51 protein-coding genes, 2 tRNA genes, 3 rRNA genes and 1 other annotated feature (2 of these 57 cut by a window edge) are annotated in these 57671 nt (G+C 39.6%); of the genes, 34 read left to right on the top strand and 22 right to left on the bottom strand.

The genetic code is table 11. The annotated features are described in order from the left end of the window. Nucleotides 1–69: the start of a hypothetical protein gene (locus tag EGS47_RS15725; RefSeq protein ID WP_004988991.1), read on the bottom strand. The gene continues 192 nt to the left of window position 1, outside the view; the window shows 69 of its 261 coding nt (coding positions 1–69); it begins with the start codon at nucleotides 67–69; its stop codon lies off the left edge, out of view. 587 nt (nucleotides 70–656) lie between these two features. Beyond that, nucleotides 657–1958 carry a branched-chain amino acid transport system II carrier protein gene (gene brnQ / locus EGS47_RS15720; RefSeq protein ID WP_004997746.1) on the bottom strand — a complete coding sequence of 434 codons (1302 nt, stop codon included), beginning with the start codon at nucleotides 1956–1958 and terminating at the stop codon, nucleotides 657–659. 339 nt (nucleotides 1959–2297) lie between these two features. Between brnQ and map the strand changes: the two genes are divergently transcribed. Next, complete coding sequence (gene map, locus EGS47_RS15715) at nucleotides 2298–3119, top strand: type I methionyl aminopeptidase (protein WP_005004274.1); 822 nt, start codon at nucleotides 2298–2300, stop codon at nucleotides 3117–3119. A 43-nt stretch (nucleotides 3120–3162) separates the two neighbouring features. Here map and EGS47_RS15710 read toward each other — a convergent pair whose 3' ends face one another. Further along, nucleotides 3163–4062: a LysR family transcriptional regulator gene (locus tag EGS47_RS15710; RefSeq protein WP_004997750.1), complete on the bottom strand. Its 900-nt coding sequence runs from the start codon at nucleotides 4060–4062 to the stop codon at nucleotides 3163–3165. A 103-nt stretch (nucleotides 4063–4165) separates the two neighbouring features. Continuing rightward, a complete protein-coding gene (locus EGS47_RS15705; RefSeq protein ID WP_004988982.1) occupies nucleotides 4166–4603 on the bottom strand; it encodes an HD domain-containing protein in 438 nt (145 codons plus the stop codon). Between the two features lie 191 nt (nucleotides 4604–4794). Here EGS47_RS15705 and EGS47_RS15700 point away from each other — a divergent pair, with 191 nt between their 5' ends. Beyond that, the gene (locus EGS47_RS15700; RefSeq protein WP_004997762.1) at nucleotides 4795–5124 is read left to right on the top strand and encodes a hypothetical protein; all 330 of its coding nucleotides are present in this window, start codon (nucleotides 4795–4797) and stop codon (nucleotides 5122–5124) included. Here EGS47_RS15700 and EGS47_RS15695 read toward each other — a convergent pair. Beyond that, the gene (locus EGS47_RS15695; RefSeq protein WP_005004276.1) at nucleotides 5105–6079 is read right to left on the bottom strand and encodes a LysR substrate-binding domain-containing protein; all 975 of its coding nucleotides are present in this window, start codon (nucleotides 6077–6079) and stop codon (nucleotides 5105–5107) included. The two genes, EGS47_RS15700 and EGS47_RS15695, sit on opposite strands and share 20 nt — an antisense overlap. A 251-nt stretch (nucleotides 6080–6330) precedes the next feature. Here EGS47_RS15695 and EGS47_RS15690 point away from each other — a divergent pair, with 251 nt between their 5' ends. From EGS47_RS15690 to EGS47_RS15650, 9 genes are all read left to right on the top strand, one after another. Beyond that, nucleotides 6331–7557 carry an acyl-CoA dehydrogenase gene (locus tag EGS47_RS15690; protein WP_004988979.1) on the top strand — a complete coding sequence of 409 codons (1227 nt, stop codon included), beginning with the start codon at nucleotides 6331–6333 and terminating at the stop codon, nucleotides 7555–7557. A gap of 253 nt (nucleotides 7558–7810) precedes the next feature. Next, on the top strand, nucleotides 7811–9127 hold the full coding sequence (locus EGS47_RS15685; RefSeq protein ID WP_004997771.1) for an MFS transporter: 1317 nt from the start codon (nucleotides 7811–7813) through the stop codon (nucleotides 9125–9127). A 52-nt stretch (nucleotides 9128–9179) separates the two neighbouring features. After that, complete coding sequence (locus tag EGS47_RS15680) at nucleotides 9180–10427, top strand: CaiB/BaiF CoA transferase family protein (RefSeq protein WP_005004280.1); 1248 nt, start codon at nucleotides 9180–9182, stop codon at nucleotides 10425–10427. A 336-nt stretch (nucleotides 10428–10763) separates the two neighbouring features. Further along, nucleotides 10764–12302, top strand: a 16S ribosomal RNA gene (locus tag EGS47_RS15675). 177 nt (nucleotides 12303–12479) lie between these two features. Further along, nucleotides 12480–12556: transfer RNA gene (locus tag EGS47_RS15670), tRNA-Ile, on the top strand. Nucleotides 12557–12611: 55 nt separating this feature from the next. Next, nucleotides 12612–12687 (top strand) — tRNA-Ala (locus EGS47_RS15665). Between the two features lie 406 nt (nucleotides 12688–13093). Next, nucleotides 13094–15986, top strand: a 23S ribosomal RNA gene (locus EGS47_RS15660). Nucleotides 15987–16161: 175 nt separating this feature from the next. Then, nucleotides 16162–16276 (top strand): 5S ribosomal RNA (rrf, locus tag EGS47_RS15655). Together the 16S, 23S and 5S rRNA genes with 2 tRNA genes alongside form the textbook arrangement of a ribosomal RNA operon. Before the next feature lie 157 nt (nucleotides 16277–16433). Continuing rightward, nucleotides 16434–16976: a GNAT family N-acetyltransferase gene (locus EGS47_RS15650; protein WP_004987590.1), complete on the top strand. Its 543-nt coding sequence runs from the start codon at nucleotides 16434–16436 to the stop codon at nucleotides 16974–16976. 367 nt (nucleotides 16977–17343) lie between these two features. Here EGS47_RS15650 and EGS47_RS15645 read toward each other — a convergent pair whose 3' ends face one another. Next, nucleotides 17344–18012, bottom strand: coding sequence for an IS1595 family transposase (locus EGS47_RS15645; RefSeq protein WP_004987592.1), 669 nt, complete (start codon nucleotides 18010–18012; stop codon nucleotides 17344–17346). 201 nt (nucleotides 18013–18213) lie between these two features. On the opposite strand from EGS47_RS15645, the gene EGS47_RS15635 reads away from it, so the two are divergent. Beyond that, nucleotides 18214–19433, top strand: a protein-coding gene (locus EGS47_RS15635) for an IS3 family transposase (protein ID WP_125269079.1) whose coding sequence is annotated in 2 segments (ribosomal slippage) — nucleotides 18214–18490 and nucleotides 18490–19433 — 1221 coding nt in all. Because the reading frame shifts where the segments join, the coding sequence is not laid out codon by codon here. Then, nucleotides 18489–18605 (top strand) — a sequence feature (AL1L pseudoknot). It overlaps the preceding gene by 117 nt. Before the next feature lie 361 nt (nucleotides 19434–19794). On the opposite strand, the gene EGS47_RS15630 is transcribed toward EGS47_RS15635, so the two are convergent. Then, nucleotides 19795–21003 carry an IS256-like element ISAba26 family transposase gene (locus EGS47_RS15630; protein WP_004987597.1) on the bottom strand — a complete coding sequence of 403 codons (1209 nt, stop codon included), beginning with the start codon at nucleotides 21001–21003 and terminating at the stop codon, nucleotides 19795–19797. 171 nt (nucleotides 21004–21174) lie between these two features. Between EGS47_RS15630 and cysK the strand changes: the two genes are divergently transcribed. Further along, nucleotides 21175–22173 carry a cysteine synthase A gene (gene cysK, locus EGS47_RS15625; RefSeq protein ID WP_004987598.1) on the top strand — a complete coding sequence of 333 codons (999 nt, stop codon included), beginning with the start codon at nucleotides 21175–21177 and terminating at the stop codon, nucleotides 22171–22173. 165 nt (nucleotides 22174–22338) lie between these two features. Here the strand turns inward: cysK and EGS47_RS15620 are convergent, their stop codons facing one another. Continuing rightward, on the bottom strand, nucleotides 22339–22890 hold the full coding sequence (locus EGS47_RS15620; RefSeq protein WP_373866130.1) for a lytic transglycosylase domain-containing protein: 552 nt from the start codon (nucleotides 22888–22890) through the stop codon (nucleotides 22339–22341). A 223-nt stretch (nucleotides 22891–23113) separates the two neighbouring features. On the opposite strand from EGS47_RS15620, the gene ybaK reads away from it, so the two are divergent. The 8 genes from ybaK to EGS47_RS15580 all read left to right on the top strand — a co-directional run bounded on the left by ybaK (nucleotide 23114) and on the right by EGS47_RS15580 (nucleotide 31341). Then, nucleotides 23114–23581, top strand: coding sequence for a Cys-tRNA(Pro) deacylase (ybaK, locus tag EGS47_RS15615; RefSeq protein WP_004987604.1), 468 nt, complete (start codon nucleotides 23114–23116; stop codon nucleotides 23579–23581). A gap of 120 nt (nucleotides 23582–23701) precedes the next feature. Further along, a complete protein-coding gene (locus tag EGS47_RS15610; RefSeq protein WP_373866129.1) occupies nucleotides 23702–25297 on the top strand; it encodes a histidine-type phosphatase in 1596 nt (531 codons plus the stop codon). Between the two features lie 247 nt (nucleotides 25298–25544). After that, nucleotides 25545–27686 carry a bifunctional mannitol-1-phosphate dehydrogenase/phosphatase gene (gene mtlD / locus EGS47_RS15605; protein ID WP_004987607.1) on the top strand — a complete coding sequence of 714 codons (2142 nt, stop codon included), beginning with the start codon at nucleotides 25545–25547 and terminating at the stop codon, nucleotides 27684–27686. 86 nt (nucleotides 27687–27772) lie between these two features. Beyond that, nucleotides 27773–28402, top strand: a complete 630-nt coding sequence (locus EGS47_RS15600; protein ID WP_004987609.1) for a 2'-5' RNA ligase family protein — start codon at nucleotides 27773–27775, stop codon at nucleotides 28400–28402. A gap of 3 nt (nucleotides 28403–28405) precedes the next feature. Further along, nucleotides 28406–28939 carry a bifunctional adenosylcobinamide kinase/adenosylcobinamide-phosphate guanylyltransferase gene (gene cobU / locus EGS47_RS15595; RefSeq protein WP_004987610.1) on the top strand — a complete coding sequence of 178 codons (534 nt, stop codon included), beginning with the start codon at nucleotides 28406–28408 and terminating at the stop codon, nucleotides 28937–28939. Next, entirely contained in the window at nucleotides 28936–29988 is a 1053-nt protein-coding gene (gene cobT / locus EGS47_RS15590) for a nicotinate-nucleotide--dimethylbenzimidazole phosphoribosyltransferase (RefSeq protein WP_004987612.1), read from the top strand. Before cobU ends, cobT begins: the two co-directional genes overlap by 4 nt. 6 nt (nucleotides 29989–29994) lie before the next feature. Beyond that, nucleotides 29995–30600, top strand: a complete 606-nt coding sequence (locus tag EGS47_RS15585) for a histidine phosphatase family protein (RefSeq protein WP_004987613.1) — start codon at nucleotides 29995–29997, stop codon at nucleotides 30598–30600. Nucleotides 30601–30603: 3 nt separating this feature from the next. Further along, nucleotides 30604–31341, top strand: a complete 738-nt coding sequence (locus tag EGS47_RS15580) for an adenosylcobinamide-GDP ribazoletransferase (RefSeq protein WP_004987614.1) — start codon at nucleotides 30604–30606, stop codon at nucleotides 31339–31341. A gap of 9 nt (nucleotides 31342–31350) precedes the next feature. Here the strand turns inward: EGS47_RS15580 and EGS47_RS15575 are convergent, their stop codons facing one another. Both EGS47_RS15575 and EGS47_RS15570 read right to left on the bottom strand, forming a co-directional pair. Beyond that, nucleotides 31351–32043, bottom strand: a complete 693-nt coding sequence (locus EGS47_RS15575; protein ID WP_004987617.1) for an LrgB family protein — start codon at nucleotides 32041–32043, stop codon at nucleotides 31351–31353. Next, a complete protein-coding gene (locus tag EGS47_RS15570) occupies nucleotides 32040–32468 on the bottom strand; it encodes a CidA/LrgA family protein (protein ID WP_004987619.1) in 429 nt (142 codons plus the stop codon). The genes EGS47_RS15575 and EGS47_RS15570 overlap by 4 nt, the downstream gene beginning before the upstream one ends. A 113-nt stretch (nucleotides 32469–32581) precedes the next feature. Here EGS47_RS15570 and EGS47_RS15565 point away from each other — a divergent pair, with 113 nt between their 5' ends. Next, the gene (locus EGS47_RS15565) at nucleotides 32582–33481 is read left to right on the top strand and encodes a LysR family transcriptional regulator (protein WP_004987622.1); all 900 of its coding nucleotides are present in this window, start codon (nucleotides 32582–32584) and stop codon (nucleotides 33479–33481) included. Here EGS47_RS15565 and EGS47_RS18725 read toward each other — a convergent pair. From EGS47_RS18725 to EGS47_RS15550, 4 genes are all read right to left on the bottom strand, one after another. Further along, nucleotides 33478–33627, bottom strand: coding sequence for a hypothetical protein (locus EGS47_RS18725; protein WP_228711821.1), 150 nt, complete (start codon nucleotides 33625–33627; stop codon nucleotides 33478–33480). The genes EGS47_RS15565 and EGS47_RS18725 overlap by 4 nt on opposite strands. A 6-nt stretch (nucleotides 33628–33633) precedes the next feature. After that, entirely contained in the window at nucleotides 33634–34284 is a 651-nt protein-coding gene (locus EGS47_RS15560) for an alpha/beta fold hydrolase (protein WP_228711820.1), read from the bottom strand. Between the two features lie 5 nt (nucleotides 34285–34289). Then, on the bottom strand, nucleotides 34290–35033 hold the full coding sequence (locus EGS47_RS15555) for an HD domain-containing protein (RefSeq protein WP_004987628.1): 744 nt from the start codon (nucleotides 35031–35033) through the stop codon (nucleotides 34290–34292). A gap of 143 nt (nucleotides 35034–35176) precedes the next feature. After that, nucleotides 35177–36787, bottom strand: a complete 1611-nt coding sequence (locus EGS47_RS15550; protein ID WP_125269769.1) for a purine-cytosine permease family protein — start codon at nucleotides 36785–36787, stop codon at nucleotides 35177–35179. 220 nt (nucleotides 36788–37007) lie between these two features. On the opposite strand from EGS47_RS15550, the gene EGS47_RS15545 reads away from it, so the two are divergent. From EGS47_RS15545 to EGS47_RS15520, 6 genes are all read left to right on the top strand, one after another. Further along, complete coding sequence (locus tag EGS47_RS15545) at nucleotides 37008–37259, top strand: hypothetical protein (RefSeq protein WP_005004329.1); 252 nt, start codon at nucleotides 37008–37010, stop codon at nucleotides 37257–37259. A gap of 6 nt (nucleotides 37260–37265) precedes the next feature. Beyond that, nucleotides 37266–38012: a zeta toxin gene (locus EGS47_RS15540; protein WP_035272099.1), complete on the top strand. Its 747-nt coding sequence runs from the start codon at nucleotides 37266–37268 to the stop codon at nucleotides 38010–38012. A 99-nt stretch (nucleotides 38013–38111) separates the two neighbouring features. After that, nucleotides 38112–38531, top strand: a complete 420-nt coding sequence (locus EGS47_RS15535; RefSeq protein WP_005004333.1) for a YeeE/YedE family protein — start codon at nucleotides 38112–38114, stop codon at nucleotides 38529–38531. Beyond that, nucleotides 38528–38938: a DUF6691 family protein gene (locus tag EGS47_RS15530; RefSeq protein WP_005004336.1), complete on the top strand. Its 411-nt coding sequence runs from the start codon at nucleotides 38528–38530 to the stop codon at nucleotides 38936–38938. The genes EGS47_RS15535 and EGS47_RS15530 overlap by 4 nt, the downstream gene beginning before the upstream one ends. Before the next feature lie 5 nt (nucleotides 38939–38943). Next, on the top strand, nucleotides 38944–39822 hold the full coding sequence (locus tag EGS47_RS15525) for an MBL fold metallo-hydrolase (RefSeq protein ID WP_005004338.1): 879 nt from the start codon (nucleotides 38944–38946) through the stop codon (nucleotides 39820–39822). A 3-nt stretch (nucleotides 39823–39825) separates the two neighbouring features. After that, nucleotides 39826–40185 (top strand): YidH family protein, encoded by a 360-nt coding sequence (locus tag EGS47_RS15520; protein ID WP_005004340.1) that lies wholly within the window; start codon nucleotides 39826–39828, stop codon nucleotides 40183–40185. 337 nt (nucleotides 40186–40522) lie between these two features. Here the strand turns inward: EGS47_RS15520 and EGS47_RS15515 are convergent, their stop codons facing one another. Next, nucleotides 40523–42235: an electron transfer flavoprotein-ubiquinone oxidoreductase gene (locus EGS47_RS15515; RefSeq protein WP_035272101.1), complete on the bottom strand. Its 1713-nt coding sequence runs from the start codon at nucleotides 42233–42235 to the stop codon at nucleotides 40523–40525. 146 nt (nucleotides 42236–42381) lie between these two features. Further along, nucleotides 42382–43623, bottom strand: coding sequence for an MFS transporter (locus tag EGS47_RS15510; protein ID WP_004987643.1), 1242 nt, complete (start codon nucleotides 43621–43623; stop codon nucleotides 42382–42384). Nucleotides 43624–43985: 362 nt separating this feature from the next. On the opposite strand from EGS47_RS15510, the gene EGS47_RS15505 reads away from it, so the two are divergent. Continuing rightward, nucleotides 43986–45203 (top strand): CaiB/BaiF CoA transferase family protein, encoded by a 1218-nt coding sequence (locus tag EGS47_RS15505; protein WP_005004346.1) that lies wholly within the window; start codon nucleotides 43986–43988, stop codon nucleotides 45201–45203. Nucleotides 45204–45333: 130 nt separating this feature from the next. After that, nucleotides 45334–46179: an IclR family transcriptional regulator gene (locus EGS47_RS15500; RefSeq protein WP_004987648.1), complete on the top strand. Its 846-nt coding sequence runs from the start codon at nucleotides 45334–45336 to the stop codon at nucleotides 46177–46179. 128 nt (nucleotides 46180–46307) lie between these two features. Here EGS47_RS15500 and EGS47_RS15495 read toward each other — a convergent pair whose 3' ends face one another. Further along, nucleotides 46308–47489 (bottom strand): MFS transporter, encoded by a 1182-nt coding sequence (locus tag EGS47_RS15495; protein ID WP_005004347.1) that lies wholly within the window; start codon nucleotides 47487–47489, stop codon nucleotides 46308–46310. A 209-nt stretch (nucleotides 47490–47698) separates the two neighbouring features. On the opposite strand from EGS47_RS15495, the gene EGS47_RS15490 reads away from it, so the two are divergent. Next, nucleotides 47699–48922: a CaiB/BaiF CoA transferase family protein gene (locus tag EGS47_RS15490; protein ID WP_004987651.1), complete on the top strand. Its 1224-nt coding sequence runs from the start codon at nucleotides 47699–47701 to the stop codon at nucleotides 48920–48922. 65 nt (nucleotides 48923–48987) lie between these two features. Here EGS47_RS15490 and EGS47_RS15485 read toward each other — a convergent pair whose 3' ends face one another. The 5 genes from EGS47_RS15485 to EGS47_RS15465 form a co-directional block, all read right to left on the bottom strand. After that, nucleotides 48988–49833, bottom strand: a complete 846-nt coding sequence (locus EGS47_RS15485; RefSeq protein ID WP_004987652.1) for an IclR family transcriptional regulator — start codon at nucleotides 49831–49833, stop codon at nucleotides 48988–48990. A 111-nt stretch (nucleotides 49834–49944) separates the two neighbouring features. Next, nucleotides 49945–51150 carry a 3-oxoadipyl-CoA thiolase gene (locus EGS47_RS15480; protein WP_005004349.1) on the bottom strand — a complete coding sequence of 402 codons (1206 nt, stop codon included), beginning with the start codon at nucleotides 51148–51150 and terminating at the stop codon, nucleotides 49945–49947. Between the two features lie 21 nt (nucleotides 51151–51171). Beyond that, nucleotides 51172–52689 (bottom strand): 3-hydroxyacyl-CoA dehydrogenase, encoded by a 1518-nt coding sequence (locus EGS47_RS15475; protein WP_005004351.1) that lies wholly within the window; start codon nucleotides 52687–52689, stop codon nucleotides 51172–51174. A 51-nt stretch (nucleotides 52690–52740) separates the two neighbouring features. Then, nucleotides 52741–53502, bottom strand: coding sequence for an SDR family oxidoreductase (locus EGS47_RS15470; RefSeq protein WP_005004355.1), 762 nt, complete (start codon nucleotides 53500–53502; stop codon nucleotides 52741–52743). Nucleotides 53503–53536: 34 nt separating this feature from the next. Beyond that, complete coding sequence (locus tag EGS47_RS15465; RefSeq protein ID WP_005004357.1) at nucleotides 53537–54325, bottom strand: enoyl-CoA hydratase; 789 nt, start codon at nucleotides 54323–54325, stop codon at nucleotides 53537–53539. A gap of 321 nt (nucleotides 54326–54646) precedes the next feature. Between EGS47_RS15465 and EGS47_RS15460 the strand changes: the two genes are divergently transcribed. From EGS47_RS15460 to EGS47_RS15450, 3 genes are all read left to right on the top strand, one after another. Next, on the top strand, nucleotides 54647–55801 hold the full coding sequence (locus EGS47_RS15460; protein WP_004997831.1) for an acyl-CoA dehydrogenase family protein: 1155 nt from the start codon (nucleotides 54647–54649) through the stop codon (nucleotides 55799–55801). Nucleotides 55802–55866: 65 nt separating this feature from the next. Beyond that, nucleotides 55867–57147 (top strand): MFS transporter, encoded by a 1281-nt coding sequence (locus EGS47_RS15455; protein WP_004987661.1) that lies wholly within the window; start codon nucleotides 55867–55869, stop codon nucleotides 57145–57147. Nucleotides 57148–57245: 98 nt separating this feature from the next. After that, nucleotides 57246–57671, top strand: partial view of an MFS transporter gene (locus EGS47_RS15450; RefSeq protein WP_026039979.1) — the beginning only. The gene runs 849 nt beyond the window's last position; the window shows 426 of its 1275 coding nt (coding positions 1–426); the start codon lies at nucleotides 57246–57248; its stop codon lies beyond the right edge, outside the window.

Below are 57671 nucleotides of genomic sequence, written 5' to 3'. Positions count from 1 at the left end.
ATAAATGACTGTGTCTGAGGTCTTCAGAGCGTTAATGAAGACTTGCTTATTGAAATGTAATGATAACATCTCCATCCCTCCTTCTTTAGTTTGACTAAACATAATTGTTTTAGTCGGAATTAATATTACAGTTGTACTTCGAATTTAGTGGTATTTCAATAGGTGATAACACTATTTCCCAAAATATTTAGCGTATATATAAAATATATGATAGTTGTTTATATTTTTGTAATAAATATAGGTATTGCTATCAAAAATATTTATATATATTGCCAAATTAATTGGAAGCTCTTTACATCCTATGTATATTCAAGAGGAAAAGACATACGACTTAAGCTAAATAAAGCATGAAGTATGCCAGTTTTTTTGAATGTGAAACGACAAAGGTTGATTTTTAGCCTAAAATGCATTTCTTAAAAAATAATTAAAAATACGCGATGTGTGCGATGATTATTTGCAATGTATTAGTTTGGAGAAGATGGCTGATAATTGTTTTTATTTTGATAAAACCAGTACGACTGAATTGATACAACAGATCATGTTGTAGATGAGGGTTGTTGAAACAAAAATGCCTGTTTTGGGTAAAAACAGTGGCATTTTTATTGGGCTTAAAATCAGGTTTGGATAAAACTAGACTTTAATTAACAACAAAATAATCAAACGTTCGGTTTTTTGATTTTGTCGATCACAATAGAAATGACGAGTACAACAATAGACGGAATGAGCCAAGCTAAATTTTGTGCATTTAATGGCAAATCTTGAACGAAACTTGGAAGATGTGCTTCAAAACCAGCAACTTTTAAGCCCTCAAGAATACCAAATAAGAAAGCAATGGCTGTAACAGGTGCAACGACGCGAGCAGGTACATTCCAGTATTTCCAGAAAAAACTCAGCATAATGACGACGATAGCGGGCGGGTAAATCGCTGTTAAAACTGGAACTGAAATTGCGATCAGTTTGGTTAATCCTAAATTCGAAATGATTAAAGAAAATCCAACCAGAACAAAGACATATAGTTTATACGGCAAATTGGTTAACTGTGCAAAATATTCAGCACACGCACAAGTTAGGCCAATGGCAGTCACCATACAGGCAATAAAGATCAGGATCGTTAAGAAGAAAGAACCAAGATCACCGAAAGCATGTTGTACATAAGCGTGTAAGATTACAGCGCCATTGCTTGCATTTGGTGCAACTTCATGACTACCTAGCCCAAGTTTGAACAAGCTGATATATACCAGTGTCAAACCAATTCCTGAAATAATACTGGCAATGATCGCATAACGTGTTACCAACCTCGGCTCACGTACACCACGCGAATAAATCGCCTGAATAATCACGATACCAAACACCAATGCACCTAAAGTATCCATGGTTAAGTAACCATTAACAAAACCTTCAGAAACAGGATGAGCAACGTAATTGTTAATCGCAGGTGGGATATAGCCTGATGGAATCAGAAATGCAGCAACACCTAAAACAGCAAGTGCCGCAATTTTTAAAGGAGCAAGAAAACGCCCTACAGTATCCAAAAGTTTATTTGGATAAAGCGAAACTAGCGTTACAAATGCAAAATAAACAATACTGTAAATCAGTAAGCTATGACTGGATGTACCAAAATAAGAGGAGAAACCGATTTCATAAGAAACGGTTGCAGTACGTGGAGTAGCAAATAATGGTCCAACCGACAGATAGCATACAATAGTGAGGAGTAAGCTAGCGACTCTTCCAAGTGGCGAACTGATCATGGCAATCGAACCTTCCATACGGGAAAGCGCCATAATGGTAATAACAGGTAAGCCTACAGCCGTAATCAAAAATCCAGCTGCTGCTAACCATACATGTTCACCCGCTTGTTGAGCAACAATCGGTGGGAAAATAATATTGCCAGCCCCAATAAATAAAGCAAAGGTCATAAAACCAAGTGCAATAATGTCTGAAGTGCGAAGACTGATCATAAAATGGGAGTTTGTGATAAAAACATGCAAATTTTAGTATAAAAATAGGATGTTTGTGCAATTATCTAATCACGTGCCTGTAGATATATAAAGATGAAATTTAGATAAAATTCTGAAGTGGTTAAATTAAACTTTTGAAAATAAAATCGAAATTATATTGGGTTCAATGCTTTAGCTGTAAATTTCAACAATAAATGCATATTTGATGAAACATTGATTGATCAATAATTGACCTAATTTGATAATGTATAAGTCTCTAATTAGAAATGATAAGCATTAAGCTAATATAAGTTTGAGCTTAAAGGGGGTATAATTCACAGAATCATAGAGGGGATTGCAATGCGAGCATCTACAGTTACCATCAAAACTGAACAAGATATTGAAAATTTGCGTGTTTCAGGTCGACTGGCGGCGCAGGTTCTGGAGATGATTGCAGATCATATTAAACCCGGTGTGAGTACTGAATATCTGGATGATATTTGTCATGATTACATCGTCAATACTTTGCAAGTGATTCCTGCCAATGTGGGATATCACGGTTTTACTAAAACGACATGTACCTCAGTCAATGAAGTGGTTTGTCATGGTATTCCTTCTCCGACGAAAATTCTGCAAGATGGCGATATTATCAATATCGATGTTGCGATTATTAAAGACGGTTACTTTGGTGATACCAGCCGTATGTTTCTGGTTGGAGATGTTCATCTAGATGCAAAAAAACTGGTTGAAACCACATATAACGCGATGCATGCAGGTATCCAAGCTGTAAAACCGGGCGCAACCTTAGGTGATATTGGTTATGCGATCCAATCTGTTGCTCAGGCAGAAGGTTATAGTATTGTTCGAGAATACTGTGGACACGGTATTGGAAAAATTTACCACGAACAACCTAATGTTTTGCATTATGGTCAACCTGGTCAAGGTATGGTTTTACAACAAGGTATGGTTTTTACCATTGAACCGATGGTGAATGCAGGACATGCACAGGTCAAAGAGTTGAGTGACGGCTGGACAGTAATTACCAAAGATAAATCATTATCGGCACAATGGGAGCACATGGTTGCAGTCACAGAAACAGGCTATGAATTATTGACACCGTGGCCAAATGGTACAGGTTCATATCCTGATATCGAAGTTTTACCTGTCACTGCGACTGAGTAAACGGTTTGTATACAGCTTATTTCGATCGAAATAAGCTTTTTTATTATCTGATAGCTAACTGCTCAACTAAATAATCAATAAATACCCGAACCGCAGGTAACTGACCACGACGTGAAGGATACACGGCATGGAAAATACCATGGGGTGCTTTCCAATCTGGTAAAATTCGTACTAATTCACCTGTGCGGACATATTCACTCGCAATGGTATCGGGGAGTAAGGCAACGCCACAATTTTGACTGGCTAAATTGGCTAACATCAATAAGTTTGAAGCCATAATAACTGGATTTACTTTTACTTTTTCTTGTTGGTTTTCTTTATTGTGTAAAATGATTTGTTGATCCAGATGGTCATCAGCCAAACTTAAAATACGGTGCTGAGAGAGATCTTCGGGTTTTTTTATAGAGCCGTATTCATTTAAATAGGCTTGGCTGGCAAAGATATGCTGTTCAATGGTGCTGAACTGGCGTATCACTAAACTTGGATCATCATCCAGATTGGATCGAACACGCAGGGCAATATCAATGCCTTCATTAATCACATCAAAACGTCGATTACTAATAATCAGCTGCACCCGAATTTCAGGATATAATTTTAAAAAATCAGGCAAAATCTTGGTCAGTTGATTCTGTGCAATATCGACCGGAACGGTGACTTTGATCACACCACGAGGTTTAACACTCAAATGATCGACCAAGTCATGTGCGGCTTGTGCAGCATTCATCATCACTTGGGCATGTCGATATACATTCATGCCGATTTCAGTCACAGCAAAATGGCGCGAACTACGCTGAATCAGGCGAACCCCGAGACGTTCTTCAAGGTTATAAACACGACGGCTCAATTTTGATTTTGGAATATCTGTGGCTCGTTCGGCTGCACTAAATCCCCCATGTTCAACGACTAAAGCAAAACAATAAAAATCGTCTAAATCAGTGAGCATAATGGATTTCCGTTGAGCAGCAAATTTAATTTTTTAAGCAATACTGCATATTATACCCAATAATTTTAAAGCTTTATGTTAAACCTGAGTAAATAGCTCAAAATTATATGAGAGCTGCGGGCGGGTTTAGTAGAAAGTCTTTTACTTTTTTATATTCTTCAAGGCGCATAAAATCACGTTGCGTTGGCGATTTGATTCGGCTTAAGTCCATATTGTCTGCAAGATCAGCTAATTTAACTGTTCTTGCAAGTGAATTTTTCACGATTCTTTTGGCTGCATCCAGACGGCTTTCACCTTCTTTTTTGGTCAATGCAACGACCGCATCAATCACATTCTGACTAAACCCCAAAGTAATCAGATCAACAATCGTGGTATCTGTGTCTTCAAGTAGATCGTGCATTACTGCGACCATTTTCTGATCCATACTTTCTACATTTAACATAAGCCTTAAAGGATGTAATATGTATGGTTGCCCCGCTTTATCAAGTTGTCCCGCATGTTTTTTTGTTGCCAGTGCAATGGCTTTTTCTAGTGTTGACATGAAATCTCCATTTCAAAAATGTCGTTAATTCAAAATTCACACAACTGAGCACGTTTTTTCTTTCTATGATAATAAGCATGAGTGGAAATGAATAGCAATTCACCAAAGGTGGATTTTAAAAAAATTAGATGCAAGCAAATATTTCTATTAGACTACTCTTGACGTTATTAACTACATTTTAGAGTAAGTCTATGTCCTGCAAGCTTATCCAGCAGCCCGATGCTTCTGCCAATATTCTCTGTCCGATTTGTCAACATGCTGTCGTTGACTGGATGCAAGAGCAATATATTCAGCCTTGTGAACACACTTTATTTGTTGCAATGGACTTGGGTTTTGAATTTGTTGCAGATCGCTTTGAAGCTCAAATGACAAAATCTGTGGATGAGTTACACGAAGATCCAGACATGAATATTTTTACTGCGATTACTGAAACGCCATATTCTGCGGTAACGATTATCCAGACTGATTTAGGGGTTGAAAATTTATCGCGCTATGCAGGATTTAGTTCTCATGAGTCTTGATCTGTTGTAAGCCAGTTTTAGCTTGATAGGTCTTCACTTCTTTTTCAAGCCATTCGGTAAATTTTAAAATCAGTGCGTTATTGTGTTGCTCAGAATAGACGAAATAATAAGAACGCGCACCGACTAACTTTAAAGATGAGGCAATGACCAGATCAGCATTGTTCAGTTCCTTCTCAAGCAACATTTGTGGAATGAGTGCAACGCCTAAATGATGTGTTGCTGCCACTGCGAGCATGGAAAAAAGTTCGTGACGTTGACCTTCCATCGCATAGGGGTAATCGTAAGCAGCGGCTGAAAACCATTCTTTCCAGATGTAAGGACGTGTGGTTTGTTGCAGTAAGGGTAGTTGACTAATCTGTTCAGGGGATAAGTCGATGCTGTGTTTTTGATCAATATGAATCTCAGGAAAATGTTTTTGGATTAAGGCTAAAGAGCAAACAGGTACAACCTCTTCTTGCATCAGAAATTGAATTTTTGCACCTGGCCAGTTTTCAATCTGTGATGGCGTTCCTGCATAAATGGCGGCATCAAAAATATGATCACTAAATAAAAAAGGTTTGGTACTGGTTTCAAGGTGAATGGTAATTTCAGGAAAAATTTCATTAAAACGATATAAACGAGGCAATAACCAACGAGTCGCAAAAGTGGGAACGACTCCTAGCTTTAAAGTTCCACCTAAACCTTTGTGCGACATCAAATCTAACGTACTTTGTTCAATACCGAGCAAATAAGGCTTAATACTCTTAAAATATTGTTCGCCTGCTTGAGTGAGTTCTACGCCGTGTCGGGTGCGATTAAACAGCTCAATATTTAAAAATTCCTCAAGCTGCTGGACTTGTCGAGACACAGCACTTTGTGTAATCGAAAGTTCTTGTGCCGCATAGGTATAACTTTTGTGCTTGGCGGCTGATTCAAAACAAATGAGTGCTTGTAGGGAGGGAATCATGCGCCGCATGGGATTGTCCTTAATGATGATTGCAAAATGAAGATATTTGTAAATCACATATATTTTGAAAGTGTACTCTATCTTTCTGTAGCTCAAAAAACCTATTTGCTTGAATTAAGAGTAAAACGTAATTTAAGTATAGCCTAAAATTAAAATAAGATATGCGTAAATGGAATGACTGTATGCAAATTTATCGTTTGCTGCTTTGACTGCGACATCGTAGCATCGGGTCAATGACAAACAAACAGGCTAGGAAAGCGATGAATCAAATGGTCGATACAGCTAAAAAATCTGCACGTGTTCACTTCAATTGGGAAGACCCATTCTTACTTGAGCAACAGTTAACTGAAGAAGAACGCATGATTCGTGATTCTGCGCATGCATATTGTCAAGATAAACTCATGACACGTGTATTGGAGCAATTTCGTCACGAAACCACCGATCCTACTATTTTTCGTGAAATGGGTGAGTTGGGTCTATTGGGGCCAACCATTCCAGAACAATACGGTGGCGCAGGTTTAAATTATGTCAGTTATGGTTTGATTGCTCGTGAAGTTGAACGTGTCGATTCAGGCTACCGTTCAATGGCAAGTGTACAAAGTTCTTTAGTGATGGTGCCAATTAATGAATTTGGGACTGAAGAACAAAAGCAAAAATATTTACCGAAACTTGCAACAGGTGAATACATTGGCTGTTTCGGTTTGACTGAACCTGATCATGGTTCTGATCCGGGCAGTATGATTACACGTGCCAAAAAAGTAGATGGTGGTTATCGTTTAACTGGCGCAAAAATGTGGATTACCAACAGCCCAATTGCTGATGTGTTTGTGGTATGGGCAAAAGAAGTGTCTGCTGAAGGTAATGTTGGCGAAATTCGTGGATTTATCTTAGAAAAGGGTTGGGAAGGACTTTCTGCTCCAGCAATTCACGGCAAAGTAGGATTACGTGCTTCCATTACTGGCGAAATCGTGATGGATAATGTGTTTGTTCCAGAAGAAAACGCATTTCCAGACGTTCGTGGTCTAAAAGGTCCATTCACTTGCTTGAACAGTGCGCGTTATGGAATCGCTTGGGGTGCAATGGGTGCGGCAGAATTTTGTTGGCATACCGCACGTCAATATACCCTAGATCGTAAACAATTCGGTCGTCCATTGGCTGCCAATCAGTTGATTCAGAAAAAACTGGCTGATATGCAAACTGAAATCGCATTAGGCTTACAGGCGGCTTTACGTTTTGGTCGTATGAAAGATGAAGGTATTGCTGCGGTAGAAGGTACGTCTTTAATTAAACGTAATAACTGTGGTAAAGCGCTTGATATTGCTCGTTTAGCCCGTGACATGATGGGTGGTAACGGCATTAGTGATGAATTTGGTGTTGCACGTCACTTGGTGAACCTAGAAGTCGTCAATACTTACGAAGGTACACATGATGTACATGCCTTGATTTTGGGACGTGCTCAAACGGGTATTGCGGCTTTTAGTAACTAGACTCATAGTTTAATTAATTCGTTTTTCATTTTTTAAATTAAATCTTGATGCTTAAAGATACGCGCTATGCGTGTCTCTAAGCGGCTTTTGCTTAAAAAAGACAATACAAAAATAGTCAGGGATTCATCATGGAATTTTTCATGAAGAAATGGCACTTTGCTTGGGCAAGATAAAACAACAATAGCAAAGCGAACATGGCATGATCAATCGATGAAAACTCAAGACTCATTTAGGAAAAATGAGGTGAAATAAAATGAACAATGATGTTCAAACCGTTACGGGAAATCTTCCAAATACACTAGCATCCAATATTGGAACATATGATCGCATTACCCCAAATACATGGAAATGGGCATTGTTATTTGCCTATTTCGCGATGGTGGTGGATGGCGTGGATATCATGTTGTTGTCTTATAGCTTAACCAGTTTAAAAGCAGATTTTGGTTTGTCGACTTTTCAGGCGGGCGCATTAGGCAGCGCATCCTTAGCAGGGATGGGAATTGGAGGGATTTTAGGTGGTTGGGCCTGTGATAAGTTTGGTCGTGTTAGAACCATTGCGCATTCAGTGACATTCTTTTCAATTGCAACTTGTATTTTAGGTTTTACACAAACTTTTGAACAATTCATGGTGCTTCGTTTTATCGGAGCTTTAGGAATTGGTGCGCTGTATATGGCATGTAATACTTTAATGGCCGAATACGTTCCGACTTCATATCGTACAACCGTCTTAGGAACATTACAGACAGGACAAACCGTAGGTTACATCGTAGCTACATTATTAGCTGGTGCAATTATTCCTGAACATGGCTGGCGTATTCTATTTTTTATTACCGTGATTCCTGCCATTATTAATGTCATTTTACAGCGCTTTGTCCCTGAACCAAAATCATGGCAATTAACAAAAATTGCAGCTTTAAATCCAGAAAAACAAAAAACAGGACAACCAGATGTAAAACCTAAAAGCGGCAGTATTTACAAACAAATCTTCAAGAACTTCAAACATCGCAAAATGTTTCTACTTTGGATGACCACCGCATTTTTCTTACAGTTTGGTTATTACGGGATTAATAACTGGATGCCGAGTTATCTTGAAACTGAAGTCCATATGAATTTTAAATCCTTGACCAGTTATATGGTGGGTTCATATACCGCAATGATTTTAGGCAAAATTTTAGCAGGATATTTAGCGGATAAATTTAATCGCCGTGCTGTGTTTGTCTTCGGCACACTTGCCAGCGCAATTTTCCTGCCAATCATTATTTTCTTTAATACGCCTGACAATATTCTGTATTTATTGATCACCTTTGGTTTCCTTTACGGTATTCCATATGGGGTAAATGCCACTTATATGGCAGAGTCGTTCTCAACTGATGTCCGTGGGACTGCGATTGGTGGTGCTTATAACATTGGTCGTGTCGGTGCTGCAATTGCACCTGCAACGATTGGCTTTTTGGCATCAGGTGGGACTTTTGCTATGGCATTTATTGTCATGGGGGCAGCCTACTTTATCGCAGGCGTATTACCAGGTTTATTTATTAAAGATCGTCAGTACGATCCACAAAAATCATGAGATAAAAAACCGACATCTAAAAATATGATGTCGGTTTTTGGAGGAATAAATTATGGGTGCATTGACAGGCTTAACAGTATTGGATTTAAGTCGGGTTTTAGCAGGACCATGGTGTGGTCAAATTCTGGCAGATCTAGGTGCAGAAGTGATTAAAGTGGAACGTCCTAAAGTGGGTGATGATACTCGCATGTGGGGGCCGCCGTGGATGTTAAATGATCAGGGCCAACCGACTAAAGAAGCGGGTTATTATCAGGCAGCCAACCGAAATAAATATTCTGTGGCAATTGATATTGCATCTGAAGAAGGCCAACAACTGATTCAGGAGATGATCAAAGATGCGGATGTATTAATTGAAAACTACAAAGCTGGCTCATTGGCAAAATATGGACTAGATTACGCGACACTGAGTCAAATTAACCCTCAACTTGTCTATTGTTCAATTACAGGTTTTGGGCAAACAGGTCCTCGTGCCGAAGAGCCTGGTTATGATTTCGTCATTCAAGGTATGTCTGGATTGATGAGTATTACAGGTGAGCAAAATCAAGAACCACAAAAAGTTGGGGTTGCGGTTGCAGATATTCAAACTGGGCTGTATGCCACCATTGCGATTCAAGCAGCATTATGGTCACGTTTGAGTACAGGTAAAGGACAACACATTGATTTGTCTCTTTTAGATGTACAGGTTGCAACATTGGCCAATCAAGGCATGAACTTTTTAACCACAGGAAAATCACCTGTACGAATGGGAAATGCACATCCGAATATTGTGCCGTATCAAGTGTTTAAGGCAAAGGATAAAGACTTTATTATTGCCTGTGGTAATGATAAACAATTCAAGGACTTGTGTATTGCAATAGATCGGGCGGACTTATTAGATCAGCTAAATTATTCGACTAATAAAGATCGAGTTGCACATAGGCATGAATTAATTGGTGTATTGAGTGAGCATTTCCAAACGCAAGATGCAAATCATTGGGTAACACAAATTCATGCGAAAAAAGTGCCAGTGGGCATGATCAACTCAATTGAAGAAGCATTAAATGAACCACAAATTCTGGCGCGTCAAATGGTAGTGAATATTCCACACCCACAAAATCTGAGATTTAAAGTAATTGCTTCGCCAATCAAATTATCGGGTACTCCAGTTGAATATCATCATGCACCACCACAGCTAGGTGAACATACTTATAAGATACTGAAGCGTTATAAATCGAATGATCAACTTAATCAGTTGATTGAAAAAGGCATAATTGAGGGTAAAACAGGTGAATACAGCAAGGAAAAAGCGTGCACTGATTAAAAAACATCCTGATGATATTTTTTTGAAAAATAGGGCTTGCGTTGCTTTAAAAACTGTATAGAATACGCAGCATCCCGACGCGATACACGATGAAGATCTTGGCTTTTAGGGTTAAGGTTGAAGGATTTGTATTGAGTTGAATTTCTTACTGACGAGGTAAGGAATAGATCATTAAGAGAATAGAAGAACAACTTGTGTGGATTTTTACTAATTGATTGATCGAAATATTATCATTGATTAATTGGTTTAAATTACTCGAAGTTTATTTGAGAGAATTTGTCAGTAATTGATGAGCCAGAATTGGCACCTTGTCTTTAATAAGGTGCAAAATGATTTTAACTGAAGAGTTTGATCATGGCTCAGATTGAACGCTGGCGGCAGGCTTAACACATGCAAGTCGAGCGGAGATGAGGTGCTTGCACCTTATCTTAGCGGCGGACGGGTGAGTAATACTTAGGAATCTGGCTATTAGTGGGGGACAACATTTCGAAAGGGATGCTAATACCGCATACGTCCTACGGGAGAAAGCAGGGGATCAGTAATGACCTTGCGCTAATAGATGAGCCTAAGTCGGATTAGCTAGTTGGTGGGGTAAAGGCCTACCAAGGCGACGATCTGTAGCGGGTCTGAGAGGATGATCCGCCACACTGGGACTGAGACACGGCCCAGACTCCTACGGGAGGCAGCAGTGGGGAATATTGGACAATGGGGGGAACCCTGATCCAGCCATGCCGCGTGTGTGAAGAAGGCCTTATGGTTGTAAAGCACTTTAAGCGAGGAGGAGGGTACTGGTATTAATACTACCAGCTACTGGACGTTACTCGCAGAATAAGCACCGGCTAACTCTGTGCCAGCAGCCGCGGTAATACAGAGGGTGCGAGCGTTAATCGGATTTACTGGGCGTAAAGCGTGCGTAGGCGGCTAATTGAGTCGGATGTGAAATCCCCGAGCTTAACTTGGGAATTGCATTCGATACTGGTTAGCTAGAGTGTGGGAGAGGATGGTAGAATTCCAGGTGTAGCGGTGAAATGCGTAGAGATCTGGAGGAATACCGATGGCGAAGGCAGCCATCTGGCCTAACACTGACGCTGAGGTACGAAAGCATGGGGAGCAAACAGGATTAGATACCCTGGTAGTCCATGCCGTAAACGATGTCTACTAGCCGTTGGTCTCTTTGAGGGATTAGTGGCGCAGCTAACGCGATAAGTAGACCGCCTGGGGAGTACGGTCGCAAGACTAAAACTCAAATGAATTGACGGGGGCCCGCACAAGCGGTGGAGCATGTGGTTTAATTCGATGCAACGCGAAGAACCTTACCTGGTCTTGACATAGTAAGAACTTTCCAGAGATGGATTGGTGCCTTCGGGAACTTACATACAGGTGCTGCATGGCTGTCGTCAGCTCGTGTCGTGAGATGTTGGGTTAAGTCCCGCAACGAGCGCAACCCTTTTCCTTATTTGCCAGCACTTTGGGTGGGAACTTTAAGGATACTGCCAGTGACAAACTGGAGGAAGGCGGGGACGACGTCAAGTCATCATGGCCCTTACGACCAGGGCTACACACGTGCTACAATGGTCGGTACAAAGGGTTGCTACCTAGCGATAGGATGCTAATCTCAAAAAGCCGATCGTAGTCCGGATTGGAGTCTGCAACTCGACTCCATGAAGTCGGAATCGCTAGTAATCGCGGATCAGAATGCCGCGGTGAATACGTTCCCGGGCCTTGTACACACCGCCCGTCACACCATGGGAGTTTGTTGCACCAGAAGTGGATAGTCTAACTGCAAAGAGGACGTTCACCACGGTGTGGCCGATGACTGGGGTGAAGTCGTAACAAGGTAGCCGTAGGGGAACCTGCGGCTGGATCACCTCCTTAACGAAAAGATTGGTTGATTGGTAAGAATCCACAACAAGTTGTTCTTCTGGTATCTGAATGAAAGATAGAAAAGGAACGAGTTTTCTCTTTTAATTTCAGAGATAAGTCATGCACTACGCGCTGCGCTTGTCTTGCGAAATAAAAAAAGAGATTATTAATCTCTTTTTTTATTTCTCAGGGTCTGTAGCTCAGTTGGTTAGAGCACACGCTTGATAAGCGTGGGGTCACAAGTTCAAGTCTTGTCAGACCCACCATTCTGACGAATAGATTAATGAGTACAGAGTTAAAGATACTTAAATGATATAAGCTGGGGACTTAGCTTAGTTGGTAGAGCGCCTGCTTTGCACGCAGGAGGTCAGGAGTTCGACTCTCCTAGTCTCCACCAAATTTCAAGAACAGAAAAGCGCAGCTTTTCCTTGAAATTTAAGCAAACAGCTATGCTGTGCGCAGGCACACATAGGATGGAGCTTGAAGCTAAGATAATTATAGAGCTTAGTAAATATAATGATTTATTAAGCTCTGTGATTAATCACAGTTTAATGTAGCTGACGAGGTTACATTAATTCATTAACAGATTGAGAATTGAGTCTGAAATAAATTGTTCACTCAATAACAAAGAGAGAAGAAGTAATTCTGATCTCAGAGTTAATTGAGAACTAGCAAATTAACTGAATCAAGCGTTTTGGTATATGAATTTAGATTGAAGCTGTACAGTGCTTAAGTGCACAGTACTTCAAACTGTAATGTTGGTAATACTACTTGTAGGTATTAACGACTGTTTGGGGTTGTATAGTCAAGTAATTAAGTGCATGTGGTGGATGCCTTGGCAGTCAGAGGCGAAGAAAGACGTGATAGCCTGCGAAAAGCTCCGGGGAGGCGGCAAATATCCATTGATCCGGAGATATCTGAATGGGGGAACCCACCTACTATAAGGTAGGTATCAATAGCTGAATACATAGGTTATTGAAGCGAACGAGGGGAAGTGAAACATCTCAGTACCCTTAGGAAAAGAAATCAATTGAGATTCCCTTAGTAGCGGCGAGCGAACGGGGATCAGCCCATTAAGTGATGTGTGTTTTAGCGGAACGCTCTGGGAAGTGCGACCGTAGAGGGTGATAGTCCCGTACACGAAAGGGCACACATCATGATGACGAGTAGGGCGAGGCACGTGAAACCTTGTCTGAATATGGGGGGACCATCCTCCAAGGCTAAATACTCCTGACTGACCGATAGTGAACCAGTACCGTGAGGGAAAGGCGAAAAGAACCCCTGTGAGGGGAGTGAAATAGATCCTGAAACCGCATGCATACAAGCAGTGGGAGCCGACTTGTTCGGTGACTGCGTACCTTTTGTATAATGGGTCAGCGACTTACATTCAGTAGCAAGGTTAACCGCATAGGGGAGCCGTAGAGAAATCGAGTCTTAATAGGGCGTATAGTTGCTGGGTGTAGACCCGAAACCAGGCGATCTATCCATGAGCAGGTTGAAGGTTGGGTAACACTAACTGGAGGACCGAACCCACTGTCGTTGAAAAGCCAGGGGATGACTTGTGGATAGGGGTGAAAGGCTAATCAAGCCTGGTGATAGCTGGTTCTCCCCGAAAGCTATTTAGGTAGCGCCTCGGACGAATACCATAGGGGGTAGAGCACTGTTTCGGCTAGGGGGTCATCCCGACTTACCAAACCGATGCAAACTCCGAATACCTATGAGTACTATCCGGGAGACAGACTGCGGGTGCTAACGTCCGTAGTCAAGAGGAAAACAATCCAGACCGCCAGCTAAGGCCCCAAAATCATAGTTAAGTGGGAAACGATGTGGGAAGGCATAGACAGCTAGGAGGTTGGCTTAGAAGCAGCCACCCTTTAAAGAAAGCGTAATAGCTCACTAGTCGAGTCGGCCTGCGCGGAAGATGTAACGGGGCTAAAACTATGTGCCGAAGCTGCGGATGTAACTTTAAGTTACGTGGTAGGGGAGCGTTCTGTAAGCCGATGAAGGTGTATTGAGAAGTATGCTGGAGGTATCAGAAGTGCGAATGCTGACGTGAGTAACGACAAAACGGGTGAAAAACCCGTTCGCCGAAAGACCAAGGGTTCCAGTCCAACGTTAATCGGGGCTGGGTGAGTCGACCCCTAAGGCGAGGCCGAAAGGCGTAGTCGATGGGAAATGGGTTAATATTCCCATACTTCTGTGTAATGCGATGAGAGGACGGAGAAGGTTAAGTCAGCCTGGCGTTGGTAGTCCAGGTGGAAGACAGTAGGCATGCATCTTAGGCAAATCCGGGGTGCTCTATGCTGAGAGTCGATATCAAGCTGTACTTGTACAGTGAAGTGGCTGATACCATACTTCCAAGAAAAGTCTCTAAGCTACAGTTACACAGGAATCGTACCCGAAACCGACACAGGTGGTCAGGTCGAGTAGACCAAGGCGCTTGAGAGAACTCTGCTGAAGGAACTAGGCAAAATGGTACCGTAACTTCGGGAGAAGGTACGCTGCTGAGGGTGATGGGACTTGCTCCCTGAGCGCTTGGCAGCCGCAGAAACCAGGCCGCTGCAACTGTTTATTAAAAACATAGCACTCTGCAAACACGAAAGTGGACGTATAGGGTGTGATGCCTGCCCGGTGCTGGAAGGTTAATTGATGGGGTTAGCGTAAGCGAAGCTCTTGATCGAAGCCCCAGTAAACGGCGGCCGTAACTATAACGGTCCTAAGGTAGCGAAATTCCTTGTCGGGTAAGTTCCGACCTGCACGAATGGCATAATGATGGCGGCGCTGTCTCCAGCAGAGGCTCAGTGAAATCGAAATCGCTGTGAAGATGCAGTGTACCCGCGGCTAGACGGAAAGACCCCGTGAACCTTTACTGCAGCTTGACATTGAACTTTGACCTTACTTGTGTAGGATAGGTGGGAGGCTATGAAGATGTGACGCCAGTTGCATTGGAGCCATCCTTGAAATACCACCCTGGTAATGTTGAGGTTCTAACTCTGCCCCGTAATCCGGGGCGAGGACCATGTCTGGTGGGTAGTTTGACTGGGGCGGTCTCCTCCTAAAGAGTAACGGAGGAGTACGAAGGTGCGCTCAGCGTGGTCGGAAATCACGCGTAGAGTATAAAGGCAAAAGCGCGCTTAACTGCGAGACCCACAAGTCGAGCAGGTACGAAAGTAGGTCTTAGTGATCCGGTGGTTCTGTATGGAAGGGCCATCGCTCAACGGATAAAAGGTACTCTGGGGATAACAGGCTGATACCGCCCAAGAGTTCATATCGACGGCGGTGTTTGGCACCTCGATGTCGGCTCATCTCATCCTGGGGCTGAAGCAGGTCCCAAGGGTATGGCTGTTCGCCATTTAAAGAGGTACGCGAGCTGGGTTTAGAACGTCGTGAGACAGTTCGGTCCCTATCTACCGTGGGCGCTGGAAATTTGAGAGGATCTGCTCCTAGTACGAGAGGACCAGAGTGGACGAACCTCTGGTGTACCGGTTGTGACGCCAGTCGCATCGCCGGGTAGCTATGTTCGGAAGGGATAACCGCTGAAAGCATCTAAGCGGGAAGCCTACCTCAAGATAAGATTTCCCTGTGACTATATGTCACCTAAAGAGCCGTTCAAGACTAGGACGTTGATAGGTTGGATGTGGAAGCATAGTGATATGTGAAGCTGACCAATACTAATTGCTCGTGAGGCTTGACTATACAACACCCAAACAGTTGTTGTATTCAAGATAAATTCGATACGAAAACTTGATTTAGTCAATAAACTAGTTACAATACCGACTCAATTTCCAATCCGTTAATAACTCTTTGGTTCGTAAGTAAGGCATACATTATTAAGTAATGTGAATAAGACCCCAAAGCACCACAACAGTTTGCTGGCGACAATAGCAAGAGTGAACCACCTGATCCCTTCCCGAACTCAGAAGTGAAACCTCTTCGCGCTGATGGTAGTGTGGCGTTAGCCATGTGAGAGTAAGTCATCGCCAGCTTTTAAATGCTAAATACCCCCTGATCAAAAGATCAGGGGGCTTTTTATTGGAAAAAATAAATATACCCATTTATTTTGATTATATTTATAATGAAAGATAACTCATATATTCCAGATCCTTATTTAAAATATAATTAACTTTTATTGAGACTCTGCTTATGGAGTTTAAACTTTTTGAAGTTAAAGAGCTAAATCCTCAGCAGCGACAACAAATTGCCAAATTGTGCTTTTCTGCATTTGATGAAGATCCTTGGAGCCAATATCTTTTCATGCAAACAGCGTCTCATCTTGTTGGTATATTGGATGGAAAAATCGTGTCGCATGCGCTATGGACAGACAGAGTTTTCACTATTAATAACACTATAAAATTGAAAACAGCTTATGTTGAATATGTGACTACTGATGAGAGAATACGGGGGAAGGGATTCGCATCACAACTATTAAGATATTTGATCGATACTTTAACTCACTTAGGTTATGAACTTGCAGCATTGCAACCTGAATATGATAAATTCTATAAAAAATTAGGTTGGATTAATTGGTTGGGGGATTTATATATTCATCAAGGTAAGTCTACTTACCTAACGGATGAGAATAAAATAATGCTGTATCCATTGAATATTCAATTGAAAGATTTACTACTACATAGTACCGAGCATCATGTAATTTGCACCAATTGGAGAGAAGGTGAGCTTTGGTAAGCTTTATTTTGTATATATTTTAATCTTTGGATTATCAAATTAGTTGCTTATAGGAGCTGATAGAAAGCTTAATCAATAGGATAAAGATACTTTTATGCAAATACGTTGGTCAAGTTATTGTGCCTCCAGATCTCTCATTTAAGCAAAACGTTAATCCAAAATCAGTAGCATCTATGCGATAGCTCACTAAAATTGAACCTATACAAGTGGAACAGCTTTATTGGTGGAAAATAGAGATTAACGAAGGAAAATATTCAGTTTATTTCAGATATTATTTATCTTAAAAGGTATAAAAACTTACAGTATTGTTTGCCTGAAGGTAAAATAACAGCATTTAATTTAAGTTATTGGGCTGTAGTAGATAAGCTTAAATATCTGTCCAAATGAGTAGAGTTTTTAGCTGCTCTTTTGGACTGCCATAGTTGAATCGAAATCTTGCGAAGCAGTGCTTCTCATCTTTAATAAACAATATAAAGGCATTTCGGTCAATACCATTATATTTTCTTAGTACTCGTTTTGCTTGATTCCAGAAATTTTCAACACCATTGATATGATTTTTATCCTCAACAAATTTTTCTGAATGATTGATTCTATGATGGCTAAAATCACTGACATCAAGGGCATTATAACTACGATAGCTATCTGTATAAACAATGCTATCTGGAGCAATTTTTCTAGTAATTATTGGCAGTAAGGTTGCTGTCTTTGTATCTGGAAAAATCTTGACGTAAACTTTGCCACCACGTTTAAGCATACCAAATACAGCTACTTTTCCCGCAGCTCCACGCCCACGTTTTCCCTTACGAACACCACCAAAATAACTTTCATCTAGCTCAATTTGTCCCTCAAAAACCTCTATGGCATCTTGGTCAAGATGATACATGATGACTTGGCGTATTTTCCTATAAAACAAAGCAGCAGAATTAGGTTGAATACCGAGTAAATCTGCTGCTGTTCTAGCGGTTACCTCTGCAATAAAAAACTCAAGTAGTTTTCTTTGAGTTTTTTTACTTAATTTACATCTAGTTATCTTCATAAAAGTAGACTATCACACTTCTAATCTACTACAGCCCCTATTTTTTTTTAATCCTTAGATTATCAAATTAGTTGCTTATTAGGAGCTGATAGAAAGCTTAATCAATAGGATAAAGATACTTTTATGCAAATACGTTGGTCAAGTTATTGTGTGAACCGTACCGGGTTTGTCGGAGGGTCAATATTCTGAGAGACTATTCCGATGAAAAAACCAAACTATACCCCCGAAATTAGAGAAAGAGCGGTTCAATTACTAATTGAATCTGAAAAAGATTATCCTTCTACTTGGGCAGCAATCACAGCTATTGCACCTAAGATTGGTTGTACTCCTGAAACATTGCGTGTTTGGTATTTAAAGCATATGGATCAACTAAATCCTGCCAAAGTACAACAGATATCTGACCAAGAAAAAATGAAGCAAATGGAACGTGAAATTAAAGAATTAAAACGTGCCAATGAAATTCTACGTAAAGCAGCCGCTTTTTTCGCCCAGGCGGAGCTCGACCGCCCACACAAATAATGGTGGATTTTATCCATAACAATAAAGATCGATATGGTGTTGAAGCGATTTGTAGAATTTTACCGATTGCAGCTTCGACCTATTATCGGGCTTTAGATCTCGTTGATAACCCAGAACATCGAGCGAAACGTGCTCAGCATGATTTACATCATGCAGAACAAATCAAACGTATTTGGAAAGAAAGTTCAGGTCGATATGGTGTACGTAAAGTCTGGCAAAAATTGAAACGTGAAGGCTATGTTATTGCACGTTGTACAGTTGCTCGATTGATGCAGAAGCTAGATATACAAGGTGTTTGGCGTGGTAAGAACAAACAAACTACCCGCAGCCGAGATGATCAAAAACGAGCAGATGATTTAGTGAAACGGAATTTTAGTGCTGATCGACCTGACCAATTATGGGTCAGTGACTTTACGTATATTCAAACCAATTCTGGCTGGGTCTACACTGCATTTATTATTGATGTGTTCTCGCGAGCAATTGTTGGATGGAAAGTATCTACACGGATGAATACAGATATGGTGCTCGATGCATTGGAGCAAGCATTGCACGATCGAGGCATGCCAAAGAATGTAATTCATCATTCCGATAGAGGTGTTCAATATCTTTCTATTCGCTATACCAATCGTTTAGAAGCAGCAAATTTACGAGCATCAGTCGGTACGACAGGTGATTCATACGATAATGCTTTGGCTGAAACGGTGAATGGCTTATACAAAACAGAGGTGATTGAATATTTAAAAGCAGATTGGCAAGGTTTAGCGGATGTACAACTTGCGACATTAAATTGGGTAGATTGGTTCAACAAAAAGCGTGTACACAGTGCACTGGGTTATGTATCGCCTTTTGAGTTTGAAGCAATGTACTATGATAAGATTAATCCGTTAGGTCAGGTGGCCTAACTTAAATAAAAAAGTCTCCGACAAACCCGGTACGGTTCAGTGCCTCCAGATCTCTCATTTAAGCAAAACGTTAATCCAAAATCAGTAGCATCTATGTGATAGCTCACTGAGATTGAACCTATACAACCAGAACAGCTTTATTGGTGGCAAACAGAGATTAACGAAGAAAAATATTCAGTTTATTTCAGACATTATTCATCTTAAAAGGTGTAAAAACTTACAGTATTGCTTGCCTGAAGGTAAAATAACAGCATTTAATTTAAGTTATTTTCGGTGTAGTAGATAGCTATTTTGATTATTGTGGGATCAAAATTTATAACAATAATTGAGCCTGTAAATTATTTTGTGTAAGTTCTATTTTTTATAAATGATCTTTTAATCGATCATCGAACTGAATCGTAAACCAATTCATTGCTAAACGCCAATTTTGAATTGGCATTGTCCATTTCTTAGCAGCATTGGTTGTTGCTAAGTAAATGACTTTTTTGACTGAATCATCTGACGAGAAGATCTTTCGCTTCTTGGTTGAATGGCGAATTACGCTATTCAACGATTCAATTGCATTGGTTGTATAAATCGCATGACGTATTTCAGCTGGATAGCTAAATATTGTACGGATATTTTCCCAATTGGCTCTCCAGGATTCTCCAATTTTCGGATATTGATGATTCCATTGATCACAGAAGATATCTAGAGATTTTAAGGCATTTTCTTCTGTACTTGCTTGATAGATCGCTTTTAGACCAGCTGTAACAGCCTTGTAGTCTTTCCAGCTTACAAATCTCAGGCTATTGCGTACAACATGCACGATACACAGCTGAATGTCCGTATGAGGATAAACAGAGGCAATGGCATCAGGAAAGCCTTTTAACCCATCTACACAGGCAACAAGAATGTCCTGTACCCCTCGATTTTTGAGTTCTGTCATGACGGATAGCCAGAATTTGGCACCCTCTGTCTGAGCAATCCACATACCGAGTAATTCTTTTTGCCCATCCATATTGATGCCCAAAGCAAGGTATACAGACTTGTTAATCACATTGGAGTGTTGACGGACTTTTACAACAATACAGTCGAGATAGACGACTGGATACAGACTATCTAATGCTCTATTTTGCCACTCAGTCACTTGCTCAATCACAGCATCGGTCACTTTGCTTATAAGTGATGCTGAGACATCTGCATCGTACATTTCTTTGAAAAATGCGACAATTTCTCTATTGGTCATTCCTTTGGCATACAGGGAAAGAATTTGGTCATCCATACTGGTAATGCGTGTTTGATGTTTTTTGATAATTTGTGGCTCAAATGAACCTTCCCGATCACGTGGAATATCTAAAGCCAATTGCCCATCTTGAGTTGAAACAGTTTTTGAGCTAAAACCATTTCGGCTATTTGAGCCTTTTTTCGGCTGATGCTTTTCATAACCAAGATGATCTGAAAGCTCTGTATTGAGTGCAGTTTCGATCATGAACTTTTTAAATATGGCGGTCATTTGGTTTAAGTCTTCTGGTGTTTTTAGACCCTTAGCCAATTCAGCAGCCATACTTTTGATTGTTGCTTCATCCATGTGAAGTACCTTTTGTAATTATCCTCTGAAGGATAAATGAAAATTAAGTACTTACACAAAATTTAGAACAGTCCCCAATAATTTTCTATAAATCTTAACGTTTTTGCTTTTCTCCTTAGCTGACAAGCCTATAATAATTCAGAATCATTCCAAATCTAATAAGGAAATAACATGTCTACCGATCAACAATTTAAAGCGCCTGCCAATTTAGGAATAGCGGTTTATCCTGATAATGCAGAGGCGATTGGTAACACCCCATTAGTTCGCATTAATCGTATTATTCAGTCAGGCGCCACAGTATTGGCAAAAGTTGAAAGCCGTAACCCTGCATTTTCAGTAAAATGCCGTATTGGTGCTGCTTTAATTGCAGATGCTGAAAAACGTGGTGTGTTGAAAGCTGGGATGCATATTGTTGAGCCGACCAGTGGAAATACAGGTATTGCACTGGCGTTTGTAGCAGCCGCAAAAGGGTATCCAATTACACTGACCATGCCTGCAAGTATGAGTCTTGAGCGTCGTAAAGTGCTAAAAGCTTTTGGTGCAAATTTAGTGCTTACTGAACCAGCAAAAGGAATGAAAGGTGCTGTTGATGAAGCAGTACGTTTGGCGACTGAGCAACCTGATGTCTATTTCTTGCCTCAACAATTTGAAAACCCTGCCAACCCTAAAATTCACGAACAAACCACAGGGCCAGAGATTTGGGAAGCGACGGATGGAAATGTTGATATTTTAGTGGCAGGCGTGGGGACAGGTGGGACAATTTCTGGTATTTCACATTTCTTTGAAAATATCAAAAATAAACCAATTTATTCAGTTGCAGTTGAACCTGCGGAGTCACCGATTATTAGTCAAACCAAATGTGGTGAGAGCATTACACCTGCACCACATAAAATTCAGGGCATTGGCGCCAATTTTATTCCTAAAAATCTGGACTTAAATATTGTTGATGAAGTGATGCCGATTACCAGTGAAGAGGCAATCGAATGGGCACGTAACTGTGCCACTAAAGAAGGAATTCTGGTGGGTATTTCAAGTGGCGCAGCTCTTGCTGCTGCTGCAAAAATTGCACAGCGTCCTGAAAATGACGGTAAAACCATTGTGGTAATTTTGCCTGATAGTGGTGAGCGCTATTTGTCTTCTGTATTATTTGATGGTTTATTTGAAGAATAACTTATTCTCGGCAGATTTGATCTCGGGCGAGCTAGTGTTTTTTATAGCCTCAGTTAAATGAAGTTACTGAAAAGGAACTTAGAATATATTACATTCTAGGTTCCTTTTTTTAAATAAAATGAAATTTCGACGATTAGTTAATCTCAAGTTGATTAGAACTTTTTATTAGAGTTCTTTCTTTAAGGATTTTTCAAAACGTTTGACAGAGCGAGCATATTTTTTGGCTTTGTGACGTGTCCAAAAGCTAGACTTATATCCCGTTGGGCCAACATTATAATAAGCACTAGCTTTGAACCAACTTCCAGCCATTTCATTATAATGTCCTAAAATATAGGCACTGCATTGAATATTATTATATTCATCGGCCAGATTACCAGGACAGGCTTGTCTCCAGTAACTTGGAATAATTTGAGCTAAACCTACAGCTCCGCCAGATGAACGTGCATAAGAATTGTAGTTTGATTCCTGACGAATAGTGGCAGCAATCAGTAAGGGTGGAACTTCATAGCGATCAGCACTTTGGATAATCATTGGAGATAATCGATTTGCCGTAGATGGTGAAACAGCATAAGCTTTTTGTAATCCACTTGAGAGCTTATTTGAACGTTTTTCTAAAGAACCACTATTGGGGCCAAGTGTCGTACAACCTGTAAAAAAAAGACCTAAACTACTTACAAGGAATAATTTAGAGAATGTAATTTTGTAGTTATCGAAAATCAGGCGATTAGCATTTATAAAAGTATCAAGCAATTGCAAAACGAAGTACCATCAATAAATATTCAAGTTGAAAAATCTTAATTTGTCATTGCCATAGCGTCAACAAAAGTGATGTGACAATTTGCAAGGTGATCAAGATGTAAATAGCCTAAGCAAGTTTGATTTTTTTCCTAGAAAAACTATTATAAAATTCAAACTTTGATGACATGCTTATATAAAGATTATGACCCCAGCCTGTAAGTTACTTAAAACCAATAAAATTGAATATAGTACGCATGAATACGAACATGATCCCAATGCTAAAAGTTTTGGTTTGGAAGCAGCAGAGAAACTAAATCTGGATGTGGAAGAAGTTTTTAAAACCTTGTTGGTTACCGATGATAAAAATCACTATGTCACAATTTTACCTGTCAATCATCAATTAAATTTAAAAAAAGTTGCGGCAGCATTGGGATGTAAAAAGTTACATATGGCAGATCCGAAAGATGCAGAACGACTGACTGGCTATCTAGTGGGAGGAATTAGTCCACTTGGTCAGAAAAAGCGTCTTAAAACTGTGATTGATGCTTCTGCTGAAATGAAAACAAAAATATATGTCAGTGGTGGAAAACGTGGTTTAGATATTGGAGTAGCGCCACAAGCGATTGCAAAAATATTAGATGCTCAATTTGTTGATATTCTCGATCAATAATTTTTGAAGAAAGATCAAGATAAGCCATTAATATTGTTTAGTTTAAATTTTAGGGTGGTTGTCATCCAATCGTCATTGAAGCCAGATATTTTAAGTCAAAATTTTTAATGACTGAATTCAATGAAGACTAAGAACATATTGAAATTTTTAATGGCAGCGAGCGGAATACTCGTTTTAAGTGCCTGTAATGATCATGATGATAACGACAGCACGTCTGAGCATTCTGCAGCAGTAGAAACTTCAGCGTATGTTCAAACTAAAACACCTTATAAACCACAGCAAGATTTAAATAGCTATCAGAGTGCACCAACAGGATTTCAGCCTGTTTTCACCGAGCTGGTTGCCCGTCATGGTTCGCGTGGTCTATCTAGCATCAAGTACGATTTGGCGCTTTATAACCTATGGAAACAAGCCAAAGCTGATCATGCATTAACACCACTCGGTGAACAGCTTGGTGCTGATATTGAAGCAATGATGAAAGTCAATATCTTGTTGGGGTATGGCGTGTCTGGAATTCGTCAGTCTGGCTATGGCAATGAAAGCCAATTAGGTATTGAGGAACATCGTGGAATTGCAGATCGTTTGTTACAGCGATTACCATCATTATTTAATACCTCAGTGTTAGGGCAAATGGATATTGCTGTACAAAGTTCTGGTGTAGATCGTGCAGTGGATAGCGCCAAATTCTTTACCAATGAATTGATCACCAAACGTCCAGATCTTAAAGAAAAAATTCGTCCAGTAAGTTATACGAGTTTAGATAGTAACAGTAATCCGTCGATTGACGATCAAGGGGTTGATCGCTTTTTACTTTATTTCCATAGTCTGGATAAAGCGACAGATTTGAGCCAAATGAATTCACCCCTTAGACAAAGTATCTATGATGCTAGTCTGAAATATCAGGATTTTGAAGAAAATGATGTGAATTTAAAACAGAAATTACAAGAATTATTGAATAATAACAACGCTCAGCAAATTGCATTGAAAGTACTGACGCCATTGTTTAAAAATGAGTTTATTCAGAAATTAGGTAGCCAAGGCTATACTTTTAGTAATACTGGATCATTTACTGCAACAGCTTTAGATGGTACCCAATTTACTGAAAAAGGCAAAGGCAAAAACACTATAGCTAGTACCGTGGATGCAGCAGCTTATCTCTATGAGCTGTATTCAATTGCACCCGGGATGAAAAAAGAATTAGGTAATACAGATTTTACAAAATATATGCCAATAGATGCTGCCAAATTTTATGCAGAATATAATGATGCACAGGATTTCTACCAAAAAGGTCCAAGCTTTACTGAGTCCAATCAAGTGACCAGCAATATTGCACAGGGACTTAAACAGGATTTCTTTGCTCAGGTAGATCAGGTTATCAATAAACAACAGCAACATAAAGCTGTGTTACGTTTTGCCCATGCCGAAATCATTATACCCCTTGCAACGACATTTGAATTAAAAGCAATGATGACACCTTTAGCCTTAAATCAAACCTATAGTTATAGTTCAAGCACTTGGCGTGGTGAGGATGTTTCACCTATGGCGGCCAATATGCAATGGGATATTTATCAAAATGCACAAGGTTCTACTTTGGTCAAAATGTTGTATAACGAGAAAGAAACTTTATTTAAGTCAAGTTGTGATTATGCTCGTTATAACTCGACGAGTTTTTATTATGATTATCAAAAGCTTAAGCAGTGCTACAGTGTTAACTAACAGTATCTGATCACTGAAATTTTATTCGGGATATCATTACAAAGTGAATGGTATCCTTAATTTTATTAATTTCATAATTCAAAATAAAAATCAAAAATTTAACGAATAAAATAAGCTTTCGTCGCACAATTATAAAATGTTTGATTAAAAAACATTCAAAAATGTTTCATTTATTAAATAAGCCGTTATTCTGCACAGTTTTTGTATACCCTAAATATGTGAATTATAAATAAATAGAGGTAAATGGATGCTGATTTTTCATGGTTCTGCTGTTCAAGCTGCACTTTTTGATATGGATGGAACAATGTTTGATACTGAACGATTACGGTTTCAAACATTGAAACAGGCATCTCAAGAGCTGATTGGACAAGCATTTTCCGATGAATATTTAATGCAATGTTTAGGATTAAGTGCCAAAACAGCAGAACAACTGGCTCAACAACAATACGGTTTAGATATTCCATACCAGGAAATTCGCCAGCGTGCCGATCAACTTGAACTGGAAACGGTACGTAAAGAAGGCGTTCCTATTAAAAAAGGTCTGGTTCAGGTCTTAGAACGGTTAAGAAAATCTGGATTACGTATGGCTGTTGCAACATCTAGCCGCCGCGCAATAGCAGAAGAATATTTGATTAATGCCAATGTATATAAATTCTTTGATGTGCTGGTTTGTGGTGATGAAGTTGAACATGGCAAACCACATCCTGAAATTTTTGAGAAAGCCGCAGAAAAATTAAATCTGGACACTTCACAGTGCCTGATGTTCGAAGATTCTGAAAATGGAATCACATCTGCACATGCAGCAGGTGGCATGACCATTTTGCTCAAAGATATCAAAGCGCCAAATGACAATATGCTGTCTAAAGCCGATTTTTACTTTGAGACTATGTACGAGTGTTTAGAGGATTTAGATCAATATGTCCCTGCGATGGAGATGCCGATTTTACAGGAAGCATTTCCACAGACCTTGAATCAGCTAACAGTTGGGATTCACGGTTTTGGTGCAATTGGTGGCGGATACATTGCACAGATTTTATCACATTGGGATGGGTATACGCGTCCGCAGCGCATTATTGCCTCAACGCGTAACAGTTTATATCGTGAAGCAGTCAATGCCTTTGGCACCTATTGTATTCGTTATGGCCAAGTTTCCTATGATGAACGAATTGAATATATGTCAGTGATTGATACAGACCATCAACAGCATATGCTGGATATGTATTTGGAATCATCTTTGATCGCGCTGTGCCTGCCTGAACATGCGATTGCCAGCGAGGCAAAAATTATTGCGAAAGGACTCTATGCACGTTTTGCTTCACAAGCCATGCAAAATACACGTCCACTCACTTTTTTGATTATTTTAAATAAAGTAGGAGCTAAAACCTTAGTATTAGCTCATATTCGGGAGCAATTGATCGAATTATCCAACGTGGAAATTGCAGATCAGATTATGGGACAACATTATTTCTGTGATACGGTTGTCAACCGTATGGTATCTAAACTTTCTGAGCAAAATTTGTATCGACAGCTCAAAATTAAATATAATTTTTTTAAGCAATATCAGTCTGATGTTGAGGATGAAAATGTCGAAATTGAAGATACCAGCAAGCTTTCATCTGAGCAGGAACATCAAGCCTCTTTATATATTGATGATATGCGACGTAATTTTCAGCCGAGTCATATTTTGCAGACGATGGACCTGATTTTATTTAATAGTGAAACGGATATGCCGATCTATGTCGAAAATAACAGCCCATTGTTGGCTAAAATGCGACAAATGATTGTGGTGGATAATATTGCCGATATTCAACTCATTAAAAATCGACTATGGAATGGCGTACATGCCATGTTGGCGTGGTATGCCTCGTTATTGGGACATGAAACTATTGGGATCGCAATGGGAGATGCGCGGGTACAGTCATTGGTTGAGCATTTAGTTCAAGAGATCAAGCAAGGACTTTGCGTCTGTTTGCCCAAAAGAGCGAAAGATTTGGATCGACTAGCCAAGAGCTTTGTATTGTCGTGTCAATATGCCTACAAAGATCCGTGTCAGCGGGTGGCACGTGATCCTTTGCGCAAGCTGAATCATAATGAACGAGTTATGGGCTCTATTGCCAACAATCTTAAATTTGATCAACCCATCGATAGTTTGTTATGGGGGGCAAGTTTGGGCTATTTTTATGCGATCGAGACGTTTGACATGAGTCTTGAAAATATCACCGAGCATTTGCAGTTAAATATTGCCCAACTTGATTTAGATCATGCTCTAAAGAAAAAGATTGAGCAGAGCATACAGCAGCATCTTGATCAACTCATAGAATATCCTTCGTGTTTAAAACAATTCAAAAGTTTTGCTTTGCCTGAAGAGATAAAGTCTTCATACGCTTAACTCACGCGCAAAACTGATCTCATCATTTTAGTGATCCCACCAAAAATCATGCTTTAATAAAGCATTCTGATTTTTGGTGTTTTTTCTTGTATTTGAAGCCAAATGGTTGTGTCATTCCAACTTTACATCGTGATTATTCCGAATGGCATCATGGACGTAGTATCTATGCACTTTGGTATATTTTAGTTGAGCGTGATCAATATACAGAATTGGTTGCAAAACTCGATCAATTACAAGCTTCTTTTTCAGATCTGCTATTGCCCAATTCGCAACGTCAATATCATATAACACTGTATATTTGTGGTTTTTTGACGGAGCAAAAGCCTGTTTATAATGATGATTTTTGTATAGATTGGTTTGAGCAGCAACGCCGAAAACTTTTAAAACAAACTGCATTCCAACTGAATATCAGTAAATTAAATAGTTTTAGCAGTGCTTTATTTGCTGATATTCGAGATGAAAAAAATTATCTCATTGATCTGCGACGAAACCTTCAACTCGATGAGCATCAGGAAATTGCAGCTTTGCAATATCATCCGCATATTACGCTTGGATTGTATCGCGATGCTTATTCCAGTCATGTGATTCTTGACCATATACGGCAATGCCCTGAGATTAATTTAAAAATAACCATCGATCAGCTTCATTTTGGCTATTATGATGCTCAACAATTACAAGGCCCTCTACATTCTCTTTATTGCTTACAACTGGATTGATCTATGATACATCTCATTTTAGGTGGCGCGCGTTCTGGTAAAAGTCGACATGCAGAGGCTATTGCCAAAGCGCTGTCTCATCCTGTGACTTATATTGCAACTGCGCGGCCACTGGATGATGAAATGCAACAGCGTATAGACCATCATCGTGGGCAACGACCGAGTGAATGGCGACTCATTGAAGAACCCGTTACATTGGCTCAGCAACTTAAGATGATTGATCAACCACAACAGATCATTTTGATTGATTGTTTGACTTTATGGCTGTCCAATCTTCTATTGTTAGATGATTGCAATCCACAGTATAGCCAGCAAACTCAAGCATGCGAGGACTTGCTTGAGCTCTTACCACGGCTTCAATCAGATATTATTTTAGTGAGTAATGAAACAGGTTTGGGTGTGGTGCCGATGGGGGAAATGACACGTCGTTTTGTTGATGAATCTGGACGGTTACATCAGCGTCTAGGAAAAATCGCAGATAAGGTCGAATTTTGTGTCGCAGGATTCCCAATGTTACTGAAAGGAGAAAAGTCATGAGTTGGTGGGTAGAACCGGTTCAAGCCATCGATGAGCAAGCTAAACAATTTGCTAGGCAACGCCAGCAACAATTGACTAAGCCAACGGGTTCATTGGGTGATTTAGAGTTGATCGCCATACAACTGGCTGCATTACAAGGAACTACTCATCCACATGTGAATCAACCGTGGATCACTATTTTTGCAGGCGATCATGGGGTGATGCAAGAAAATATTTCGGCTTATCCGCAGGCAGTGACGCGACAAATGCTACAAAATTTTGCGACAGGTGGTGCATGTATCAGTGTAATCGCACGACAATATGCTGCCAATTTACAGGTGATTGATTGTGGTACGGTGGGTGAGTCTTATTGTTATGAAGGTGTAGAAACGCATTGCATTCGTGCTGGAACCGCAAATTTTGCAATTGAAGCTGCAATGACTAAAGCTCAATGTCATCAGGCGATGAAATTAGGACGTGACAGTGTCGAGAAAGCCATGAGTGCGCAGGCCGACATTTTCGTTGCGGGTGAAATGGGTATTGGCAATACCTGTTCAGCTTCAGCTTTGGCATGTTTATTACTCAATGAAGATGCAGAGCAATTGACAGGCATTGGTACAGGAATAGATGCGCAAAAGTTAAAATACAAAAAACAAGTGATCGATCGCGCTATCGCATTGCATCAACCTCATGTAAAAGAGGATGCTTTTAAAATAATGACCGCAGTCGGTGGGTTAGAAATTGCTGCTATGACGGGAGCTTATATTCGCTGCGCACAGCTTGGTATGCCGATGGTGATTGATGGTTTTATCAGTTCGGTTGCAGCACTATGCGCTGTGCGTTTGAATCCCGATGCGCGAAACTGGATGTTGTTTGGACATCAATCTGCTGAATATGGACATTGTCGTGTTTTAGCTGAACTCAATGCACAGCCGATATTAAACTTAAATTTACGTTTAGGTGAAGGTAGTGGTGCAGGGGCAGCGTTAGGTGTCATTCAATTGGCCTGTGCCTTACATAACCAAATGGCAACTTTTGCCGAAGCTTCAGTTTCAGGCGATCAGGTATAAAACAACATGCAAAAAGTGTGGATCATTGATGTGTTACGTCATGGTGAAACGACATTGAGCCATACTTTACGTGGTCATCTGGACGATGCATTGACACAAACGGGTTGGCAGCAAATGCAGACCACGATTGAGCAAATGCAGCCCTCTGCATGGCAAGTGGTTTTTACTTCGCCCTTACAACGTTGTGCTGCATTTGCACAAAGGTTTGCAGCACAAACGAATCTGAATTGTAATATGGATGCAAATTTTAAGGAAATGTATTTTGGAGATTGGGAAGGGATCAGTACAGCGCAGATCTATCAACAGTCACCTGAACTACTTACAAATTTTTGGCAGCAACCCACCCAATATACGGCTCCGAATGGCGAGAGTTTATTGGATTTTCAATCACGCATTCAACAAGGGTTATTCTTAGTCATTGAAAAGATGCAAATACAGCAACATGAGCATGCCTTATTGGTCACGCATGGTGGTGTAATCAAGTTATTGCGTTGTTTGGCGCAACACCAGCCATTGGATGATCTGCTGAAAATGCAGGCAAGTTTAGGGCAACTGTATCGCTTTAAAATCACTCTGGATGATCAGCAACAGTTACAGATATCCGAGGAATAACGTATGTTGCCATTCTGGATTGCCTTACAGTTTTTGACCGTGATTCCTATTCAATTATCACGGATACCCAATCAGACTGAAAATGCCCGATCTGTTTTATTTTATCCGTTGATTGGTTTAATGATCGGCCTAATTTTATATGCTTTTGGCATATTATTGAGTCCTGTCCCATATCTTTTGAGCGCAAGTCTTATTTGGCTGATCTGGATTTGGCTAACGGGTGGACTGCATCTGGATGGTTTGGCAGATACTGCTGACGCATGGGTCGGTGGTTTCGGTGATAAACAACGTACTCTTGAGATTATGAAAGATCCAAGCTGCGGGCCGATTGGTGTGTTAAGTCTGATCGCAGTCTGTTTGCTTAAATGGGTCTGTATTTATATGTTACTAGAGCAACATTTAGCGCTATTTTTGATTGTTATACCGATGCTTGGGCGAGTTGTGCCATTAATTTTATTGCTCACCACACCCTATGTTCGTGAAAATGGTCTGGGACGGCACTTAGCTAAGGATTTACCTAAAAAAAGTGCTTGGCTGATAAGTTTGATGGTTTTACTCAGTTTGCTCTACTTGAAATTACAAGGTGTTTTAAGCTTACTTGTTTTTCTGACGGGATTGATTTATTTGCGACATCTTTTTATCAAACGTATTAATGGCATCACAGGCGATACCATCGGAGCAAGTATTGAACTACTAGAAACAACTTTATTACTCAGTTTTATTTTAAGCAGCTTTTATTGATCAATGTTTTCAGGTCAGTAATTTAACAATAACGTGAACCAGAAAAGGGCCTGTAATGACCATAAAAATGCCTGCCAATACCATGGTTAAACTTGCAATGACACCTTCTTGCTTATTGCGCATATATGCTTTACTTGTACCAAAACCATGCGCAGCATTGCCCAGAGAAGCGCCGTTGGCCAAATAAGACTTGAGCTTTAATCCAGCTAAAATAAGATCACCAAAGATGATACCTACAATGCCAGTCAAAATGGTAAACAAAATCACCAATTCAACCGAACCGCCAATATGTTGCGTGAGCTCCATCGCAAAAGGCGTAGAAATCGAGCGAGACATGAGACTATAAGTGGTTTGCTGATCAAAATGAAACAAACGCGCCAGATAAAAAGCACTCAGCATACCTGCCGCCATCCCTACGATAATACCCATACAAATAGACAATGCATGCTGTTTAATGATATCGCGGTATTCATAAATCGGAATCGCAAATGCTACTGTAGTTGGTCCTAACATCCACACGATCCAGTGATTATCTTGCATATAGGTGGTATAAGGCACATGGAAAATCATGAGTAGCGCCATAATCAAGCAAGGAACTAAAATTGCAGGTGCAAAAGGTAAATAAGGCAAACGACGATAAATGGGTTTGGCCAAGATATAACCGAAAAGTGTTCCAACAAAACATATCAAGGCAATATTCATGATTTTAGCTCATGTTGATGTAGCATTTTATCTTGGCTACGTTGTTTGAGTCGTGATTCCAATTTAAAGCAAAAATGTACGGTATAGGCGGTGAATACCATGACACACAGAGTACCGAGCACAATTGCAGTTATTAATTGCCAGCCTTCAGCTATAAATAAACTTTTATAGTTGATCAGTCCCACGACACAAGGAATGAAAAACAGCACAAGTTCGGCTAGCATGAAATCCGAACCAGTTTTAATCCACTGTAATTTAAACACACCACTTACAAGCCCGATCAAAACTAGAAAAAGCCCAATAACGCCTGCTGAAACAGGCAGATTTAATGTTTGTTGCAAGAGTGATCCAATCCACCAGAAAATAAGTAATAAACCAATCTGGATGATCACTTTGGCAAAATATGCAAGGCTGGAATAAGACAAGGGATCACCTATAAACTGTATGATGCGTTTGGAATAGAACAATTGTAAATGGAGTTGTTATGCCATATTATGAATAATAAAAAATTAATTATGCTTCTATGGAATGGTTGTAAGTGGATATTAAAACCCTAAAGATTTTTGTACAAATTGTACAAAGCCAAAGTTTTACGGCAGCAGCGGAGCAACTCTATATGACGCAGCCTACCGTCAGTAAAGCCATTGCTGCATTTGAACAGGAGTTAGCTACGACCTTATTTAAAAAAGGGGAAGCAGGGCGTAAACGTGAAGTGGAACTGACATATACGGGTCAGCAAATTTATCAACATGCGCTTACTATATTGGATGAACAAAAAAAAATTTATGAAACATTAGAAGATATAAAACATTTAAAAAAAGGAAAATTGACTTTGGGTGTACCACCTTTAGGCTCGGTGTTGCTTACCTCACTGATCGCATCGTTTCATAAACAATATCCTGATATTGAATTACAATTTATGGAAGTGGGATCAAATGCCATTTCAGAAGCAATTCTTAACCGAACCCTTGATGTAGGTGTGCTTTTAAGTAATCACAATCCTATTCTTGCAGAAATTCCGATCGTAGATTCATCTTTGTGTTTATTGTCCGCGAAACATTCGAGATGGAAAAATATACAAGAGGTGAGCTTAGCAGATTTAAAAGAAGAATCTTTTCTTTTATATGACGATAGTTTTACCTTGAATAACCTGATTATTCAGGCGGCGCAGGTGGAAGGATTTCAGCCAAAAATTGTATGTAAAAGTAGCCAATGGGATTTTATTGCCAAAATGGTTGAATTTTCGATGGGCATTGCGTTATTGCCACAAATCTATTGTGAGCAACTTGATCAAAGCAAGTTTAATATTACGCCTTTAGCCAATACTTCTTTGCGTTGGACACTAAGTATGGCATGGAATACTTCTGTGCCGATGACCGCTGCGACTAAAGCATGGTTAAGTATTATTAAGGCACATCAAGATCAAATTCGTTTTTAGTTAAGCCAGTTTTGGATAACATCAACGACTTGTTCTGGCTGTTTAATCCAAACGCTATGCTGATTGCCTTGAAGACTTGGTCTTAAATCGAGCTGTTTAATTTGAGGATGACTATAATATTGAGTTAAGCCCATTAATGAGGACATTGGTGCCTATTCATCGCCCTTCATTTGAATAAAAAGAGCTTGGTTATCTGAAACATGAGTTGGCTTTAAAATATGATCATATGTTCCTGTCAGTCCAGTTTTACACCAATCCTGAATAAGAGATTTTGCTTCTTTATTGCCAAAGCCAACCTTTTTTCCTGGTAAATAACCGTAAATTTGAATGAGAAGACTAAAGACTGAGATTGCTTTTAAGATTTGAATCTTACCCTTTAAATCCCAATAATGTAGTCCAATATTGCCTGTTGCGATCCCAATCACTGTAACGTCATGTTGTTGGCTATACAATGTAGCCAAATGCCCACCTAAACTATGTCCAAGTAGTACCACGTTTTGTTGTGAATGAGGTTGTGGGGCTAAGTTTATAAGTTGCGGAATAAAATCTTGCAATAAATCTCTATATCCATAATCAAAGTGACTAGAAACTTTTGGGATATTTCTGCCACATCCGGGATAATCAGCTGCTATTGTATTAAATCCATTCGTATTTAAACCCCTGATCAGTTTTTGATATTTATCAATTTCAACACCGATAGCAGGAAGAATAACGATCGTTTTTGCATATTGATTGATGGTATTCACTTCTGCATAAATCCCATCAAATTTTGGAAAGTGAATAAGCTTTTGAATACATTCCATATATTTTATTCCTTAAATGGACTAAGTTGAATCAAGTTGCTGAGACCCAGTTTATTCAAAAACGCCGTTCTAGAATGTGGATGACGTTTTATTTCTTCTTGAATATATGCTTTAAAAGAAGTGTTAAATTTTTCACGAGGATAGTTTTCCAAACACTGTTTTTGGAATTGTTTATCAATGAGATGGAGTTCCGATCCAATCACATCACAGCTGGTTCCTTTTTGTAGCATGATCACTTCTTTAGGCTGACTCATATCTGCAAAGCCATTCATATGCAAGCATATTGCATCAGCGATTAAATCAGTTTTTTCTTTAGGGTAATGGTGATACTTACAAAGTTGTTCAGCCTGCATTGCACTATTAAGAGTAAAACACTGACAATTCGAGGTTTTATGTTGATCAATTAAACCAATATCGTGCAAAAGGGTAGCCACTAAAAAAGCTTCATTGTCATATTGCCATCCATGAATTTGGCTAAAAGCGATTCCCCAAAAATAGCTCCGCCATGAATGATAAATTAAAGAGGTTTTTTTTGTTTCTTCAAGCTGTTCAATCGCTGCTTTGACTAAAGTACTGTCTGGTAAAATAATCTTGTTAAAATCAATAAAAATTGTTTCTCGTTGTTTCGGCAAGAGGTGTTGTAGTAAATGCTGCGTGGTTGGGATGAATGTTTTCTGTAGAAGATACAGCTTTTCTTTTAAAGTCATTTGACCACGTTTTTCTTGCGCCCAATGATACGATCCTAGCATTATAATAATTCCATTAAAATTAGAGTAGTTACTCTAATTTTTGCGGTGATTAAAATCAAGTCCATTCAGTCATAAAAAAGCCCTGACAATTCAGGGCTCAGTTAAATTTTTATTTTGCTAATACAATTTTGTTATAGAACTCATTATTTTTCCATCGTTTTACATAGTGAGCAGATCACGCCGTTATGCTGATGTGAATACATCACATCTGGACGTTCATAATCTTGATCACAAGCTACACACGCATACACAGTCGCAACAGGTGTACCTTCAGCGTCAAAACGCGGTTCATTGATTCCATCATCATGCTTTTTAATATAATACTTACCCTTAGTCAGTAAGCCCATGAAAGGAGTAAGTACGAAACCAACGATCAAAGCAATCAGTGGGGAATAAGAAGAAAGGAAATCACCTAATAAACCGAAGAAAGCTGCAATCGATAAACCTGCTGCTGCACCAAAAGCCACCAAACCAACAGGATTAAAGTCATACAGCATTTCACGGCGATATTCAGGCTGTTTAGGTGAAAGCTTTAATAAGTATTTATTGATGGCAATATCCGTTGCAACGACAACGACCCAAGCGATTGCGAAGTTTGAGTAAAAGCCTAGAATTTTACCCAGTACCGCAAACATGTTGCCTTCCATGAGCGCAAGTGCAACAGCCAGATTGACTAATACAAATACAATACGACCCGGATATTTTTTGCTGATACGGGTATAAGCACTTGTCCAAGCCAAAGAACCTGAATAAGCATTGGTCACGTTAATTTTAATTTGAGAGATCACCACCAAGATAACTGCCAATGCTAAAGCTAACCAGCCCGGTAACATATCATGAAATGCCGCATTGAACTGTTGAACAGGCTCAGTCGCATTAATCCCTGGTAATTTGGTGAATAAGTAAAAACCTAAGAATGCACCAATAATTTGTTTAATCGCACCCAAGATGACCCAACCTGGACCCGCCGAAATGACTGCGGCCCACCAAGATTTACTATTTTCTTTAGTTTTGGCTGGCATAAAGCGTAAGTAGTCGATTTGTTCACCAATCTGCATAATTAGCGATAAGCACACACCAGCACCGAGCATGATTGCTGCCATATCCATAGGCGCATAACCACTATTACCTGCATAAGTCGCAAAAGAACCAACCAGATTGGGTTCTTTATGAATCAAATAAGCCACAGGGCCAATCATCAAAATCAGCCAGATTGGAGTTGTCCAAACTTGTAACTTACTTAGGGCTTTCATGCCATAGATGACTAAAGGAATGACCATAATCGTGGAAATAAGGTAACCTGCCCACAAAGGAATACCCAGTCCAAGCAATAACCCTTGCGCCATAATGGAGCCTTCGAGCGCAAAAAAGATAAAGGTAAAGCTTGCAAAGATAATACTGGTAATGACTGAACCAAAATATCCAAAACCTGCACCACGAGTGATCAGATCGAGGTCAATATTGTAGCGGGCAGCATAATAGGCAAGAGGAATACCTGTGATAAAGATAATAATAGCAGCGAATAAAATCGAATAAATCGCGTTGGTCGTACCATAAGTCATCCCGATACTTGCACCAATAGAGAAATCTGCAAGATATGCAATACCACCAAGCGCCGTGATGGCGACTACTTTGGGACTCCAGCGACGAAAGCTATGCGGTGCATAACGTAATGTATAATCTTCAAGTGTTTCATTTGCTGCATTATTGGGTTTGGTTGCATCAAAAGAATCCGTTACTGATGTGTCGTGCATTCTTTATGACCTTATTTGAGTGGTAATATGGTGCATAAAGCAAGCAATGTGCCAATCTCATTATCAATCTGATGAGCTGTAAGCAAAGAGTAGAATATGAATGGCTTAACGTGAATAGAATAAATAATCTATAAATCAGAAAAATGGTCGTCAAATAGACAATTTTCAAAATTATGCTAAGATAACTAGAAACGTATTTAATCAATACGGGAGATTAAGCATGACAGCATTTGTTCCCATGAAAGCCAGTTTAAGAGAGGATGAAATGATTCCACATCTTGCTGTGGAGGCTTTTCGTCATGCGTTTTGTCAAGCTTCACAATCAGCTTCTGTAGTGTATGCCAAAGACCAATACTTGCTTAAGCAATCCTGTAATGGCGAGACACAAATCTTGAAAAATATTTCATCTTATTATACTGACATCGCCGTGTCAGAAACGACATTAAAACGTAAGAAAAAAGTGGCATTCTAATTTTTTATGCCACAACCCAGAATAAGGATGTTTGCAGGTCCAAATGGATCTGGTAAAAGTACCATTAAAGATTATTTGTTACCGCGACATATTGGTGCGTATTTAAATGCCGATGAACTGGAAAAACAGCTCGTTCAGGATCACTGCTTTTCATTGACAGATTTTCATGAAGCACTTGAAAGTCAGCAGCTTATCAATTTTCTAAAATCAAAAAAACGTAAAGTGCAACAGACAATGATGCCTTTACTGACTAGCAATCCGATTATTTTAGCAAATGGAAAAATTGCTTTTGAAGCAAGTGAAATTGATTCATATCTAGCAGCAAGAATTATTGATTTTATTCGTATTCAATTTATTGAGTTAAAAATTAGCTTTACCTTTGAAACAGTCATGTCGCATAGAAGTAAGGTTGAGTTTCTTCAACATGCTAAAGCACAGGGCTTCCGTACTTATCTTTATTATGTTTCTACTGTTGATTCTGATATCAATATCAGTCGAGTACAGTATCGCGTGAGTCAAGGTGGTCACGATGTTCCAAGAGATAAAATTCGAACGCGCTATTTGAGAAGTATGGATTTACTATTAGATGCAATAGATGCCTCAGATCGAGCCTATATATTTGATAATTCTTCTGATGGTACTCAAGCATCTTTTTTAGCTGAAATTGAAAAAGCAGAAACTTTAAAATTAAATAAGAACCTGCAACATTTCCCTAAATGGTTTGTAGATCGTGTACTTAAGGAATTTATGTAGTTAGATACGATTTTAATCAATTGAAAAATGAGTCAAACGTGCATTGATTAAATTACGTAAAAATATATTATGTTTTTATATATTGTTTGAGCTAGAACCATGCATAGTTTCTTGTTGGCTTTTTTGGGCGGCGTATTACTTGGAATAGCCGTCGTTGGTTATCTGTATGTGAATGGTCGTATTGCAGGCATCAGTGGTTTACTTGCACAGGTGATAAATCCTGAAACAATAGCCAAAACACCTGCAATCTGGTTTTTACTTGGCTTATTGATTACGCCGTTCGTCGTTTCTTATTTTTATACACCACAGATTAAGATCAGTTCCAATCCTTTTCAATTAATCATTGCGGGTTTATTGGTCGGTTTTGGTACGCGTCTGGGATCGGGTTGTACCAGTGGGCATGGTATTTGTGGAATAAGTCGTTTATCCAAACGTTCAATATTCGCAACAATCATATTTATGTTTGCAGGCTTTGTTACAGTTTATGTGATGCGTCATTTACTGGGAGGCCTATCATGAAAAATATATTTGCTTTTTTATTTGGCTCTCTTTTTTCATTGGGTCTAATAATTTCAGGGATGTCTAACCCTGAAAAGGTCCTCGCTTTTTTAGATATATTCGGCACATGGGATGCAAGTTTGGCATTTGTGATGATCGGTGCAATTCTAGTGGCATTTATTCCATTTCAAAGAGCAAAAAGACATCCAATAACATTATTCAAAGAAAAAATTGAGTTACCTCAGAATCATCAAATTGATCAAGATTTAATTGTAGGATCATTGATTTTTGGTATTGGGTGGGGGATAGCAGGAATTTGTCCTGCTCCCGCGTTAACCTTAATTGGACTCGGATATGCTCAGGCTCTATATTTTATTGGAGCAATGTTGATTGGCATGATACTTCATCGGAAAATAAGAGGTGTTTAAAAAATATGAATACTCAGAAACCGTTGATTAAAAGTTTTTTTGATGAAGCGACTCATACTTTTACCTATGTGGTGAGTGACCCAGATACTAAACAAAGCGCGATTATTGATAGTGTACTGGATTATGATGCAGCTTCGGCCACAACTTCTACTACTCAGGCAGATAAAGTCATTCACTATGTTCATGAAAATAGCCTAAGCATAGAATGGATTTTAGAAACTCACGTCCACGCCGATCATTTAACTGCTTCACAATATCTAAAAAAGCAACTCGGCGGCAAAATCGCCATGAGTGATAAAATATCTATTGTTCAGCAAACCTTTAGTCAAATTTACAATCTTGATATCAAATACTTTAACTTGCATCAGAGTTTTGATTACTTATTTGCAGACGGTGAACATTTCAGTATTGGTCATTTAGATGCGTATAACATTCCAACCCCAGGACATACGCCCGCCTGTTTGAGCTATGTGATAGGGGATGCTGTATTTGTGGGGGATACACTGTTTATGCCAGATTATGGTACAGCACGTTGTGATTTTCCCAATGGAAGTGCAGCACAGCTTTATGATTCAGTTCAGAGATTATATGATTTGCCTGAAACCATGCGGATGTTCTTGTGTCATGATTATTTACCAGAAACACGTGAATATTTTATCGGTGAAACTGATGTAAAGACACAAAAGCAATTCAATATTCATATTGATCAGACGACTGCAAAATTAGATTTTATTAAAATGCGAGAGGCTCGGGATGCTAAACTTGCAATGCCTAAACTGATTTTGCCCGCGATTCAGGTCAATATGGATGCAGGAAAGTTTCCCTTGGCTGAATCGAATGGTCAGTCTTATTTAAAGTTACCATTGAATTATTTTAAAGTCTGAGTCATGTCAAATTTAGAAGATCCCCGTGTATTACTTGCTCTTGAACGAACCTTATTGGCATGGAATAGAAGTAGCCTCGCTTTAATTGCATTTGGATTTTTAATCGAAAAATCGACCTTGTTAATCCATCTGATTGATCCTGTTCGCTATCACGATAAGATTTTATTTAATCGCTGGCTCGGTGTACTGGTGATCGTTTTGGGATTAATCATTAGTATCTTATCGATTATTCAGTATCGAGTTGCACTGAAGTCACTTACGCCGTTAGAAATGATTGAAGGCTATCGAACTAATTTACCCATTCTATTAAGTTACTTCACGATACTCAGTGCGATTCTGCTAATTATTTCTTTCTGGATGTAATTTTTAAGCATAGCCCCCTTGGGGACTATGCTTACCTAAAAAATGATATAAAGCACTAATAATGATTAGTGTGCATATATAAGTCTGAAATCGTTCAAACTTATATATTTGGTTTGGTCGTATTTATTGATGACCATATTTTGAAACGTCAGCATATTTACTGATAACTGGTTTAAGTCAATTTCATACCGATGCAATATAGATATAATGCACATTGCATAAGGTATGAAAAATTATTAAAGCTTCACAAGCATCAGCCGAATGTTACATCTTCGGAAACAAATGACATGTTAGGGTATGAGAAGTGATTATAGCTTCGCAAGAATGACCCCAATATTTACATATTTGGGTAGTTTGGACCACCACCACCTTCTGGCGTAACCCAAGTAATGTTCTGTGATGGATCTTTAATATCACAGGTTTTACAGTGCACGCAGTTAGCAGCATTGATCTGAAACCGTTTAGAGCCATCATCATTTTCCATAATTTCATAAACACCCGCAGGACAGTAGCGTTGAGCAGGTTCGTCCCATTTCGGTAAATTGATGTTTACAGGAATTGATGGATCAGTAAGTTTCAAATGCGCAGGCTGATTTTCTTCATGTACAGTATTGGAGATAAAGACCGAAGACAAACGATCAAAGGTTAATTTACCATCTGGCTTTGGATAATTCGGCTTGAATGTTGCTGTATCCACCGTTTTTAGTACAGCAAAATCTTGTTTTAAATCATGTAAAGTAAAAGGAACTTTAAAAACATTTTGATCGATAAAATTAAATGCACCACCAATCCACTGACCAAACTTATGCATAGCAGAACCAAAATTACGTGCTTGATATAATTCTTGTTTCAGCCAAGAATTATCATACTTTTTCGTATAGTTAGTCAGTTCTTTATCAAAATGATCATCGCCTTCCACTACACGAGCAATGGCTAAATCACCACCTTTGGCAACACCCGCAGCAATCGCTTCAAATACAGCTTCTCCACATAACATGCCAGATTTCATCGCCGTGTGTGAACCTTTGATTTTTGAGAAGTTTAAAAAGCCAGCATCATCGCCAATTAAGCATCCGCCCGGAAATGTTAGTTTAGGCAGAGAATTAAAACCACCTTTAACGACCGCGCGCGCGCCATAGGAAATTCGCTTACCGCCTTCTAAAAATTGTTTAATCGTTGGATGAGTTTTCCAGCGCTGCATTTCCATAAATGGATACATATGTGGATTTTCATAAGATAAATCCACAATCAGACCTAAAGTGACTTGGTTATTCTCAGCGTGATATAACCACCAACCACCCGCAGTACCTGTTTCAGATAATGGCCAACCCGTACCATGCATCACTAAACCTGATTTGTGTTTTTCAGGATCAATTTCCCATAATTCTTTGATACCAATACCGTAATGTTGCGGATCCGCATCTTTATCCAGATTAAATTTGCTAATTAAGCGCTTTCCTAAATGTCCACGACAGCCTTCAGCGAATAAGGTGTATTTAGCATGAAGCTCATAACCGGGTGTGAAATGAGGGGTAGGTTCGCCATTTTTAGCAATCCCCATATCACCAGTCTGGATGCCTTTTACCGTACCATCTGGATGATAAAGAATTTCAGCAGCTGCAAAGCCTGGGAAAATAGAGACTTCGAGTTCTTCTGCCTTTTGACCTAGCCAACGCACCACATTTCCCAAAGAAACGACATAGTTTCCTTCGTTATGCATAGATTTTGGAACCATCCAATATGGAACTTTTTGTGCTTTTGTGTCAGATAGAAGAAAATAAGTTTCATCCTGTGTAACAGGAACAGTTAATGGTGCGCCTTCTTGTTTCCAGTTTGGAAAGAGTTCATTGATCGCACGTGGTTCAAGTACTGCACCTGAAAGAATGTGTGCACCTACTTCAGAGCCTTTTTCTACGACACAGACAGAAAGATCAGGCAGATTATTTTCAATGGCTAATTGACGGATTTTAATCGCAGCTGATAAACCCGCAGGGCCTGCACCAACGATGACAACATCAAATTCCATTGATTCTCGTTCAAAATTATCCATAATAAAAAGAAATTTAGTTTCGCTTGTCGATATTTTAATTTGTTATTTTTAATAAGACAAGGCTTTTTAATGATAAAAAAAGCCAGTAGGGCTAATACTGGCTATAAACTGAAATCGATTTAAATTGTTATTAATATCATGATTAATTAAGATTTTTGCGGATCAAATTGTTTCTCTTTAATAAACAGCGCTGGAATCACACCACAAATGAAGTAAGCTGCGCCCATGACCACAAAACCAAGTCCAATAGAACCACCAGAAGCCAAGAAACCAATGGTTGCTGGGGCAATGGCTGCACCTAAACGTCCTACGTTATAAGCACCACCAATGGCTGTACCACGAATTGCCGTTGGGAAGCTTTCAGTCATATAGGTTGCATTTACGCCGTATGGAATACCGTATAAAAAGCCAAAGATTACCAATAAATATAAAATGTTGTCTGGTGAGTTATAGAACACAATTAAAGGTAGGAAGATGGCTGTACCAATTGCACCAAATGCATAAGTAAAACGACGACCTAATTTATCTGCCATGAACCCAGCCAAAATTTTACCTAAAATCATGGCAGTATATGTACCAACCATATAGGCAGTCATTTCTTTAAACTTCATCCCAAGTTCACTTTCAAGGTACGATGGCATCCAGTTATTTACACCATAATAACCAAACTGCAAGAAGCCTGCGGTGAGTGCCCACAAGATAAACATATTGCGGTTACGTTTATCCTGAAAAATCAGTTTAAATGCAGATTCTTTTGGCTGTTCATTATTTTGGATTGGTTGTAAGCGTGCTTGCTGCCATGCTGCTGGTTCAGGTACAAGAATTTGCATCAATACAGCCATGATCACAGGAATGATCGCAATAAAAAACAGCATGCGCCAGCCATGCTCAGGAATAATCCAGCCTGCAAGCAAGGTTGCTACGATATAGCCGACTGTCCAGCCTGCTTGTAATGTTCCCAAAACTGTAGTGCGGTAGCGTGTAGGCACATATTCAGCCATCAGCGTATTACAGGCAATATATAAAGAACCTAAGCCGAGTGAAGCAAAGAAACGTAAAATTCCAAACTGTAAAAAGCTGTGAGTTAAACCTAATCCACAGGTTAAGATGGAAAATGTCAGGATAGAAATAACGACGATACGAACACGCCCAAAACGGTCAGAGGCCCAACCGCCGAAAATCCCACCAACCGCCATACCTGCTAAGGTAAAACTTCCTAACATCCCCGCTTCGACTGAAGTTAATCCGAAATCTGCTTTAATACTATTTAAGCTATATGAAAGCAGCATCAGATCAGCACCATCAACCAACAGTGCTAAAAATGCAAATAGAAATGCAATTTTCCATGTATTTGGTCCAATTTTGGACGTCAGTTTGTTTGTGTTCACAGCAGTTCCTTTACCACAGAGGAGATTCCCAAAGCACAACACCGAATTTTTAGTGATTTAAAAATCGGAAAATTTATGTGGGAGATTTCTAAAATTTTTCGGATAGTAAAACAAAGAGTCAAATAAAACAATAATTATAAAAATAAGTATCGCACAGCGATATTTTATTATGTATATTAAATTTATGTTTTTTAATGAAAAATTTTGTGAAAAGCAAAAACTACGACTTTAGTCGTGAACTGCTCAGTATTTGCTATTACAGGTAATGGGTGTATATTAGTTATTTAATATCGCTATGCGAAACTTAATATTAATTTTTAATATTAATTCTTTTGCTGATTCTGATCGTTATAGGAAAAAATATGGGTGCTCTAGAAGGATTTCGTGTTCTAGATTTAAGTCGGGTACTAGCAGGACCATGGTGTGGTCAAATTTTGGCAGATTTGGGTGCTGAAGTCATTAAAGTTGAACGTCCTAAACGTGGCGATGATACGCGTGCATGGGGACCACCATGGATGAAAGACGATGAAGGACGCGATACACACGAAGCGGCATATTATCAATCGACTAATCGTAATAAGCTTTCTGTCGCCATTGATATCGCAACTCCTGAAGGGCAGGAAGTGGTTCGGGCTTTGGCGCTTGAGTCAGATGTTGTGATTGAAAACTATAAGACAGGTTCATTAAAGAAATATGGTCTGGATTATGAAACTTTATCTAAACTCAATCCCAAATTGATCTATTGTTCAATCACGGGTTTTGGGCAGACTGGTCCTCGTGCTGAAGAACCGGGTTATGACTTTATCATTCAAGGCATGGGCGGACTGATGTCCGTGACGGGTGAAAAAGATGACTTACCGGGTGGCGGACCACAAAAATTAGGCATTGCATTTTCCGATATTACAACAGGTTTGTATTCTACAATTGCGATTCAGGCGGCTTTACTCAATCGAAATATTACAGGCTTGGGGCAATACATTGATATGGCATTGCTTGATGTGCAAATTGCAACATTGGCTAATCAAGGGATGAATTATCTTGCATCAGGTAAAGTGCCTGGTCGCTATGGTAATGCCCACGCCAATATCGTGCCTTATCAAGTGTTTAAAGCTTGCGATCGCGATTTTATTATTGCCTGTGGTAATGACACACAATTTATTCAGCTCTGTCAGGCAATTGGTTTGCCAGAACTTCCGAATGATCCAAAATTTACTCGAAATGCGGATCGTATCAAGCATAGAGGAGAGATTACCGATCTACTTTCAACACATTTTGCAAGCAAAACAGCTGATGAATGGGTTGCTGCAATTCATGCGGCAAAAGTCCCTGTCGGTGTGATTAATAACCTAGAGCAAGCATTTGAAGAACCACAAGTCGTGGAACGGAAAATGTTAGTCGATATGCCACATCCACAACGTCAACATTTAAAAGTGATTGGTTCTCCAATCAAAATGTCACGTACACCTATTGAGTACAAACGTGCGCCACCGATGTTGGGACAACATACCGATGAAATACTTTCAAGGATCTTATCTAAATCAACACTGGATGAGTTAAAATCGAAAGGGATTGTAGAATAAGATTACAAAAAGGCGGTAATAGCAAAAGAAGTAAACGTTTTTGTACATGCTTCTTTTGCTATTGATAGAATAAATAGATTATAATTTTCGCATTGCGAAACATTAATAGATTTGAGTGCGCTCTAATACCATGACTGATTTAAACGAAACCGAACAAACGGAAAAACTACTGGTTCCGCTACGCCATGAATTACTTCATCCTATTGAAGACATGCAAGAAGAGGACGATCGTCAGTTTATTACTGCACTTGCACGTGGTTTAGAGCTTTTACGTTGCTTTTCAGCCAAACAGCCACATTTGGGTAATCAAGAATTATCACAAATGACGGGGCTACCCAAACCAACGATTACGCGTTTGACCCATACATTGTCGCGTTTGGGTTATATTCGCCAAGTACCAAATTCAACTAAATTTCAATTATCTGTAGGTGTTTTGGCTTTTGGTTATTCGATGCTTGCCAATGTCTCGGTAAGATCTATTGCTCAGCCTTATATGAAAGAGTTGGCTGATTATGCGGGCGCTGCGGTGGCCATGTCGACGCGTGATCGTCTGAATATGATTTATCTGGATGTAGTGCAGGGCAAAGGCAATGTCACCATGCGTCGTCAGGTTGGAACCTATTTGCCCATTCACTTAAGTTCGATGGGTCGTGCCTGTCTAGCCGCAATGCCTGAAGATGAACGTGACTTTTTACTCAATGCAATTCGCCTTAAACACAAGGAAGACTGGATCAAGATCAACCGTGATCTGGATAAAGCATTTAAAGACTATCAGGATTTTGGCTATTGCTTTTCTATGGGTGATTGGCATAAAGATGTGAATTCGGTCGCGGTGCCTTTATTGCATGAGCAACATGGTCTTTTAGTCTTTAACTGTGGTGGTCCAAGCTTTATTATGAAACGTGAAAAGCTAGAAGAAGATATCGCACCGCGTTTATTACACATGGTCAATAATATAAAAACTGAAATTGGTTAATTTTATTTTTTATAGATTTCTTAAATCATTCCTTTTTATTTCTCTTTTGGGAGAAAATAAAGAAGGTTTAAATGATGATGAAAAAAAATCAGATATTTAACCAGTAATACTCAAAATATTACTGGTTTTTATTTATCCATAATTGGGGAAAGTTTTGCATCTCGAAGACAACAATAAAGTGCTAAAATAGCAAAAATAATGCCTAATATACATACTCCATTCCAACCAAAATGCCGCCATGCATAGCTTCCAGCGGTTGTGCCAACTGCGCCACCTGTAAAATAGCCAGTCATATAAATTGCATTGAATCTTGATCTGAGTTGTTGATTAAGCTTAAACACGATGCTTTGATTGGTAACATGAACTGCTGAAAGACATGAATAAATTAAAATTGTCGCAATCACATAATAAACAAAAGAAAACGGCAATAAAGTAAATAACAACCAACTTAAAATCAGACCAATACCACAGCTAATTGAAATCTTATGAATATAACCCTGATCGATATATTTACCTGAAAAGTTGGCAATAAATGTCCCAATAATTCCCACAAAACCAAATAAACCAATGGTAAAGTCACTAAAATAATAAGGTGCAGGAGCAAGTAAAAGCGACATCGTGGTAAAGGTCATGCTGATTCCTGCAAAGGTTAAAAAACCAATGTAGGTTCGACGACGTAAACGTTGATTTTGTTTAAAAATAACAGGAATGGAACGAATGGTTTTAAAATAACTTTCGGACTGCGTAGCAGGAAAAGAGCCGATTTTATTATATAAGACAACTGCTATGATGAGTAATAAAAAGCCACTAATCTGATAGATAATATTCCATGCAAACAATGTTGACATTAGTCCTGATAAGGAACGTGCCAATAAAATACCAATCATTAAGCCGCTAATCAGAAAACCAACGACTCGACCACTGTGCTGAATGGGGACTAAACTTGCAGCCAATGGTAATAAAAGTTGTGCAGAAACCGAAAATAAGCCTGTAATTAATGTACCAAACATGATCCAGCCAATATGGCTAGAAAATCCACTGATCAATAAGCCCAAAGAGGCGAGCAGCATTAAGATAAATAATAGTCGCCTTTTCTCAAGGATATCTCCTAGAGGCATTAACAAAAGCAGTCCACTGGCATAAGCGATTTGCGCGAGTGTAGGTACCCATGCAACGGTTGTTTCTGAAAGATGTAATGCCACTGCCATTGAATGGATTAGGGGCTGACTAAAATAATTACTTCCTGAGCAAATACCAGCCGCAACTGCCATCAAAATAACGGTTGGTGTATAGATACTCGACGATTTCATGCAGGTTCACTTGAATTTTTTTAGTGCAATTTTTGATTACACATAGAGGGATTCATCAAGCTTAATGAAAAAACAATTTTTTTACAATAATAATAGAATTATATTTTGCAATGCGATATTTTAATTTATTATAAAAAATCGAGTAAGACATATTCAATTTACTCGATCTTGGGAATAGTTAAATTTAATCAACAATAATGAGGAAGAATATGAGTGCCTTAACAGGATTTAGGGTTCTGGACTTAAGTCGAATCCTAGCTGGACCTTGGTGTAGCCAGATTTTGGCAGACTTGGGTGCAGAGGTCATCAAGATTGAAAAACCATTTCAGGGTGATGATACACGCATCTGGGGGCCTCCATTTCTTAAAAATGATAACGGTCAGGACACGGGTGAATCGGCTTATTATTTGTCTACAAATCGTGGTAAGCATTCAGTTGCCATTGATATGGCAACTGCCGAAGGTCAAGCCCTGATTAAAAAAATGGTGCTAGAAAGTGACGTTTTAATTGAAAACTATAAAGCAGGTTCTCTTAAAAAATACGGGCTTGACTATGAAAGCTTAAGTCAGATTAATCCAAAACTCGTGTATTGCTCAATTACTGGTTTTGGACAAAAAGGCCCACGTGCAGCAGAACCCGGCTACGATTTTATCATTCAAGGCATGGGTGGCATGATGAGTGTCACAGGTGAGCGTGATGATTTGCCCGGTGGCGGGCCACAAAAAGCAGGTTTGGCATTTGCTGACCTCACTACAGGTTTATACGCTGCGATTGCGATTCAAGCGGCACTGTTATCACGTGTGACCACAGGTGAAGGGCAGCACATCGATATGGCACTACTCGATACGCAAGTCGCTTCACTTTCGGTTTTGGCGATGAATTATTTGACTTCTGCAAAAGTGCCGGGCCGTTTTGGTAATGCACATGCTAATATCGTGCCTTATCAAGTGTTTAAAGCCCAAGAGGGCGAATTTATTATTGCCTGCGGTAATGACCAGCAGTTTAAGGCTTTATGTGAAAGCATTGGTTTGCCTGAACTGTGCAAAGACCCGAAATTTGAAAAGAATAAAGGTCGTGTCACTCATCGCGAAGAAATCAGTGCCATTTTACAACAGCATTTTATGACACAGCCTGCTCAAGCTTGGGTGGAGCGTATTCATGCGGTAAAAGTACCAGTAGGGATGATCAATAATTTGCAGCAGACTTTAGAAGAAGAACAGGTCGTTTTTCGGGAAATGGTCGTAAATATGCAGCATCCACTACGTTCCGATTATGTCTCGATTGGCTCACCCATCAAGCTCTCTAAAACACCGGTACAGTATGTTAAAACTCCGCCATATCTAGGCGAAGATACAGACTCTATTTTAGATCGGTTTTTAACGCCAACAGAGCTACAAGATTTAAAAGACAAGAAAGTGGTTCAGCAAGGCTAAGCCAGTACCATTAAAGCGAGAAGGAGCATTGATATCATCAATTGCTCCTTTTTTGATGATTTGATTTATAAGCTTTCTGTTAAGGCATCCTGAATGCTATTCACCATATATTTCAAACGCGGGCCAATCTCTTCAATGGTTTTTTCTGCACTTAATAGATAAGAGGGTGAACCACAGTTAAAAACATATAAACCGTGTTTGGAACTGATTAATGGTACAGCGACAGAATTAATACCTTGCTGCCATTCGCCTAAAGAAAGGCAATAACCATATTTGGCATATTGTTCAAAAGCCCGATCAAGCTGTTCCTGAATCTGTGGCCATTGTTCTGGTTCTCGTTTTTGTATGGCCTCTAAAATTAAATTCCGTTCGTATTCAGGTGTTGCCACCAAGCAGGCTCGACCCATCGAGCTACTATATAGCGGTAATGTTGAACCAATCGGGCGACGTAAGGTGCTATTGGTTTGAACGACATCCAGATAAAGCATATTCAGACGATCGCGAGCTGCTAACGCTACAGGTGCTTGCGCATAAAGGCTCATTTCTTCCATAAAAGGATGTGCCGTAGTGCGAATGGTTAGATTTGATAATGCAGCATAACCCAAAGAAAGCACGCCAATATCGAGCATATATTTAGGAGAATCAGGCATCTGTTTCAAATAGCCTAAGCTAACTAAAGTATTACAAATGCGGGCAATGGTCGGCTTAGGTAAACCTGTCATTTTGGCTAATTCTAAATTACCTAAGACTTGATGTTGCAATGAGAAACAACGTAGTAGTTCTAAACCACGTGCCAAAGATGCAATAAATTGAGGGTTATTTTCACGATGAATATGAGAAATAGGATCTAGGCGAATTTCATCAAAATTGAGTGTTTTATCATTCTTTTTACTTTCAGCGTGTTGCGACATTGAATTCTCAAATTAAAAAGGATCTCCTGATCATAGAGCATTTTATTTTGCATTGTAAAATGAATCCATTCATCATAAACATGGTTATGATGAATGGATATGTTTTGATGGTTAAGCGACGTTCTCAATGACCATTGCTAAACCTTGACCAACGCCAATACATAGGCTGACAACAGCATATTTTTTATTACGACGCTGTAACTCGCGTGCAACAGTCAATGCCAAACGCGCGCCAGACGCACCTAAAGGATGACCAACGGCGATTGCACCACCATTTGGATTGACACGTGGGTCATTAAAGTCAACCCCTAGACCTTTTAAGCAAGACAAAACCTGTGAAGCAAATGCTTCATTGATTTCAATAATATCTAGGTCATCTAATGTTAAGCCTGCACGAGATACCGCTTTTTTAATTGCTTCAATCGGACCTGCACCCATGATGCGTGGTTCAACACCAGCCGCAGCCGCAGACAAAATTTTTGCCATTGGCTTAAGACCATATTTTTGACCAGCAGCTTCTGAACCGATCAATACCGCAGCAGCACCATCATTAATGCCTGACGCATTACCAGCAGTGACCACACCACCTTCAAATAATGGTTTAAGCTTAGTTAAAGCTTCAACGGTTGAGCTTGGGCGAGGGTGTTCATCTTCACTAACTTGTTTTGGCGGCAATTTCTTACCTTGAGAGACTTCAACCGCAGTGATTTCACCTTCAAAAAAGCCTTCTTCTTTTGCTTTTTGGTATTTCGCTTGAGATTGAGCAGCAAATAAGTCAGCCTGTTCACGAGTAATGCCATATTCAACGGCGACATTATCACCTGTTTCAGGCATAGAATGACCGCCATACTGTGCCACGATCTTTTTATTCGGAAAACGTGAACCAATAGTGGTGTCATAGATTTTAGCATCGCGGCTATATGCACTTTCTGCTTTACCCATGACAAAAGGAGCGCGAGACATGCTTTCTACGCCACCCGCGACATATAAATCGCCTTCGCCACAAGTGATCGCGCGCGCAGAATCGATAATTGCACCTAAACCACTGGCACATAAACGATTGACCGTTTGACCCGGCACAGTCACAGGTAAGCCTGCTAATAATGCAGCATGACGTGCCACGTTACGGCTGTCTTCACCGGCCTGATTGGTATCACCAAAAATGACATCTTCAATATCGGCACCCGGTACGCCTGTTTTTTCAATCAAACGCTGAATGACCAAGCCAGCTAAGTCATCTGGACGAATCGAAGCAAGTTCACCTGCATGGCGACCAAATGGAGTACGTAAACCATCGTAAATATATGCGTTTAACATGGAGTAAATTCCCTTTTTAAATTAAGCAGTAAAAGTAAGTGGAAGATTCAGTGCGACACGGCGTTGTAACCACGGGCTAGGGCGATAACGCGGATCGTAAGTTAATTCGGAAATGCGATTTAGGATCAGTAAAATTTTATCTGAACCGAGTACGTCACCCCATTCGATTGGGCCGTACGGATAACCCAAACCTAGACGAACAGCAGCGTTGATGTCGTCAACCGTTGCAATATTTTGTTGTGCAATGTCACAACCTAAATTAATCACCATCGCCAATACACGTTGCGCGACAAAACCTGTGCTTTCAGCAATCATGCTGACTAATGCACCATCAAGGTTGAATATTGAATGCGCGGCCTGAACATAATCGGCTTGGGTGGCAAGTGAAGGCATCAAGGTACGATGTTTTTCAATGCCATACAGCATATCAATCGCGACACTATGCGCAGGGTTTACATTGAAACGTTTCGCTGCATGTGTGGTATCTTCACCATAACAAGCCAATAAACATAAGCTATCTGCTTGAGGCATTGTTCCTGTATCCAGTTGAATATTTTGTGTAGTGAGATAGGCTTCAAGCAGTTTTTTGTCGTCTGCAAAATCAGCCGCAATCCATACAGTAGGGTAACGTTCTAAACGTTCAACCACTTTGGCAGGTGTTTCACCTGTTTTGCTACCTGTACGATAGTCATAAAAACCCTGACCAACTTTGCGACCCAATTGTTTGGCTTCGAGCATTTGTTTGGTGAGTGGACTTGGACGATAACGTGCTTCTTCATAATATTGATGATAGATTGATTCCATCACAGGATGTGAAACATCAAGTCCTGTTAAATCCATCAGTTCAAAGGGGCCCATTCTGAAACCCACACCGTCCCGTAAAATACGATCAATTTCACTGATGTCTGTGACATTTTCATTCAAAATTTTTAAAGCTTCAGTGCCATAAGCACGACCCGCATGATTAATAATAAATCCTGGAGTATCTTTTGCCACCACTGGGCGATGACCAAATACACGAGAAAGTTGGTTCAGCGTTTCTACATGTTTTGGATCTGTTTTTAAACCTTGAATCACTTCAACCACTTTCATGAGTGGAACAGGATTGAAGAAGTGATAGCCAATCACACGTTCAGGATGCTGACAATTCGCTGCAATCGCAGTAATTGAAAGTGATGAAGTGTTTGAAGCCAAAATTGTGGTTTCTGGGACAATCGCTTCAAGCTGATCCATCAAAGATTGTTTAATGTCTAAACGCTCAATAATGGCTTCAACGATCAAATCACAGCTTTTTAAATCACTAAGTTCATGGGCAATCAAAAGATTTGCATTGGCTGCATCAGCTTGTTCAGCTGTGATTTTGTTTTTATCAAGCAGCTTTTGAAAGGTCGCTGCCAATTTTTCTTTGGCTTGCTGTGCTGCACCAGCTTTGGCATCGTACAAATAAGTGGTGTGACCTGATTGGGCTGCAATCTGGGCAATACCACTACCCATAACACCGACACCAATAATGGCAATAGTTTTGATCTGTTGTGTCATGATAACTGTCCTAAGATACTGTAATCATTTAAAAAATAAAGATATAAAAAATTAGGTTAATCGCTGTTTATCGCCATCTATCGGTAATATTTGCCCAGAGATGGAACTCGCACTATCCGATGCGAGAAAAACGCATAAATCTGCGATATGTTTAGGATTGACAAATTGTTTAAGCGATTGATTGGCAAGTGCGTTTTGAGTCACTTCTTCAAGAGAAATATTCATGGCATCTGCACGAGCTTGTAATACACGTTGCACACGCTCACCATCGACTGCACCGGGAAGAACTGCATTGACACGAATATCAAAGGCACCCAGTTCCATCGAAAGCGTTTTGGTAAAACCAATAATTCCCCATTTTGAAGTCGAATAGGCCAGTCTAAATGGATAACCCATGCGTCCTGCAATCGAGGAAAGATTGATAATGACACCTGAATCGGATTGCTTGAGATAAGGGATCGCCAATTTCGTCATCATAAAGGTACTGTTCAGGTTTAAATTTAAAACCTGTGTCCAGTCTTCAAAACTCAGTTCATCTGCTGCCACGGTAGGGCCAGAAATTCCTGTGTTATTTACTAAAATATCTAATCCGCCTAACGCTTGCATGGCAGTTTCAAACATGGGTTGAATCGCATGCATTTGACCCAGATCACAATACGCAATCTGTAGTTGAGGATAATCCTGTTTGAATTGTTGCAAGCTTTGTTGATTGATATCACACACAAAAACGTCATCGCCTTGTTTCAAAAAGGCTTCTGCGATACATCGACCAATCCCGGAACCACCAGCACTAATAAATACTTTACGCGCCATCAATTTAATTTCCTCAATATTCGACTGTAAAGACCTATTTGCCTTGATAAGAAGGTTTGCGTTTTTCTATAAAAGCATTGATTCCTTCGTTTTTGTCTTCAGTCGAAAATAATAATTGGAAAGATTTACGTTCTAAGGTTAAGCCAGCGTTTAATGGCACATCTTCACTCATCAGCGCAACTTCTTTAATTTGTTGCAATGCGATCGGTGGCATTTTGGCAAGACTTTGCGCCATTTTGATAGCAGTAGGAATGGTTTGGTCATCTTCGGTCACTTGAGAGACTAAACCCATAATATAAGCTTCTTCTGCTGGAACCATGGCACCTGTCATAATCATACGCATCGCATGGAATTTTCCGACCGCACGGAACAAACGCTGTGTACCACCAGCACCTGGCATTAAACCGACTTTAATTTCAGGCTGACCAAAAATGGCACCTTTACCTGCAATAATAATGTCGCTGTGCATGGCAAGTTCACAACCACCACCAAGAGCATAGCCATTCACTGCTGCAATAACAGGTTTTGGACATTGAGAAATCGCGTTCCAATAACGTTCTGTACGGCGTAGCATCATGTCAGTTGAACCTGCTGTTGCCATCTCTTTTAAATCTGCACCAGCTGCAAACACTTCATCACCACCTGTAAGGACAATGGCGTGAATATCGTCATTAAAACTAAGTTCAGTAAATGCCTGTGCAAGTTGTTTGCGCACTTCTGTATTTAATGCATTCTTTGATTCAGGGCGGTTGATTTTGACGATTGCTATTTTTTCAATTGAATAATCGATTTCGACGAAATTATCCTTGTTCATATCTGTCATTTTTACATCCTTTGTTTCGCATATCAAAACTACATTCCTCATATAATGCTTAATCGACAAAAATTTTCAAGTGTTTTTTATGACATTAATTGATTGAACTTTTTGATAAATCAGTAAATGCCTGAAAAATAAAGCCTAGCTGATACATAATTTCGTTTAACGAAATTTATTTTTAAAAAAGTATTGAAAAAATGGTTTTAATTCTCGTAGTATGAAATTAATTTAATGCAGAACTAGATTTTGTGAAACTTTGTGTGCTGACTAATTTGCAAAATAAATAGTTGGTATCAATAGCGAAATATATGAAATGGGAGATCACTCATGATCCGCGATGAAGGAATGTTGCAACAATTACTCTCGACGATTCGGGATTTTGTCAAAAATGAATTGATTCCAAGAGAACATGAAGTTGCTGAAAATGACCGTATTCCTGAAGATATTGTTCAGCAAATGCGTGAACTAGGCTTATTCGGTTTGACCATTCCAGAAGAATACGGCGGTTTAGGTATCACGATGGAAGAGGAAGTCAATGTTGCCTTTGAATTGGGTCATACTTCTCCTGCATTTCGTTCGTTAATTGGTACAAATAACGGCATTGGTTCAAGTGGTCTGATCATTGATGGTACTGAAGAGCAGAAACAAAAATATTTACCGCGTTATGCAAGCGGCGAAATTATTGGTTCTTTCTGTCTGACTGAACCAGAAGCGGGTTCTGATGCGGCATCTTTAAAAACAACTGCGGTAAAAGATGGCGATTTTTACGTTTTAAATGGTACTAAACGTTTTATTACCAATGCACCGCATGCTGCGACTTTTACAGTGATGGCACGTACTAATCCTGAAATTAAAGGTGCAAGTGGTATTTCTGCATTTTTGGTTGAAGCCAATACCCCAGGAATTACGCTCGGTAAAATTGATAAAAAAATGGGACAAAAAGGATCACATACTTGTGATGTGATTTTTGAAAACTGTCGTGTACCTGCTTCTGCATTAATCGGTGGCGTAGAGGGCGTAGGTTTCAAAACTGCAATGAAAGTTTTGGATAAAGGTCGTCTACACATTGGTGCATATAGTGTTGGTGTGGCGGAACGTATGCTGGATGACGCACTTCGTTATGCTGTAGAGCGTAAACAATTTGGTCAACCGATTGCAAATTTCCAATTGATTCAAGCCATGCTTGCAGACTCTAAAGCTGAAATCTACGCAGCCAAATGTATGGTTTTAGATGCTGCGCGTCGTCGTGATGAAGGTCAAAACATTAGCACCGAAGCATCTTGCGCAAAAATGTTTGCTACTGAAATGTGTGGTCGTGTAGCAGATCGCTGCGTACAGATTCATGGTGGCGCGGGTTATATCAGCGAATATTCAATTGAACGTTTTTATCGTGACGTTCGCTTGTTCCGTCTTTATGAAGGAACAACTCAAGTTCAACAAATCATTATTGCTAAAAATATGATTAAGGAAGTGACTGCTTAACTTCTGATCTTATATGACATGAGGCAATTGGATGCCTCATGTGTTTTTTGTCTGAGGAAATAGACATGACAACAGATACAATTACATCAAGTAATACAATACAGGCGATTCAAACGCCTAAAAAAATTTGGATTACTGCATTTATATTTGCTTTTCTTGCTTTGCTCTGTGACGGTGCTGACTTAGGATTTTTAGCATTAAGTTTGACCAGTCTTAAAACAGAGTTTCATCTTACTGGGGTTCAAGCCGGGACATTAGGTAGTTTAACTTTATTCGGTTCTGCAATCGGGGGATTGATCGGGGGATGGGCGTGTGACCGTTTTGGGCGCGTACGTATCATCGTATTCTTTATTGCTTACTCTTCAATTTTAACCTGTGCTTTAGGCTTTACTCATTCTTTTGAACAATTTGCGCTAGTACGTGTTTTTGGTTCAATGGGTCTGGGCGCACTATATATTGCCTGTAACGTTTTGATGTCTGAAATGGTACCGACCCGACATCGTACAACGGTTCTTGCTGCCTTAATGACAGGGTATACATTAGGTTCATTACTTGCGACTTTATTGGCTGGACATATTATTCCAGATCATGGCTGGCGTTATCTTTATTGGTTAGCGATTACACCTATTGTTTTGTCTTTCTTTATGTATTTCATGGTGCCTGAACCAGAATCATGGAAAAAATCGCGTCAACTTCGTGCAGCTCAAACCGAAGGCGGTATGAAAGCGGTTAAGCGTGAAAATCCATATCGTGAAATCTTTAAAGAAAAGAAACACGGCATCATGTTTTTGCTGTGGGTGGTGAGTACAGGTGCATTGCAGTTTGGCTATTACGGTGTCAGTAACTGGTTGCCAGCATATCTTGAATCTGAACTTGGTATCAAATTCAAAGAAATGGCCATGTATATGGTGGGCACATTCATCATTATGATTTTTGCTAAAATCATTGCAGGGATGATTGCAGATCGTTTAGGGCGTCGTGCTGTATTTGCTTTTGGAACCATTGGGACTGCTTTATTTATCCCAGTGATTGTTTATCTCAATACGCCTACAAACATTCTTTGGTTAATGCTGTTCTTTGGTTTCCTTTACGGAATTCCTTATGCCATCAATGCAACTTATATGACGGAAAGCTTTCCAACGTCGATTCGTGGTACAGCAGTAGGTGGTGCATACAATGTTGGTAAAGTACTTTCTATTTTCTCTCCATTAACTATCGGTTATTTATCTCAAAGCGGCTCAATTGGTTTGGGGCTGTTGGTGATGGCCGCTGCATATTTTATTTGTGGTGTGATTCCACTGTTATTCATTAAAGACAGACTATTTAATCCACAAAAAGCGGATTAATGCTGCTATTCAGACTGGTGATGGATCACCAGTCTGTATTTAAAAATATTCAATATTTAAAAGTACAACAAATTCATCTAAATGAAATAGGTGGCAATATGAAAATGGAAGTTTTGGGTTTTGAGAAAGATACGGTGATTCAGACGCCAAAAAAAGTCTGGATGACTGCGTTTATATTTTGTTTTTTGGTGTTGCTGTGTGACGGAGCAGATATTGGGATTTTAGCTTTTACACTAACAAGTTTGAAAGCAGAGTTTGGTTTAACCAGTGTACAGGCAGGAGCACTCGGAAGCTGGTCTATTTTTGGAATGGCGATTGGTGGTTTGATTGGTGGATGGGCAAGTGATCGCTTTGGACGTGTACGCGTGATTGTCATTGCAACAGCGATGTTTGCCATTCTTTCTGCATGTACGGGTTTGGCGCAGTCTTATGAACAGATTGTTATTTTAAGAACCATTACCTGTCTGGGTTTAGGATCACTGTATATTGCATGTAATACGCTTATGTCGGAACTGGTTCCGACT

It is taken from the genome of Acinetobacter sp. FDAARGOS_515 (genome assembly GCF_003938865.1).
Classification (GTDB): Bacteria; Pseudomonadota; Gammaproteobacteria; order Pseudomonadales; family Moraxellaceae; genus Acinetobacter; species Acinetobacter ursingii.
Note: the sequence above shows the minus strand (reverse complement) of the source record. Positions and strands in the feature narration are given on the sequence as shown.

Excerpts from the sequence above, each read along its gene's own strand:
- brnQ (WP_004997746.1), bottom strand. The coding sequence starts at position 1,958 with ATGATCAGTCTTCGCACTTCAGACATTATTGCACTTGGTTTTATGACC.
- map (WP_005004274.1), top strand. The coding sequence starts at position 2,298 with ATGCGAGCATCTACAGTTACCATCAAAACTGAACAAGATATTGAAAAT.
- EGS47_RS15710 (WP_004997750.1), bottom strand. The coding sequence starts at position 4,062 with ATGCTCACTGATTTAGACGATTTTTATTGTTTTGCTTTAGTCGTTGAA.
- EGS47_RS15705 (WP_004988982.1), bottom strand. The coding sequence starts at position 4,603 with ATGTCAACACTAGAAAAAGCCATTGCACTGGCAACAAAAAAACATGCG.
- EGS47_RS15700 (WP_004997762.1), top strand. The coding sequence starts at position 4,795 with ATGTCCTGCAAGCTTATCCAGCAGCCCGATGCTTCTGCCAATATTCTC.
- EGS47_RS15695 (WP_005004276.1), bottom strand. The coding sequence starts at position 6,079 with ATGCGGCGCATGATTCCCTCCCTACAAGCACTCATTTGTTTTGAATCA.
- EGS47_RS15690 (WP_004988979.1), top strand. The coding sequence starts at position 6,331 with ATGAATCAAATGGTCGATACAGCTAAAAAATCTGCACGTGTTCACTTC.
- EGS47_RS15685 (WP_004997771.1), top strand. The coding sequence starts at position 7,811 with ATGAACAATGATGTTCAAACCGTTACGGGAAATCTTCCAAATACACTA.
- EGS47_RS15680 (WP_005004280.1), top strand. The coding sequence starts at position 9,180 with ATGGGTGCATTGACAGGCTTAACAGTATTGGATTTAAGTCGGGTTTTA.
- EGS47_RS15650 (WP_004987590.1), top strand. The coding sequence starts at position 16,434 with ATGGAGTTTAAACTTTTTGAAGTTAAAGAGCTAAATCCTCAGCAGCGA.
- EGS47_RS15645 (WP_004987592.1), bottom strand. The coding sequence starts at position 18,012 with ATGAAGATAACTAGATGTAAATTAAGTAAAAAAACTCAAAGAAAACTA.
- EGS47_RS15630 (WP_004987597.1), bottom strand. The coding sequence starts at position 21,003 with ATGGATGAAGCAACAATCAAAAGTATGGCTGCTGAATTGGCTAAGGGT.
- cysK (WP_004987598.1), top strand. The coding sequence starts at position 21,175 with ATGTCTACCGATCAACAATTTAAAGCGCCTGCCAATTTAGGAATAGCG.
- ybaK (WP_004987604.1), top strand. The coding sequence starts at position 23,114 with ATGACCCCAGCCTGTAAGTTACTTAAAACCAATAAAATTGAATATAGT.
- EGS47_RS15610 (WP_373866129.1), top strand. The coding sequence starts at position 23,702 with ATGAAGACTAAGAACATATTGAAATTTTTAATGGCAGCGAGCGGAATA.
- mtlD (WP_004987607.1), top strand. The coding sequence starts at position 25,545 with ATGCTGATTTTTCATGGTTCTGCTGTTCAAGCTGCACTTTTTGATATG.
- cobU (WP_004987610.1), top strand. The coding sequence starts at position 28,406 with ATGATACATCTCATTTTAGGTGGCGCGCGTTCTGGTAAAAGTCGACAT.
- cobT (WP_004987612.1), top strand. The coding sequence starts at position 28,936 with ATGAGTTGGTGGGTAGAACCGGTTCAAGCCATCGATGAGCAAGCTAAA.
- EGS47_RS15585 (WP_004987613.1), top strand. The coding sequence starts at position 29,995 with ATGCAAAAAGTGTGGATCATTGATGTGTTACGTCATGGTGAAACGACA.
- EGS47_RS15580 (WP_004987614.1), top strand. The coding sequence starts at position 30,604 with ATGTTGCCATTCTGGATTGCCTTACAGTTTTTGACCGTGATTCCTATT.
- EGS47_RS15575 (WP_004987617.1), bottom strand. The coding sequence starts at position 32,043 with ATGAATATTGCCTTGATATGTTTTGTTGGAACACTTTTCGGTTATATC.
- EGS47_RS18725 (WP_228711821.1), bottom strand. The coding sequence starts at position 33,627 with ATGTCCTCATTAATGGGCTTAACTCAATATTATAGTCATCCTCAAATT.
- EGS47_RS15560 (WP_228711820.1), bottom strand. The coding sequence starts at position 34,284 with ATGGAATGTATTCAAAAGCTTATTCACTTTCCAAAATTTGATGGGATT.
- EGS47_RS15555 (WP_004987628.1), bottom strand. The coding sequence starts at position 35,033 with ATGCTAGGATCGTATCATTGGGCGCAAGAAAAACGTGGTCAAATGACT.
- EGS47_RS15550 (WP_125269769.1), bottom strand. The coding sequence starts at position 36,787 with ATGCACGACACATCAGTAACGGATTCTTTTGATGCAACCAAACCCAAT.
- EGS47_RS15545 (WP_005004329.1), top strand. The coding sequence starts at position 37,008 with ATGACAGCATTTGTTCCCATGAAAGCCAGTTTAAGAGAGGATGAAATG.
- EGS47_RS15540 (WP_035272099.1), top strand. The coding sequence starts at position 37,266 with ATGCCACAACCCAGAATAAGGATGTTTGCAGGTCCAAATGGATCTGGT.
- EGS47_RS15535 (WP_005004333.1), top strand. The coding sequence starts at position 38,112 with ATGCATAGTTTCTTGTTGGCTTTTTTGGGCGGCGTATTACTTGGAATA.
- EGS47_RS15530 (WP_005004336.1), top strand. The coding sequence starts at position 38,528 with ATGAAAAATATATTTGCTTTTTTATTTGGCTCTCTTTTTTCATTGGGT.
- EGS47_RS15525 (WP_005004338.1), top strand. The coding sequence starts at position 38,944 with ATGAATACTCAGAAACCGTTGATTAAAAGTTTTTTTGATGAAGCGACT.
- EGS47_RS15520 (WP_005004340.1), top strand. The coding sequence starts at position 39,826 with ATGTCAAATTTAGAAGATCCCCGTGTATTACTTGCTCTTGAACGAACC.
- EGS47_RS15515 (WP_035272101.1), bottom strand. The coding sequence starts at position 42,235 with ATGGATAATTTTGAACGAGAATCAATGGAATTTGATGTTGTCATCGTT.
- EGS47_RS15505 (WP_005004346.1), top strand. The coding sequence starts at position 43,986 with ATGGGTGCTCTAGAAGGATTTCGTGTTCTAGATTTAAGTCGGGTACTA.
- EGS47_RS15500 (WP_004987648.1), top strand. The coding sequence starts at position 45,334 with ATGACTGATTTAAACGAAACCGAACAAACGGAAAAACTACTGGTTCCG.
- EGS47_RS15495 (WP_005004347.1), bottom strand. The coding sequence starts at position 47,489 with ATGAAATCGTCGAGTATCTATACACCAACCGTTATTTTGATGGCAGTT.
- EGS47_RS15490 (WP_004987651.1), top strand. The coding sequence starts at position 47,699 with ATGAGTGCCTTAACAGGATTTAGGGTTCTGGACTTAAGTCGAATCCTA.
- EGS47_RS15485 (WP_004987652.1), bottom strand. The coding sequence starts at position 49,833 with ATGTCGCAACACGCTGAAAGTAAAAAGAATGATAAAACACTCAATTTT.
- EGS47_RS15480 (WP_005004349.1), bottom strand. The coding sequence starts at position 51,150 with ATGTTAAACGCATATATTTACGATGGTTTACGTACTCCATTTGGTCGC.
- EGS47_RS15475 (WP_005004351.1), bottom strand. The coding sequence starts at position 52,689 with ATGACACAACAGATCAAAACTATTGCCATTATTGGTGTCGGTGTTATG.
- EGS47_RS15470 (WP_005004355.1), bottom strand. The coding sequence starts at position 53,502 with ATGGCGCGTAAAGTATTTATTAGTGCTGGTGGTTCCGGGATTGGTCGA.
- EGS47_RS15465 (WP_005004357.1), bottom strand. The coding sequence starts at position 54,325 with ATGACAGATATGAACAAGGATAATTTCGTCGAAATCGATTATTCAATT.
- EGS47_RS15460 (WP_004997831.1), top strand. The coding sequence starts at position 54,647 with ATGATCCGCGATGAAGGAATGTTGCAACAATTACTCTCGACGATTCGG.
- EGS47_RS15455 (WP_004987661.1), top strand. The coding sequence starts at position 55,867 with ATGACAACAGATACAATTACATCAAGTAATACAATACAGGCGATTCAA.